Consider the following 57,671-nt stretch of genomic DNA (forward strand, 5'->3'; position numbering starts at 1 on the left):
TCCAGATTCACTAGTTGTAACTTAACTTCATCAATTGATAATCCAGTAAGTCGAGCCATCCTTTTATATGAGCAGTCAAACCCTCTTTCAAACTTATCCGTAGCCATCTTCAAAAAACTGTATAAGTAGAATCCTTCGACCCCTAATTCTGGCTCTGACATACAATAAATAAAAATATCAATGTCAATATGATGAGTGTTTTCTATCTCCCAAAATGTACCATTATAATAATTATCTTCTTTCGCATATTCGTCTCTGAAATATGCTTTTATAGGAAAGTTTGCTTTGCTTGCCTTTTTATTTCCATAAATCTCTGGATATTCACTTTCCATAATAAAATCATCAATTTCCTTTTTAAGTTTTCCATCCCGAACAACGGTGTCTACATAAATATAACCAACTGGTTTATCAGTAACCTTCTCAACGTAACCCATATTGACCAATACACCATTTCTTTTAGTTAAATAATTTAATGACTTATTATTTTTGGGAAAGCCAAGAATCTGCTTCATGATCTTTTCATCAATTGCATCAAATCCATCACCAATATAAAACTTTCCATACCTCCACATGTAGTTTGCTAAATAATAATAAGAATAAGCGTAAGCAATATGTGTAGTTGACCTACATTCCTCAATCTTATTTCCATCTTCATCATGTAATGCATCATTCAGGTCACCAAAAATCTCATTTAACATGAATATCCTATGTTCCTTTTCATTAAGATTTAATATTCTTTCTAGTTCAGCTTTTGTATAGAACGCTTGTCTTTTTCTAGACATTTACCATCCTCTCCAATCTGTATAATATATCCCTAAACGCTTCCTACCTTTTGCTTATTTATCCTAAAATACTTTTTGATTAACTATTAATATCTAACAATACTTCATGAAGCATATCTGAACGTTCAAACAGCCAAAATCTGTTGTTTGTTGTTTTATGCAATGCGCACACAATGTAATTAAAGCCTCTCTTTTTCAACTTCACCATAGCTGAATGGTCATAACAGAAGAAATATTTGCTTTCCATCTTCATTGACAACAACTCCTTTTATGATTTTATTTAATATCCTTGATCATTCATCAATCATTGCCACCTGTTCATCTGTGACTTTTAAAGCTACTTTTATTTTTCTATCCATTTTATCTGTGATTGGCTTCGTGTTTGATTCAATTCCGCTAATGTAAGACTTAGAACAACCCATCAATCTTACTAATTCAATTTGTGACATTCCTTTCATTAACATGATTTGCACTGAAATTTTCATATAATTAACCTCTACATTAATTATACCACGATAATTTGTTTCAGTCGAAAAAAATTGGTCTTATACAAAATTAATTCATTCGTACGAATTAGCCAGCAAAACATTGAATCTTTTTAGTTATCATTAAGTTATCAGAATATATTTTCTATAATACTTTTTATTTTGTATCTAAATTAAAGTTTGACACTCATTAAATTCAGTTGCTTGCTCTCTTATCCATATAAATAAAGTAAATTTCTAAAAGGTTCTCTCTGACCCACTCATATAATAATTATTAGTTTTCATTTTCTATTTATAGAATAATTTTTTAATAATGTGTTATATGAGAGTGGGGTAGGAAACCTTTTAAAACTCTTCTTTATTTTTGTGCATAAACTACATCACTCAAAATCTTATACCTAAAACCGACATGTTCTGTAAATCCACACAGAAAAACAGCACCTAGCAATGTAAGTGCTGTAGATATATAGGGTAATAATCATCATCTTCCCTGCTGTAATCCCATTTCTTTTACCGATCCTAATCCAACTAAATGACATTCAACTGTAGAAGTATTCTAAAATAAGTAGGCTGTACTGTGATAATTTGGTAATATTAAAGTTACCAATGACGTTAAGGGGGGAGAAAGTGAAATATTATGTATATGAATATCAGTCTGGAAAACATATAGATAAAAGTTATCCTTGTGTTGTATTAACTACTGATCCATGGGATGACCATTTTTTTGCTGAAACTTTATTTCATGCAAGATACTATCCCTATGAAAAAGAGGCTATTCACTTGGGTGATATTAAAATAATGACCACTAAAGGAGGGGTTACAAAAACTCATATTGATAAGGAGTTTGAAGCCTTAGATGAAACCTTTTGTTCACTCGGTCAGACATTGGATTATTACGAAAAAATAAGTAAACTTCCTTATAGTACCCAACACGAATTGCTTAATGGATTAAGAGACGCAGCTACAAATAATGAGATTTCTAATATGTTTAAAGATAAACGTATATTCCGACATTCATTACTACGTTTTAGTGAGGCAGAAAAAGCCTTTAAGGAAGCAAACCAATACTTTGGAGGCAATATAACCAAAACAGTTAAGTTTGAATTCCATTATCAAATTAATGGAGCAACAATACCTCACGTTGTAAGTCTAGATTTCACGAAAGATGAATTACCATATAGGATAAATGCTTTTGTGGGTAAGAATGCAACTGGGAAAACTAGAGTTCTTACAGAACTTGCAAGCCATTTGAGTGGAATTAAACTTAACAATGCTAGTTTCAGACCCGAAAGACCTTCATTTAGTAAAGTAATCTCAATATCATACAGTGCTTTCGATGAACTTTATAAGCCCTTTGAAGATGGAAGATTACAAAGAGAAGAGGGTAAAAGTGAACGTAATGAAGATTCTAAGCTGTTCAGCTATAAGTATTGTGGACTAAGAAATAAAGATGGTGTGTTATCCTTAGATGATTTAGAGAAGCAATTTTTTGAATCATACCATGAAGTGATTCAAAGAGATAGGTTGACTGAATGGAATAGTATTATGAAGAATGTATTTGAAGAAGAACATATTAAGCTGATAGAGAGTATACAGGATTCAAAGACTGAAAAAGAATTAAGCAGTTCATTAAGTTCTGGACAAAATATTCTTCTATCAATAATAACAGATGTTATAGCTCATATTGAAGACGATTCTCTTTTACTCTTCGATGAGCCTGAAATACATTTACACCCAAATGCCATTGCAAACTTTATGAGAATGTTCTACGAGGTTTTGCATCAATTTAACTCATATGCAGTTATTTCTACTCACTCACCAATAATTATACAAGAAATACCTTCTAAATACATAAAAGTATTTTCAAGGATTGATAATACCCCAATAATAGATTCACCAACTTTAGAATGTTTTGGAGAAAATATTAGTACAATCACAAATGATATATTTGAGGTTAGGGAACACGAAAATAATTATAAGACTTATTTAAAATCACTTTCTACAAAATATAGTAAAGAAGAAATTATTTCTCTTTTTAATGACGATTTAAGCTTTAACACCTTGACATATCTAAATTCTTTATACAAGAGAGGTGGCAAAGAATGAAAAAATTAACACCTCCTGCTATAGATTCTGATAAGATATATAAGGATATTACTAGAAAGAGTCGTAGCAGAGATAAGAAAGAACGATTAACAAGGCTTGAACAACATGTATTAGAAAGATATGTAGAGTACGATTCTAAGAAGAATAGTTTAGAGAATATAACCAAAAGCGAAATCGCTACTCAAGAAGATAAAGATGCACTTTTAAGTTGTTATTCAAGAAATAAAGATGGTTATTTGGAAGGAGAAGTAGTAGCTACAATAATTAGTATTCAATCTATACAACATAAGCAAAAATGTCCTTATTGTGGATTAGATAAGCCAAGGACTATAGACCATTATATACCAAAAGGTAAATATCCTGAGTTCTCCTTTTTTCCATCAAACTTAATCCCATGTTGTGGCTATTGCAATAGCAAGAAAGGAGAAACATGGTTAGAAAGTGGTAAAAGAGTCTTTTTAAATTTATATTTTGATAATATACCTGAAGATGACCAATTTTTATTTCCAGTAATAGAATTTGATGATAAAGATACAGCTCCAACAATTTCCTTTACTTTAGAAAGAAATGAAAATATAAATGATGAAATGTTTACTCTTATCAATAGCCATTATTTAAAATTAAACCTACTTAATGAGTATTCTGAGAGTGTAGAAGAGGAATTATCTAATATAGTTGATCAAATACAAAACAACCCCGATGTAACCATTGAAGAACATAAAGAAAACCTAAGTAGAGTATATAGAACCAACGTAAAAAAGTATGGTTTAAATCACTGGAAATCTGTCTTTATAAGAGGTTTAATGCAGTCTGATCTATTCTTTGAAAATGCAAAGCAGCAGCATATAGCATAGGTACTCAAGCTTTATAATTTAATGTTCCAAGTATGGCTGATTGTAATGAACTGAGTACCTAGCTGTCAGCAGAAGGGTATTTATTTTAATATTAACAAACTTTAATACGATTAATAGAGTTTGCATATAGATAGTAGATAACCCTCGTAAAAGAGTAAAAGTAACCTGCCCACCAAGCTTGTGCAGGTTACTTTTTTTGCTCCATTAATAGTAGCACCTTGGTAATGGTTGACCAACTTCATTATTCATTGTATGAAAAACCATAAATTGCAATTATGTAAAAAACATTCCAATAACTCATACTTAATTTAGCTATTCTAAGATTGTAAGGTTTTCTCAGATTCCAAAAAAAGAATAAACTGTTTTTCTGTGTTATTACGATATCCATATCTATTATGGAAAATATCATGACATCGCTCACACATAGTGACACCATTTTCCACATCAGTACGTCTTTCTACACACCAATGATAGCCGTCCAAATGATGTGCTACAAGATTTCCACCTGTATCATCATAACAACATTGGCATGTATATTTATCTCTTTGATAAACTTTTGATCGCCAATGTACATATTCAATATATTTCCTGTTTTTCTGCCTTTCTTCATCTGTTAAATCCGGATTGTAACTAGGATGATTTTCACCTCTATTGCTTCTTAGATAACATACCTTACATCGAACACCTCTAACTAGATTGTAGATACTTATAGCAGTAACATTGCCACATCTGCAAATATAAGCATGAGGAGTTTTAGAACCCTTGTATTCTGTTTCCAATAATGTATGTCCTCTTTTTTCAAATAGATTTATTACTTCCTCATAAGAATACGGTTCATTCTTAGAACATCTTTTACATCTGACCCCTCTTAAAAAATCAGTCAACCGAATATAACAACTATCTTCTCCACAAACACATTGGTATTTCATAATTGTCTTAGTATTAATGTAAGTTGGTTCAAGTAAAATACATCCTTCTCTTTCAAATATTTTCTTTACCTCTTCATATTCATAAGGTCTCCTAAACCCATTACAATCAGGACATTTTTTTACTTTCATAAAATGATTATACGAAATATTTCTTGGATGATTGTTTTCACAAAGCAATCTTAACTTTGATTTATTATTCTTATAATCCTTTAACTCACCTATAAATTTATACCCTTGTAATTCAAATTCTGATATAACTTCTTTCGCCTTTTTTCTGAGTTTATTTCCTGTAGTGTTGCATAACCCCTTTTTACATCTACATTTTTGATGACTAAAAGAATGCCAAGTTGTATTATATTCATGTCCTCTTGGACAAATAACCTCAATCTTACATTCTCTGCTACTTTCTAAATGTTCAGCAGATACAAAAATAAAACCTTGGCTAACAATATAGTTTTTTACTTTCTCAATACTTAACATAACAGTTCACTTCTCCTTTGTAAGGATTTGCTAAGCCTCAATCTTAATTTTAGTTAAGTATATATTTTAATATGGGACTTGTAAACTAATAATAAAAATATTCAGACAAATACTGAAATAAATACTTAAAGTATTTTAATAGTTCATTTTAACTTAATCTACTATATATCTTTTTGATTTATAATTAGGGGAAACCTTACAACTATAGTAATATACGCCTTGGGCATTCTATATTTGGGACTAATTTCATATATGCGATTACTAAGCTTTTTAATTACCAAAAGCCATCGAGGTAATTTAACATTATTTTCCTGTAGTTTAGAATATAATTATAACTATAGATAATATAGGACATTCTTTCTCACTAAATGACCGTATGTATATCATTAATAAACCTCAATTTGAAAAGTTCTTTAACTTTAGCTTTACATATCAACAATCTTATGAACATAACAAAAAACTCCTCAAAATTAAGAGGAGTTTTTTGCTACATTCATCTTACTCTTAATAACACTAATAGCTACTTTAATAGACAAAATAAAGTAACCACCCTGCCAACCCAAGCTTGTGTTAATAAATATTATTATACCACAAATTTATATATTTAAACACATTAAATTTAAAATATTCAAACAAATACTGAAATAAATAGCTCCATATTTCCTTTTCTCACCTAACTTCATGTTTAAATATTTGTATCGTTCAAGGGACTATGAAGTCTCCCGATCTCCAATATGCTATCCTGCTCCAATCCCCTTAAATATTTGGTCGTTTCCTGTGTATCAAAATGCCCAAGCAATCTGCTCAAACTATACACATCAATGCCATTACGTAGTGATTTTTGACTAAAGTAGTGCCTGCAATCGTGCGGTGAACAACGTATTTCTTCACGCACCCCTACATTGTTACAATGCTCCTTTAGAATCTTGTTAATTCGAGAACGATGTAACTGCATAGCACATTGGTCCAGGAAGTAATATTCCTCAATGTCATCTGGATTTTTACGCTTGAAACGCTCTTGTTTAGCTCTCTCATACTTTCTCATATACTTCCGCATAGTTTTACTAATATAAACTAACCTTTGTTTAGAACCTTTCCCATGAATTAGAATATTTCTTGTCGTAATATCATTGTTCCTTATATTACATAGCTCTGAGACCCTAATGCCAGTATCAAAGAGCATAATCAGAATCAATTTATCGCGAATATTGTAATAGGTATCCACTTGAACATCATTAATGATTCGTCTCACTTCACTGTCGTTGAAAGTGACAATTATCCGCTTCTCTTCCTTCAAGCTCTTAATTCGTCTCATAGGATTCTCTTTAGTTATGGGAATGTAGATAGTAAAGCTTGTGAGGGTTAAGATGTTGGCGCATCTAGCCCTCTTTTATTTTGTTGAAATATTATTCCCTCCCTTTAAATTCATTAATGGACTAGTATTCTGTGCCATTTCTAAGATATTTTCTGTTTCAATTCCTTGAAGGTAACGCTTGGTTACTTGAATATTTTCATGTCCTGCAATCCTCGAACAAGAATATAAATCCAATCCATTTCTCAAATTAGCCTGAATCGCATAGTGTCTTAACGTATGAGGACTACATCTTATGTCCTCTCTCACTCCTGCCATTTTCCCTGCATCTCGTACCACATTTTCAATTTGAACTGTTGTTAAAGGTCTCCCACTTCTCGATAAGAAATAATTATCGTGCTGTAGGTTTTTATTCAATTTCTTGAAATATCCTTCTTTTATTCGCTCATATCGAATCATGTACTTTCTTAACATTAAGCTCATCTGAACATATCTCCATTTGGAACCTTTCCCGAATATTTTTATATTGGTTTCGTTTATCCAATCAGTTTCCAAATTAATTAATTCCGAGCATCGAATACCAGTATCAGTAAACATTGCAACAATGAGTTTATTCCGAGCGTTCAGATACGTTTTAAAATCGTATGCTCCAATCATTTTGATGACCTCTTTGTCTGTGAATGTCTTTATTACCGTTTTATCTTCCTTTAAGAGTTTGACACGAGCCATAATATTTAATGAGATATATTCTTCTTCAACTAGATAAACGTAAAATGCACGAAGCGATTTTATTAATGAATTAATATAGGTTGCTTTATTACCTATGCTTTGTTGATGCTGAATGAATTTTTTTACATGAACTGTAGAAACAGATTCAATTTCCGTAATTTCATGATAATCATTCAAATACTTAACAAGCTGATTAGAATTATAAATATACGTTTCAATGGTACGGTTAGAGTAATTCTTGATTTGTAAATCAAATTTAAATTCCTTTAACAAATCTTCTATAAACACAAAAAACCCCCTATCTACATGTGATTTAGCCACATATAAATAAGGAGTTTTGCTAACACAATTGTACGTCTAAATTCAGCATACTGTACTGCTTAGCTCAGACCATTAAAAAGTGCTCTATACGACATAGTATAGCGTTGTTTTTCATTTAGAAACTTATTTTTTCAAGTTATAGAATGCACTTAGACCAGCATATTCACCCATACCAGCCAATTCATCTTCAATGCGAAGTAATTGGTTGTATTTCGCTACACGGTCTGTACGTGACGGTGCACCTGTCTTAATTTGCCCTGCATTTGTAGCAACGGCAATATCAGCGATTGTAGCATCTTCTGTTTCACCAGAACGGTGAGAAATAACTGCTGTATATCCTGCACGTTTGGCCATTTCAATAGCTTCAAATGTTTCAGTTAGTGTACCAATTTGGTTCACTTTAATCAGGATTGAGTTACCGATACCTTTTTCAATTCCTTGAGAAAGCTTCTCCGTGTTTGTTACAAATAGGTCATCTCCAACTAATTGAACACGGTCACCGATACGATCTGTCAATAATTTGAAACCATCCCAGTCATTTTCATCAAGACCATCTTCAATGGAAACAATTGGGTATTTGTTAATCATTTCTTCATACCAGTCAACCATTTCTTCAGAGGAACGAACAACACCTTCACCTTTTAAGTTGTATTTTCCATCTTCATAGATTTCAGATGCAGCAACGTCCATCGCTAGCTTGATTTCTTCACCTGGTTTATAGCCAGCTGCTTCAATTGCTTCCATGATTGTTTGTAATGCTTCTTCGTTGGAACCAAGGTTTGGTGCGAAACCACCTTCATCACCAACTGCAGTATTCAAACCTTTTTCACTTAGTACTTTTTTCAATGCATGGAAAATTTCTGCACCAGTACGTAATGCTTCTTTAAATGTAGGAGCTCCTACAGGCATAATCATAAATTCTTGAATATCAACGTTATTATCTGCATGCTCTCCACCATTTACAATGTTCATCATTGGAGTTGGTAGAACTTTTGCATTGAATCCACCTAGGTAGTTATATAAAGGAACTTCAAGGTAGCTTGCTGCTGCATGAGCTGCTGCCATCGAAACACCTAAGATTGCATTAGCACCCAATTTCCCTTTGTTTTCTGTACCATCAAGGTCAATCAATAAAGCATCGATAATGTTTTGACGTGTTACATCAAGACCAATTAGCTCTGGTGCAATAATGTCATTTACATTTTCAACTGCTTTCAAGACACCTTTTCCTAAGTAACGGTCTTTATCACCATCACGTAATTCAACTGCTTCATATTCCCCAGTCGATGCTCCACTTGGAACTAACGCAGAACCGAATGCTCCGGATTCTGTAAAAATTTCTACTTCAACCGTTGGGTTTCCACGTGAATCTAATACTTCTCTAGCGTATACGTCTGTAATGTATGGCATGTAAATCTCTCCTTTTTTTATGGGTTGTAAAAAAGTCCGGTGAAAATGACACGTCGAATTTCTTCGTTGGCGATAATGGAACTTCTACTAAGAACGCCCACGTCCTGAGGGCAACGTAGAAGTCAGCACATCCTGTGCAAGCCTGTTCCTCACGTATTAATTGCATACGTTCCGGTACGGGGAGCTATGCCGCCTCGAACTTCTCGGTCCTTTTCATCCTCCTTTTTTACTTTTAATTTTTATTTTTATTTAATAATTAATGATTCTCCAGTCATTTCTTCTGGTTTGGCAACATCAAGTAAATCCAATAATGTTGGTGATAGATCAGCTAACTTGCCACCATCACGTAATTGAATATTATCTTTTGTAACAATAACTGGTACTGGATTGGTAGTGTGCGCAGTCATTGGGTTACCTTCCAATGTAACAACCTCATCGGAGTTACCATGGTCGGCAGTAATAATTGCATGTCCACCAAGTTCCACGATTTTGTCAACAATTTTTCCTAAGCATTGATCAACTGCTTGAATAGCATCAATTGTTGGTTGTAGCTTACCTGAATGACCAACCATATCTGGATTGGCAAAGTTTAGAATGATGGCATTCTGTTCACCTTTATCTAGTTCTTCAAGAAGCGCATCCGTTACTTCATAGGCACTCATTTCAGGTTTTAAATCGTAAGTTGCAACTTTTGGCGAATCAATCAGAATGCGTTTCTCACCCGGAAATTCCTGTTCACGTCCCCCACTCATGAAAAAGGTAACATGCGGATATTTTTCCGTTTCAGCAATACGCAGTTGCTTTAGATTATTCTGAGCAAGTACTTCACCAACGGTATTATCCAAGTTAATCGGTTCATAGGCAACAAAACCATCTACTGTTTCACTGAAATTCGTTAGCATTACAAAATCCAAGTCTTTTGGAACATTCTCGCCTCGATCAAAATCACGAAAATCTGCATTTGCAAATGTACGTGAAATTTGAATTGCTCTGTCAGGGCGGAAGTTATAGAAAATAATTGAGTCATTATCCTGAATTCGTCCAACAGGCTCATCATTCTCATCGACAATAACGGAAGGTATAACGAATTCGTCATAAATTCCATTTTCATAATTATCCTGAATAACTTCCATTGCGTTTTTATACTTTGGACCTTTGCCATGAACCATTGCTTCGTAGGACTTTTGAACACGATCCCAGCGTTTATCACGGTCCATCGAATAGTACCTTCCAGAAACGGTTGCAATTTCACCAATTCCTAGCTCACGGATTTTATCCTCGGTTTCTACAATATATTCACCTGCAGTTTGTGGGCCGACGTCTCGACCATCTAGGAATGCATGTATATATACTTTTTCTAAACCATTATCCTTTGCTAGCTTTAACAATGCAAATAAATGACTGATATGGCTATGCACACCGCCATCAGATAACAATCCAAATAAGTGAAGCGCCTTATCGTTCGTTTTCGCATGGTGAATCGATCTTAGAAAAGCTTCGACCTTGAAAAAGTCACCTTCCTCAATGGACATATTCACTCGAGTCAAGCTTTGATAAACAACGCGACCAGCACCAATATTCAAATGCCCTACTTCAGAATTCCCCATTTGGCCATCAGGTAATCCTACGGCGTTTCCACTTGCGATCAATTGATTATGGGCGTATTTGTCCCAATATCGATCAAAGTTAGGTGTACTTGCTTGTTTTACTGCATTTCCCATTACTTCATCACGGATCGCAAATCCATCCAAAATGATTAATGCAGCTAATTTATTTTGAGTCATTTTGTACCTGCCTCCACAAGCTGTAGAAATGATTCAGCTTCTAGACTTGCCCCACCGACTAATGCACCATCAATATCGGAAGTTGCAAGTAATTCATCAATATTCGAAGGTTTTACACTACCACCATATTGAATAACAACTTTTTCTGCCGTATCTTCAGTTGTCACTTCTTTAATTACCTGGCGGATTTGCGCACATACTTCATTGGCATCTTCACTAGATGCCGTCTTTCCTGTTCCAATCGCCCAAATTGGCTCATAAGCTATAATTGTGTTAGCTACTTGCTCATCGGAAAGACCCTCAAGTGCTTTTTTAACTTGAGTTGCAACATGGTTCATTGTTTGATTCGCTTCACGTTGCTCTAACGTTTCACCAACACAAACGATTGGAGTAAGGTCATGCTTAAATGCCGCATGTGTCTTTTTGTTTACTGTTTCATCTGTCTCTGCAAAATATTCACGACGCTCTGAATGACCAAGTACAACATGTGTTACACCAAGGTCTTGCAACATTGCAGGACTTACTTCTCCAGTAAATGCACCATTTTCTTCAAAATGCATATTTTGTGCAGCTACACGAAGTTTTGTTCCATTTGTTTTTTCCACTAAGGAAGATAGATATGGAAACGGCGCACATACAATAGCTTCTACTTGATCACTATTGGGTACTTTTCCAACTACATCATCAACAAATGCTGTTGCTTCCGATAAAACTTTATTCATTTTCCAATTTCCAGCAATCACTTTTTTACGCATTTTATCACCCCACAAGTTAATTTGTATCACTGCCTGCTATTACTTATCATTTAAAGCAGCGACACCTGGTAAAATTTTACCCTCCATGAATTCCAAGGAAGCCCCTCCACCAGTGGATACATGATCCATTTCATCTGCAAAGTCGAATTTCTCCACAGCTGCAGCGGAATCTCCACCACCAATAATGGAGTAACCCGCGGTTTCAGCTAGAGCCTCTGCAACTGCTCTCGTTCCACCAGCAAATGGGTTTAGTTCGAACACACCCATTGGACCATTCCAAAGAATTAATTTTGATTCAGCGACAAGCTGACTGTATATCTCTCTTGTCTTTGGACCAATATCTAAAGCTTCCCAATCGGCAGGAATTTCATCAATGCCAACAATTTTTGTATTTGCTGATTCAGAGAAATCATCAGCTACTACTACATCAACAGGAAGCACAAAGTTAACTCCTTTTTCTTCTGCTTTCTTGATAAACTCAAGAGCAAGGTCAATTTTATCTTCTTCTAATAAGGACTTACCGATTTCATGTCCTTGTGCTTTAATAAATGTATAAGCAAGTCCGCCACCAATGATTAGATTATCTACTTTATCTAATAGATTATCGATTACATTGATCTTATCCTTCACCTTTGCACCGCCAATAATTGCGGTGAACGGCCGTTCTGGCGTTTCAAGCGCTTTTCCTAGTACATCTATTTCTTTTTCCAATAGGTAACCAGCAGCTGCTGGAAGTTTTTCTGCAACTCCAGTTGTCGATGCATGCGCGCGATGAGCTGCACCAAAAGCATCGTTTACATAGAGATCAGCCATATCAGCAAATGCTTGCACTAGCTGGGGATCATTTTTCTCCTCTCCAGCTTCAAATCGAACATTTTCGATTAGGAGTACATTGCCAGGTTGTAAGGAAGCAATTGCTTCGTTCACTTCTTCACCGTAAACAGAATCTGTTTTCACTACTTGTTTTCCAATTAAATCACTTAAATGCTTGGCAACAGGGTCCAAACGTAAATCTTCCACTACTTTGCCTTTTGGTCGTCCAAGGTGACTTGCCAAAATAACAATAGCGCCTTGCTCTGTTAAATAGTTAATTGTCGGCAATGCCGCTCTAATTCTCGTATCATCCGTAATCTCTCCATCTTTCAATGGAACATTAAAATCGACACGGCAAAATACTTTTTTTCCTTTTACGTCAAGGTCTTGAAGTGTTTTTTTATTCATGAATAAACCCCTCCTTATTTCTGCCTATGTAATCTATTCATGGAGTAAGTAACCCCTGAACATAGACTTCCATGATTACATGATTCGTAATCATTATATACTAACAAGTACGTACGCGCTTGTTAAAGTATTTTTTAAAACTTGGCATTCGTTAAAGGGATTCTTATGAAAGTGTTCTTCACCTTCTCAGAAGTCCTTTTGCCAAGTAAGTTATGCGAAAAAACGGAGGAGGAATGGAATCCTCCTCCGTCTCACTTTTTCTTATAGTCCTTGTTTTTTCATGAATGCAGCTAAGTCTACACAACGTGAAGAATAGCCCATTTCATTATCGTACCATGATACAACTTTAACGAAGTTATCTTCCATAACCATTGTAGAAAGCCCATCAACAACTGAAGAGTGTGGGTTACCAATGATATCTGTAGATACTAATGGAGCCTCACTGTACTCAAGCACACCTTTTAATGGACCTTCAGCTGCTTCTCTTAATGCATTATTAATGTCTTCAGCAGTTACCGTTTTGTCTAGCTCTGCAACTAAGTCAACTAATGAACCGTCTGGAGTTGGAACACGAACAGCCATACCGTTTAGTTTACCCTTTAATTCAGGTAATACTAAGCTAACCGCTTTTGCAGCACCAGTAGTTGTAGGGATGATGTTTTCTGCTGCTGCACGTGCACGACGGTAATCTTTATGTGGCAAATCAAGGATTTGCTGATCGTTTGTGTATGAATGAATTGTTGTCATTAATCCACGTTTGATTCCGAATGTATCGTTTAATACTTTAGCAAATGGTGCTAAACAGTTTGTTGTACAAGATGCATTTGAAATGATGTGATGCTTCTCTGGATCGTATTGATCATCGTTTACACCCATAACAATTGTTAAATCTTCATTGTTTGCAGGTGCAGAAATGATTACTTTTTTCGCTCCAGCATCAATATGTTTCTGTGCATCTTCTGCATTTGTGAAACGTCCTGTAGATTCAATAACAACTTCTACACCTAAGTCTCCCCAACCTAATTGTGCAGGATCACGTTCAGATAGTACTTTAATTTCTCTACCGTCAACAACAATGTTGGAACCATTAACAGAGATTTCTTCTTTTAGTGAACCGTGTACAGAGTCATATTTTAATAGATGTGCAAGCATATTTGCATCTGTTAAATCATTTACTGCAACTACCTCTACCTCATCATTTAATAATGATTGACGAAATACGTTACGTCCAATTCTTCCAAATCCATTAATACCTACTTTAACTGCCATGTATTATTCCTCCTAGAATTCTTTTTTATTGATATATTTAAAGAGGAGAACCTCTCAATATCTGTTCTGCTGCTCCTTGATCTGTTACCAGCAAGTCACCTCTGCCTCGCTTGAAGTAAGAAGCAATTGCCACTCCCTTCGATCTGCCTCCAGCCACTGTAATGACATTATCTACGTTGTCCAAATCCTCCAACTGTATTCCTACCGTTTTCACTTTATGGACAACATTACCTGTTTGGTCAAAATAGTAACCAAATGCTTCACTTGCAGCATTCTTTTCCTTTAATAAGGTGATGACATCATCTGGCGTTCTCCTGCGTTCTGCCATTTTCAATGCATCCCCCACCCCGTGAATAACAATGTCAGCACCTTTGATGCGCTGGATTACTTCCATAATAGATGGTTCATTGATAATGGTTTCGTAGGTCGTATCACTGATTGGATCCGGAACATATAATTGCCGGTATTCTCCACCGACCTTTTTTGCCATCTCCTCAACAATTCTGCTAGCTTGGTTTTCAGCCTTTTCACCAATACCACCACGAGCAGGAACAAACAGAAATTCACTTTCCTTATTCAAGGAAGTCATTGATTCAGCTACAGCTGCCATTGTAGTACCGCCAGTTACAGCAATCGTATTTTGTTTTCCAACAAGTTTCTTGAGCGAAGCGATACAAGCCTTTCCCATTTCTTTTTGGACCCATGTATTGTCATCACTATCACCAGGTACAACAACTACACGATCTACTTGTAATATTTCCTTAATTTGTTCTTCTAAAACATGTAACCCAGTTAGATCGCCGATAAATTTTGTAAGCTGCTCTAGTATTACTTTTCCCTCATTTGTGATATACATTCCTCTAGCTGTTACCTCGACTAAACCTTGTTCATGAAGAAAGTCAATCTCGCCACGAACGTGTCTTTCCGTGAGGTTTGTGTTTTCTGTCAGACCTCTTCTGCCAATAGGCTGGAATAGATCTATACTATGTAACAATGCATATCGTTGTTGCATGACTTCTAAAAGATCAGGAACAAGCTTTTGCTGCAGACTAATTAAAGCTTTCATTTTAAAGGCTCTCCTTCTTTGGGTCATAAATTGTCCCGGAAGGATATATTATGTCCCAGTTACAATTTTTATTATACCATAATCAGAAAGTTATACAAATGAAAACACATAAATTTTACATTTATCTTTGAAAAGACTACACATTCTACATTTCCCAAAGGTTACAATTATAAACGAAAAAAAGTGGTTTCTTTGTTAAATGATCACCTATTTTAGGTGTAAAAAATACCGTGCCACTATGTGGACGGTATGTCTTTACTTCTATTGACTTGGAATAACTTTTTTATCGATTCATAATTTATTCCTTCACCATATAACTGCTTGCCACCCATTTCAATTACCGGAATTTCCAAATGATATTTTTCAAACCACTCATCATTTGTATTGATATCTCTTCTTTCCAATTCAAATGGATGCGTTTCCATAAAAAAAGATAATAATAATTCTGCTTCATCACATAAGGTACAAGCTTCCTTTGTGTATAAAATAACATGCCGCATATTAGTTCCTCCTGTTTTCCCTTCGCTTAATCGATGATGGGATTCGTAGCTGGTCACGGTATTTCATTACAGTCCGTCTCGCTACTTCAATTTGAAATTCGTTCATCAGTTTACGTTTTATTGCTTCATCTGACAGTGGGCTTTGTTTATCCTCATGGAGGATCATCTCCTTCATTAGCTGTTTAATAGCAAATGAAGCAGTAGTGCCATTCTCGTTTTTAACTCCCCGTTGCAGAAAAAATTTTAATGGCAATACCCCATGTATTGTTTGCACATATTTCTGACTGATTGCTCTACTTATTGTTGAGATGTGAAGTCCCAGTTCTTCTGCAATCTCCCTTAAGGTAAGTGATTGGATCATATATGTCCCATGTTCGAAGAATAGATACTGCTTTTCCATGATTTTTCGAATGACAAGTTCGATTGTATTTCCTCGATAGCCAATTGCTTGCTGTAATTGTTCGATTTCTTTTTGCTTCTCTCTCAAATAATCAGTTGCTTCATGCATAGGATCATTTAAACGTTGGTAAGTCGGATTTAGTGTTATTTTTGGTGTAGACCATCGATAAAAAGACAGCTTCCATTCACCATTTTCTTTAAAGATTGAAGCTTCCGGAATAATATAGTCTGGTTCAGGTGGTTCTAGTAATTTCCCTGGCTTTGGATGACATAGTTTAATACTTTCAATGATCAAACCTGCTCTTTCTGCAGCTATTCCACCTATTTCACTTATGGCTTCCAAATCTGCATTCGCAATTAGTTCTAAATGATTTTCAAGTAACTCTTCTACAAAAGGTTCGAAGTTATTCGCCTGCTTTAACTGTAATAGAATACATTCCTGAAGATTTCTCGCCCCAATTCCCGCTGGTTCCAATGATTGGATTTTTTCCAATGCGTATGCCGCATTTTCAATTGTTGTATCGCATTTATCTGCCCACTCTCTCAAATCGATTTCAAGATAACCATCTTCATTGAGGGAATCTATCCCAAATTCAATAATTGGTTTTAAACTTTCCGGGTATGAAATAGTAAATAACTGCGATTTCAATTGATCATACAAAGACATTTCTGCTGTATTAATTTCTCCAATAGAAAACGTTTCTGGGGAAGCTGGGCGATATTGAACCCAATCCATATCGGAATTCACTTCTTCAATTAACGGATTTTCTTTTGCTATCTCTTTTATATACTCCAACAGCTCTCCACTTGAGAATTGCAGAATATTAATGGACTGTACAAGCGACTGATTCATTTTCCACTGTAAAGACTGATTTAAGTTAAGCTTTTGTTTCATGCATAACACCCCTTTGTTGATGCATCTATCTCTATTTTGCCACGAAAAGTTCGTAATGTCATCTCCATGATATACATCAAATCATGCAAAATTGGTAAAAATAGCTATATTGACAGCGTTATTTATGGGAAGTCTAAAAAACGTTATTTCGATTCAATGTCAAAAGGATGTTTTATATAATGAGTGGAACAAAAAAAAAGGAAAGCTTAGCACATCTTATTCGCCGTTATTTTATGTTGGTTGTCGGCGCCGCCATTGCAGCAGTAGCTCTGGACCTCTTTCTTGTGCCAAATGCAATCATTGATGGAGGGGTTATCGGTATTTCTTTGCTACTGAATTACCTCACTGGAGTCAGCTTTGGCATATTGGTCTTAATAATCAATATTCCATTTCTTCTGTCTGGCTATCACAGACTAGGAAAAGGCTTTTTAATCGCTTCGCTATTTAGTATTGTCGTATTAGCAATTGCTGAAGGATTCTTGCACCATTTTCAGCCGATTACGGATGAACCACTACTAGCAACCGTATTTGGCGGCTTGATTTTGGGAGCGGGGGTAGGTATTGTTATCCGAAATGCCGGTGCATTAGATGGAACAGAAATACTTGGAATTATTATAAGCAAAAGTTTTCCCTTTTCCGTCGGCGAGTTTGTCATGTTCATTAACATTTTTATTTTTGTATGGGCAGGATTTATCCTTGGCTGGGAGCAAGCAATGCTATCCATTCTTACCTATTATATTGCCTCGAAAACCATTGATATTGTAGGGCAAGGTATTCTCAACGAAACAAAAGCAGCACTGATTGTATCCGATGTATCAGGCGAAATTGCCAATCAAATTGAGAAGTCTCTAAAGCGCAAGGTAACGAAATTATACGGACAGCATAATCATCAGGAAACAGATACCCAAGTTCTCTACGTTATTATTACTCGACTTGAAGTTGCTAAACTAAAACAAATTGTATTTGACTCCGATTCAAGAGCCTTTACGACCATTATGGATACACAGGAGGTTCATGGTGGACGCTTTAAGACAACAGCGCATTAGCCGCACTCTTAATAGAGGGTTGGTTCAGGTTGATTGGCCAGCCTGTTACACATTATATTTAATCTAAACAAAAAGAGAGCCGATCACTAGACACAAGCAACCCACTCTCTCCTATAGCTCCTTATAAATTGAAATGTATACACTTCTCAATTTTAGCATATTAATCGAACCGTGATTTCCGTTCGTTAAGCGGCCCTTCGGTCAATCGCATTCAAACGCTTGTTATTTGTCGCGATAATGTAAATAGCAATTGTCCAAATAATGACAGCGATAATCGATCCGATGTTGAAAATACCTCTTTCAGCTGTCCACATAATTGAATAGCCGACGGAACCTAATAATAGTGCATAATAGATAAACGGAAGAAGTGTTTTACGAATGACATGCCCCTCTTTCCCTACAAGTCCAACAACTGCAGATGCTGCGACAACGTTATGCACACAGATCATGTTGCCAGCTGCACCACCAACCGCTTGAAGTGCAACCATCCATGATGGATCACCACCAATTCGCTCACCAACCCCGTATTGGAAAAGGGAGAACATCATATTACTTACCGTATTGCTTCCGGCTACAAATGCGCCAAGTCCTCCAACAAATGTTGCAAAGATTGGATACAACGTTCCCGCAAGACCTGCAACACCTTCCGCTAAAGCTATTGGCATCTCTGGATAACCCGCAGCTCCCCCGCCAGAGTTAAGAAACACTTGTACCATAGGCACTGTAAACACAAGAGCCGAACCTGCAGCTATTATTGTTTTACCAGAGTTTTTCCAAGCCCTGGCAAACTCCTTCCCCTTCATCCCATGCATATAAAAAGTGATTACTGCAACTACGATAAATATAAAACCTGGCGAAAATAGAATTTCCCAGCTGGAAGAAATATCAGTACCAAAAATATTTGGTACTCTTATCGTTGCCGATTTAAGCCAATCTCCAACGACAGTCATCCTTGAAATTAATAAGAATGCAGCTATTAAAACGTATGGGGCCCATGCACGCCACATGCTTATTTTACCTGCATATATTTCGCTCTGTTTCAGTTCAACACGCCCTGTCCACGTTGGATCCCAGCGGTCTTTTGCTTCGAAGTCCCAAATTTCATTTACTTTCGGCATCAGAAAGCCCTTTTGGGCCGCAGGTATGACAATCGCCAATCCAATTAGGCCACCAAGCATTGCAGGAAATTCGGGTCCCAATAGATTTGCAACGATTAAATATGGTATGGTCATTGCCAACGACGCAAATAATGCGAATTTCCAAACCTTTAATCCTTCACTGAATGATTTGTTTTTCCCGAAAAATCGTGTCATGATACCAACTAAAAATAATGGAATTAACAGACCTCCAATAGTATGGAGAATGGCTACTTGTACAGAAACATTGGACACAAAAGTGGAAACTTCACTGATTTGGCTAAGTGGTTCAATTCCTGTACCTACACCTACAATCATGGGTGTACCAACTGCTCCAAATGAAACCGGTGTACTTTGAATAACCAGACCAGAGACAACAGCCGCCATCGCCGGAAAACCAAGACCAACCAACAATGGAACTGCAACGGCTGCTGGTGTACCAAACCCTGCTGAACCTTCAATAAACGAACCGAAAAGCCATGCGATGATAATTACTTGAATACGGCGGTCAGGTGTAATATCCGTAAAACCACGACGAATCGTGTGGAGTCCCCCACTTTCCTGTAGCGTGTTCAGCAGTAATATTGCACCGAAAATAATGAATAAGAGAGTGACAGCAACGATAAGACCATGAACAGTTGCAGCGGCAACTTGCGGAAATGCTACATCCCAAACAAAAAGAGCCAGTAATACAGCGGTGATGTACGAAAGCGGCATCGCTTTACTTGCCGGCCATTTAAGCCCAACAAGAAAAACAGCAACAACAATAATTGGAAGGAACGCCAAAACAGCTAATATTCCACTCTCCAATTTAAATTCCCCCTTGAAAGGTTTTAATATATGAATAACAATATTAATGATTGGAAAATAATAATGTTCGATAAAGATGCCCTTATTACAATTACCAGCTATTTCTTGCTTCTGTTTCAGCAAATAGAATTTTCAATTATTTAAATCGCCTTATCCCACTCCTATTATTACCATTTTTTGCTCTTAATTAGAATCGGGCAATTACACAGTTTAATACCATCATTGAATGACACACTCCCCCCTCTTATCTTTGTTTTACAACCAAATCTTTTCACTAAAAATCGTACTTCCAATTACGTGTTAGATAAAATTAGGCTTGTTCTACAGAATTTCGAAGCTTTCCAATTCCAGCAATTTGACATACTATTTCATCACCCGACCGCATCATTTCCGCCCCAATTGGACTGCCTGTTAGAATTACATCACCTGGTTCCAGTGTCATCACATTGGATAAATAGGCAATCATTTTTCTCATTGAAATGATCATAAGCGATACTGCACTAGCCTGCTTTCGATCGCCATTCAAGTAGGCCTCAACAGTGACTTGATCAGGGTCAAGTTCTGTTTCTATATAAGGACCCAGTGGAGTAAACGTGTCAAATGACTTTCCTACTGTCCAATGTCCAGATTCATGGAAATACTGTGGTGCCGTCACATCATTGGCAACCGTATAACCAAAAATATGGTCTGTCACTTCTTCTTCTGAAATGTTACGTGTATGTTTACCAATAACAACGGCAAGTTCAGATTCGAATTTTACTTCATTTATTTTGTTTGGGATTTTAATCGGTTTTCCACTGCCAATAACGGATGAAACCGGCTTATAAAAAAACACAGGTAAATTCGGCAGATCGGATGGCAGATCATCTGTCTTAGCAACATAATTAGCACCGATTCCAATTACATGTCGTGGAACGAGCGGTTCCAAAATCGTAACTTCATCCACAGGATGCATTGAATCTGTTTGCTCCCATTCAGAAAAAATGTCCCCTTTAATTTCCTTAATGCCGCCATCTGTTATAATTCCTTGTAATATTGTTTCATCATTTTCTCTTCTAAATCTGGCAAACTTCATTGTTTCCTCTCCTTATTTCTGATTGATTGAAGGTATTTACGCTTACTTTAATAGTGAATTGGCTGTTCGCTTATACAAGGATGCAATGCTTTATTAGGAGGAAAGCGGCTAAGTGATTTTAATTCCTCCTCTCACTAAAGGCTTAACTCACCAATCTATTAAATTAGGATACTACTTCTTTTGTAATTTCCCGCTTAATTTCTACACAACGGCCTGGTTGTGGAAATAACTTCCCAGGGTTCAATAAATCTTCCGGATTAAACACAGCGCGTATATTCGTTTGGGCAGTCATTTCTTCATCAGTGAATATAAAGCGCATTTCTGCTGATTTTTCAATACCAACACCGTGTTCACCAGTAATAGAACCTCCAACATCTGCACAAACCTTCAAACATTCCGAACCAGCCTTGGATGCACGTTCACTTTCTCCGGGTATGCTGGCATCAAACAATATCAGCGGATGCAGATTTCCGTCTCCCGCATGGAAAATATTCGCAATACGAAGCTCATACTTTTTACTGATTTCACTGATTTTAGCAAGAACTTCAGGCAATCGCGTTCTCGGAATAACCCCATCCTGAACAAGGTAATCCGGGGAGATTGCCCCCATTGCACCAAATCCCATTTTCCGGTTGGCCCACCAAAGTCCACGCTCTTCCTCATCTTTCGCCACTTTTATTTCGCGAACATTGTTATTTTTGCATACAGTAAGAATTTCGTCGATTTGGTCCTCAATCCCAGCATCAATCCCATCAACTTCGATAAGTAGAAATGCAGCAATATCCCTCGGGTGCCCAACCGGGTAGGCAGCTGATTCTACCCCTTCAATGGCTATGGAATCCATCATTTCAAGCGCAGCTGGAATGATACCTGCAGCTATAATATCTGAAACAGCCTGACTTGCATCACCAATATCATCATAATAGGCAAGAACGGTTTTCTTCCCTTCAGGATTTTTTAATATCTTCACTGTAATTTTAGTTACAATTCCTAGTGTTCCCTCTGAACCGGTCAAGAGACCGAGCAAATCATAGCCGGGACGATCCGGAATTCCTTCTTCTCCGAGCACTATAACATCACCACTAGGAAGCACAAACTCAAGCCCTAGAATATGATTTGTCGTTACCCCATATTTCAAACAGTGAGCACCACCGGAATTTTCGGCAACATTCCCACCTATCGTGCATGCATATTGGCTCGAAGGATCTGGTGCATAATAATAACCTTTATCTGAAATCGATTGTGTCAGCTTTAAATTAATATAGCCCGGTTCTACAACCGCTTTTCTATTTTTCAAGTCAAGATGAAGCATTCTCTTCATTCGGACCAAACTAATAATCACTTCACCACCGAGTGGTGTCGCTCCACCACTTAATCCCGTACCGGCTCCTCGGGCAATATAAGGTATTCCTACTGTATTTAAGTATTTCACCACGTCAGAAACCTGTTTTGTACTTTTCACAAAAATAACTGCTTTTGGCATTCCTTTTGAGAGGGTGTAACCGTCACATTCATATGCTATCAGATCTTCTTTCAAATAAAGAACTTCACTATCACCTACAATTTGCATTAATTGCTGTATAACAGCATCATCTGGCTTCTGTTTTTGTCGCTTTTTTCCAAACATATAGCTCACATCCTTTCCAGCTAAGATTTCACAGGTATGTTTTCTTTAACTTGGGCTTTATCTTTTTCATAAGCCCAATCAAGCAATTGGACGGTATGGACAACCTTTTCACTTCTGCCATGCTTTTTCACACCCATTGCTATTTGGAGCATGCAACCTGGATTCCCCATGGAGATCATTTCAATATTATCCGGGACATCATCAATCTTTCGGTCAAGCAGTTTACCTGCCATCTCTGGGTGTGTCAGGTTATAGATTCCAGCACTGCCACAGCAACGGTCTGCATTTGGCAGCTCAACCATTTCCACCCCTGGAATTTCATTTAATAGTTGACGAGGCTCAAAACGAACCCCCTGTCCATGAGCAAGATGACATGCATCATGGTACGTAATTTTTGTTTTCATTTCTGTGGTAGGACGTTTAAAATCATGATCATACAAAAACTTGGAAACATCTTCAACCTTCTCCGAAAACTCCTTTGCCAAAGGTTGCATGTTCGGATCATTTCTGAAAAGTTCATCATACTCTTGAAGTGCACAGCCACAGCCCGCTGCATTTACGAGTACTTTATCATAATCTTTGAAAGCCTCGATATTTTGTTTTGCTAGCATTTTTCCTGTTTCTCTTTCTCCAGCATGTACATGGAGTGCACCGCAGCATCCCTGTTGTTTCGGCAGACCGACTTCAAATCCATTATGCGTAAGAACTCGAATGGTCGCTTCATTAACATCGCTGAACATAACATCCATTATGCAGCCTGTCAGCATTCCAACCCGCTTTTTCGTCATTCCTTCAGCTGGAACGATTTCTGGATACCTGCCAAGCACTGGTTTTCCAACCTCTGGAAGAATCGATTCCATCTCTTGTAAGGGATTTGGCAATATATTTAATAAGCCAGTTTTCCTAGCTATCGTTTGTATCCCGCTCTTTTGATAGAATCGCATAAGGCCACCGAGCATATTCATCCGGTTTTGCTTTGGGAAGAGCTCTTTTAAAGCAGTATTACTAAGTTTTCCTTGAAGACCTGTCAGAGGCATCGCCTGACGAATTTGGCCACGCGCTTCTTCAATCAAACCACCGACCTGAACATCGGCGGGGCATGCCGTTTCGCACGCACGGCAATCCAGGCAATCAAATACAGGCTTGGAAAAAGCTTCATTTACATCAATTTTCCCTTCTGCAACAGCTTTAATTAAATAAACACGTCCCCTTGGTGAATGCTGTTCTTCACCTGTTTCCTGATACGTCGGACAGGCTTCCAGGCACATACCACAATGTACACAGTCCGCCCATTTATCCTGATCTGGTAAATCGTCCCAAAGATAGTTTCCTAGCGTCGCTGTTTGACAGGCTGGACCATTTTCCAGGAGATTCACTAGATTAGCAGATTCTTTCTGACCTACACTCATTTATATACCTCCTACAAAACGCTGTCGGTTAAGAATTCTGTTCGGATCATTCGTACGTTTAATACCTTCCAGCAAAGCAAAGTATGGTGGTATTTCACCCCAAACACAAACCAACTTTCTTAACTTAAACGGTAAATGTGTACAAACTACATACCCATGTCTTCTTTCTACTTCTGACCTAAGTGCTTTAATGTAAGAAACAATATTTTCGGGAAGCCCCTCTATAAACACTCTTGAAATACCATGTCCTACCCCACCATGCGCTTCTGTTGTCACTTGATGTTCCTTTGAAAGCCGTTCAGACACCTCTAAAATAATGAGGACATCGAAATTATTGCTTCCAATTTTCAATGCAGCCTGTGTATTTGAATCATTATATTCTTCATCATTATGGCCATTGGGTCCGAAATGCCTGAATTTCTCCCACCATCGTCTTGCCTGTTCCTCATGCATCACACAATGTTTAGCATCAATTGGAACATGATTTTTCACCCATTTTTCCTGTTCTTGAACAGCTTTTTTCCGATCTTCAAAAGCAATGGCCAACGTATAATCTCTGTTACCGGTCATTTTTTCAGCAAAAGAAGGGTTCAAGATCTCCAATGAAACTGGTTCCATCATTGAGTCAAGGATCTGCATGGAAAATTCACGAATTGCTTGTTGACCACCCTGTGGGAATTGCAAAAGGGACAACCCTTCAAAACTTGGAAGCGGACGTAATTTTAATGTGATTTCACTAACGACACCAAGCGTTCCCATCGATCCGATGAAAAGCTTATTCATATCATAACCTGCTACGTTTTTGACTACTTTTCCACCTGTTCGGATTATTCTTCCATCGGAATAGACGATCCTCGTGCCGATAACTAAATCCCTTGCAGATCCATAAAGCAATCGCTTTGGTCCACTGTCATTTGCTGCTATAATGCCGCCAATTGTTGCCAGCTCCGGCCAAGGTGTGTCTATTGCGACTTGCTGCCCATGTTTAGCCAATTCTTCTGTTATTTCTCTTAAAGTCGTCCCAGGTTTCACAGTCAGTGTAAGGTCACCAACTGAATGCTCCACGATCCCTTTGTAGTTACCCAGTGACAATAAAATATCTGCCTGCTCCAGTTCGCCACCATAACCACGCTTCGTACCCCCAGAAATAATATTAACCGTTTTGGATTGTTGGTATGCAAAGGAAAGAACCTTCGATATATCTTCCTCAGAATAGGCTTCCATGATTTGATTTCCATCATTACCCAGCGAATGACATTTAGCATTGTGCTTTATTTGTTCGGCTGGCAAAACCCCTTCTATATCTGAATAAATCATATTGTTCAAACCCCCTTTTTAGTTGAACCTGCAAAAGTTTAAAAGCAGTTCTTTTTTAGCTCACTCTTTTTCAATTTCAATGATCATTCTCTATTAGGAAAGATATGATTCCATCATTCCTTTTATCACCATAGTAAACGCTTCCAATAGTTCGTTACACAGACTGTTCCTTCATGATTCTGAAATTCCTTTGCGTAATTGTTTATCCGATTCGAATAATATCATCAGGAAACATACGTAGTGAGTTGAGTAAAAAAGATCAGAAAAACACCGTAAGTACAAAGATAAATAGAGAGGACCTACTTCTAGTTATCGGCCCTCTCAACTCTATATCAACTTCTTACATGTGGTTTTTCTTTTGCCTCCAGACGGCTGCGATGAAGAATTGGCTCCGTATAGCCGCTTGGCTGCTCTTTCCCTTTGAAAACAAGGTCACATGCTGCATGGAAAGCAATTGATTCATCAAAGTTGGGTGCCATTGGATTGTATAATGGATCTCCTGCATTTTGCTTGTCAACAATTTGTGCCATGCGTTTCAACGTATCCAGCATTTGTTCTTTGGTACAAATACCATGGTGAAGCCAGTTTGACAACATTTGGCTTGAGATTCGTAATGTTGCACGGTCTTCCATAAGTGCTACATTATTAATGTCCGGGACTTTTGAACAGCCGACACCTTGTTCCACCCAGCGAACAACATAACCAAGCAATGTTTGTGCGCTGTTATCAAGCTCTTCCTGGATTTCTGCAGTTGACCAGTTCTGTTTTCCTGCAATCGGAATTTGTAAAATATCCTCGCGGTAATTTTTCACTTCATTTTGCAGTTCTTCCTGCACTTTCCGGACATCAATAGTATGGTAATGGAGCGCATGCAATGTAGCTGCTGTTGGAGATGGAACCCAAGCCGTATTTCCACCTGCTTGTAGATGGCCTGATTTTTGCTTCAGCATCTCAGCCATTAGATCAGGCATTGCCCACATTCCCTTTCCAATTTGCGCTTTTCCTTTAAACCCAGTATCCAGACCAATACGTACATTATTTTTTTCATAGCTGTTCAGCCATGGCGAGACTTTCATTTCACCTTTTCGAATCATGGCTCCTGCCTCCATGGATGTATGAATCTCGTCACCTGTACGATCTAAAAACCCTGTGTTAATGAAAGCAATTCTCTCCCTTACCTCATAAATGCAATTTTTCAAGTTTAAGCTTGTACGTCGCTCTTCATCCATTACGCCAATTTTAAGTGTATGACGTTTCAAATCAAGCATATCTTCTATACGATTAAACAATTCATTCGCAAAAGCAACTTCCTTTGAACCGTGCATTTTAGGCTTAACAATATAGACGGAACCTTTTTGAGAATTTTGGTATTGGCCATTTCCTAATAGCCCATGTTTAGCCATCAAGCTTGTTAAGACACCATCCATTATTCCCTCAGGTACTTCCTGACCCGATTCATCAAGAATGGCGTTATTCGTCATCAAGTGCCCAACATTGCGGACAAACATAAGAACCCGCCCTGATAGCGTTATTTCTTCGCCGTTCAGGCCTGTATAGGTACGATCAGGATTTAAGCTACGTGTAATTTTCTTTTCGCCTTTAGAAAAAACAGAAGTTAAATCTCCTCTGTTCAAACCAAGCCAATTGCGGTACACGAGCGTTTTATCCTCAGCATCAACGGCTGCAACAGAATCTTCACAGTCCATAATAGTGGAGGTTGCAGACTCCAGGTATATATCTTTCACTCCCGCTGCATCCGTTTTTCCAATAGGATGATTGCGGTCGATTTGCATTTCAACATGCAAGCCGTTATTTTTTAATAGAATAGCTTTAGGTTCTTCCGCCGTACCTTGGTATCCAACAAATTTAAAACTATCCTTCAGTCCAGTTGTCTCACCGCTTTTCAGAGTCACGTCCAATCTCCCGCTAACAACAGCATAGGTTGTTGCTTCTTGATGCGAGGAAGTCTGTAGAGGGAAATTTTCATCAAGAAAGTTTTTCGCAAAAGCAATTACTTTTCCGCCTCGAACAGGGTTGTAGGATCCTTCTCTCTCAGCTCCACCTTCTTCACTTATTACATCAGTTCCGTATAATGCATCATAGAGGGAGCCCCAACGTGCGTTAGCTGCATTAATGGCATAGCGCGCATTGTCAATTGGCACTACGAGCTGCGGACCAGCTTGATGTGTAATAGCATCATCAATATTCGTGGTCGTAATCGTAAATTCTCCCACTTCAGGTTCCAAGTAGCCGATATTTTCTAAAAAAGATTTGTAACTATTAAATTCAAATGCATCGTTCTCTCTGTGCCACGCATCTATTTTCTTTTGTAATTCTTCACGCTCTATTAACAACGCTTTATTCTTCGGAGCCAAATCTGAGACAAGCTTCCCGAAATCGTCCCAAAACTTTTCATTGTCAAGACCTGTTTCCGGAAGCGCTTCCGAATTAACGAAATCATAAAGCACTTTTGCCACTTGAAGATTTCCTATTTTCACATAACCACACATCCAAATTCCCTCCTCTTACTCACTATATTACTATTTTAATAGGAACAGATTAGAAACAACAATATAAGTTTTGCATGAATGTTATTCCTTTTGGTTATAACTTGACGTATAATTAAGAAAAATCAATTATTGTCAGGGAGGTTGTTTATCATGGACATAAGGCAAATAGAATATTTTGCAGAAGTTGCGAAACAGCTGAACTTTACAAAAGCAGCATCCACTCTTCACATATCACAGCCCTCACTAAGCAAAACAATTAAAAGCCTTGAAGCCGAGCTTGGTGCCGCCCTATTTTATAGAAAGGCCAAACAATTGGAATTAACGGATGCTGGACAAGCATTCTTAATCAATGCGAAACATGTTATGGATGCTTTTGAAAACTTAACATCTGAACTAATTGATGTTATTAACTTAAAAAAAGGGGAAATAAAAATCGGAATTCCTCCAATTATCGGTGCTGCATTTTTTTCCACATTAATTAGCAAATACAAGGACACTTATCCCTCCATTGATTTACTATTGACGGAGGTCGGCAGCAACAAAATTAAACATGGCGTCCGTGAAGGTGAACTGGATATCGGTTTGATTTGCAATCTCCCCATACAAACAGAAAACTTTGAAACAATCAAACTACTAAACGATCCGCTAATGCTCGTTGTACAAAAGGACAATCCATTAGCGGACAGAGAAGCAATCAACTTTTCCCATATCAAAAAGGAACACTTTATCATGTATCGGCATGATTTCTCTCTCCATGACAGGATTATAGAAGCTTGTGAAGAACATGGATTCTATCCTAATGTTGTATGTGAGAGCTCACAAAAGGACTTTATGATTGAGATGGTCGGAGCAAAATTAGGTGTTGCTCTATTACCGAGTAAAATATGTGCCCAAATAACCAATGATGAAATTAAAGCAATTCCTTTTAAAAAAACGGTTGTCAATTTAGACTTGGCCATGATTTGGAAAAAGGATAAATACATACCGTATGCAGTTCGTGAATTTATTGCCATGTCAGAATCGATTACTATCTAAACGAAAGCTATCATGTTGGGCACTGTTCTTAAGTACATTGTTCTACTATATTACACTCCAAAACACATGGACTTGGTTAATGATGAACACTTTAAGTTCAACTGCACACTAGCACCTTTTAGTGGGAAGGTTTACAATTGCCGTTCTTTGCCCTCAGCTCACGATGACTCTTTTTTATAATTCCTATATTGTCATCTCCAAAATCAAACGAACATACTATTTATAGAGAGAAGCGAAGTTTGTTACCAAAATGGTGTGCAGGAGGGATTATTATTCCGCATTTACAAGTGGATTCTGAAACAATTTTGTTCTATGAGGAAAAAGGAGAGGGCCAGACCGTTATTTTTATCCACGGCGTAATGATGAGCAGTAAATTTTTTTATAAACAGCTAGCACAACTAAGCTCGGACTATCACACGATTGCTTTAGACCTTCGAGGGCATGGAAAATCATCCAAGGTAGAGAGCGGTCATACTGTTGCACAGTATGCACGGGATTTAAAAGCTTTCATGGAGAAATTAAGTTTAACAGATGTTATTTTAGTAGGCTGGTCAATGGGAGCTTTTGTTGTTTGGGATTATATCAATCAATTCGGAACAGACAATATAAAGGGCATTACCATTGTTGATCAATCGGCATCTGATTATACCTGGCCTGACTGGGAATTTGGCGCTTTTGATTTTCAAGCAATCAGCAATGTTGTGCAAGCCATTCAAGAAGATCAAGCGACATTTAACAGTAATTTCATCTATGGAATGTATAAAGAAAAACCAGACCCCGATGAATTCACTTGGATTTTACAGGAAATGAATAAGCTACCTGCATCCATTGCGAGTACAATTGTATTTAATCAGACAGCTGTCGATTATCGTGAGACGCTTTCCAATGTGACAGTCCCTTCATTAATTTGCTTTGGTACTGTCGGATTTTTTCCGATTGAAGCAGGAAACTATATTAAAGAAAGAACTCCAAATGCAACACTGATTCCATTCGAGGATAGCAGTCATTTGTTATTCCTTGAAGAAACGGAAAAATTTAACCATGAACTCGAAAAATTTATTCGTAGCTTATAATCTATGGAATAGCATAAAGGGAACAGCATCCTTCACGATGTGCTCCCTCTTTTTTTCAACATTACACTGTTGCTTTGTTCTTAAATTTTAAGGAAATCTCTTCTTCCACCAATTGGTTGATGTTATTTTAATTCTTCCACAATAGACTTCCCTTCACTTTGGTCTGACCATCTCCAGCTTTCATGCAGCCTAATCCGACCGTCAATTAGAATTTCAGGAACGGAAAAACACTCCCCACCTTTTATCATGCCTTTTTTATTTACATGATTATATCTAAACTGTAAGCTGCCATCTTCATTTACTATTCCAATCAGTGTTCCTTTTACAATTTCTCCACCACTATATGTTGCTGAAAGTATATTACCTTCTTGTTTATATTCAAAAAAAGTTTTGGAGGATACTTCTCCGTTCGCGGTATTTTCGACTGATACAAATTTACGGTCATCATAATTTATCACAAATAGTACTCCCATCCCATCCATCTAAACTTCAGAGAAAATTACTGTTCATTATTGCTTGTGATCATTACCTGATTTTCAATTTTTTTGTATTGTATACTTTTATCCATATTAATAGCTTTCCATGTTCTCACTAAACCATCAACAATCGGGGTAATCACCTCAGTATCACGATCATAGTATAGATGTGACAACGGATTCCAGCTTGTTAACACCCCTCCAGCATTCACGGCAACATCCTCGGTAACCGCTTGTTGATATGCTTCATTTACTCCTTTTAGCGGAAAAGCTAATACATCATCTTTATCATAGAAGTTCAACCACTCACCTTGAATAGTTGGATAAAACCGCGATATCATTGGGGAGGGAACGGTAATTGGAGATCCAAAATCAATGTAGCGCAATGACCATAACGCCATTGGACTCCCCATTGTATAAAATAGGGTTAGCGTTTCACATTGCTCTATTGGTGAATTACTTGTACACTTCACTGTTTCGATCCCCATGTTTTCTCGCTTAAATTGCAAATCATAAAAATAATTGCTTGCAATAATAGAACCCAGACTATGACTAATAATACACAAGGGCGCATTTGCTCCAGCCTTTTCCCTCAGTTTATTGATAGATGCTGCAACAAGGGAATGAACTTTATCATAATTCTGATTCCCTAAAGTTGTTGGCTGGTATGCTATTGCATCTGCTAAAAACTCAATTACAAACCGTCTTAATCTAGAATAATTTAAGTTCCTGTTTTCCTGTAACCTTTTCCATAATTCTGTTTGCTCCGATTCGAAAACAGATGACCAGAAAATCGGTTCAAATACTAATTCCTGCTCTGCATTGTTAATGGAAAGCTTTTTTGCAAAACCGTTAGAGATATGTGAAATAATTTCATCTGCAAAATCTTTCTTTGGAGTACCCGCTCCATGAATTACTGCAATAGCAATTTTTTGAGTCATCGGAAATCCTCCTCTGAAAACGTTATATTAATCGTACTTGAAATAAATCTTAACGTTAAGATGAAAATTACCTATTTATACACTTTCCTCACACGTACATGCTTGTGCATATCTTACTAAAAACAGAGAAAAAGAAGACCTTCTATGAGTCCAATGAACGAAAAGTCTTCTTTAAAAGTACTTATAAAAATCAATCAGCTGCAAACACTTTATTTTCCATTCGACCAATCTTTTCGATTTCTAATGTAACAATATCCCCATCTCTTAAAAATTGAGGTGGATCCATTGCAAAGCCAACCCCATCAGGTGTGCCAGTCATAATGATATCTCCAGGATTTAATGTAATTAAGTTCGAGATGAATTCAATAAGAAATGGAATGGTGAATATCAAATTACTTGTATTGGAGACCTGTCTCACTTCTCCATTTACATAGGACTTAATCATTAAGTTTGATGGATCACCGATTTCTTCTGCTGGAACTATCCAAGGTCCAATTGGGGTCGTGCGATCTAATGATTTTCCTTGCAGCCACTGAGGCGTCCTTTTCTGCAAGTCTCGAGCGCTGGTATCGTTTCCAATAGTATAACCAGCAATATAATCAAGTGCATCCTCCTGACTTATTTTTGAAGCTTCTTTTCCGATAACTACCGTGAGCTCTACCTCATAATCAAGCTTTTCCGTTGCGTCTGACTTTTCAATCGCATCTTCTGGTCCAATGAGAGCATTTGTAAACTTAGCAAATAAAACCGGGTTTTCTGGCAAATCGCCTTTCATTTCGGCAACATGCTCTGCATAGTTTCTACCTACACAAATAATCTTTGATGGATTTGGTACCGGTGGTCCAAGAATAACCTCTTCTCGTTGGAATGATATTTTGCCAGTTGTATGCGACAATGCGTAATGAAAAGCTTCCTTTGCTTGATTGATAATGCCGTTTCCAATCGAATAGAATTGATTTGGATCTGCTGGAAAAATAGACTCCATCGCCACATTTTCCTTCTCACCTTTCGAAATAAGTAAATTACGATAAGCATCTTGTAAATCAATTACAGTATCTTCATCTAAACCACCAATTCTCCATGAATGGTTCGAACCTTTTGGTTTATAACTAATTAACTTCAAATTTAGCACCTCTTCCAATTGCGTCATTATTTAGATAATATCACTTCTATCTTAAACACTCAAAAATTTGTATCGAAATGTTAAAAAGTTATGAAAAAAACTAGAAAGCGTTTTTCTCCCTTTCTAGTTTCGCTAGCTTTTAAAATGCTCCTGCCCCACCGCCACCAGTTGAAGAAGGGGACGATGAAGTACTCGTGCTTGTCGTACTATGCAGGACAGCCGTATACAGTATAAGGCTGCTTGGGCTAAATGAAGTTGTTGCATATACAGGATTATGAAGCAGTGGATAATCAGCATTCCATTTTATAGCCTGCTCAGCTTTTCCACATTTCTCTCCATATTTTTCACCCGCACCCAAGATGATTGCATATTCTAATCTTCTTTCTAATTTACCCGGCTCAGAGCCAACAGGATAACGATTTCGAATAAACAACCAATATCCTTTAAAAGTCGCATAATTTATTTCTTTAATCCCCTTTTTCCAATAATAATTTGGGATAATCAGCAAGGATACAAAGGTAATGAAATAGAATACGCTAGCTAAAATGACAGCTGGGGTAATGCTAAATCCAATTAGCGTCATCAGCAAAACGATAAAATAATAAGCAATGTTTACCCACTTATTACGATTAAACACTAACGTAACTACTGTTAATAAAACAACAATCAGAGGCAACACCCATTGCTCTGTCTGACTAATTGTATCAATCGTAACGAAATAGTTATATAGAACAAACGAAATAATCAGCAGTGGGATTGATAGAAAGGAATAGCCCTTCCATTTCCTGCGCAATCCTTGGTAATCCTCTCTTCCTTTCACCAAACCAGCCCACCTATTAAAATCCGCTTCAAATTGCTCTGCCTTTTTCTTTTTGACTTCATCCGTTTCTTCTTTATTATCAAGTAAATCTTCTAATAAAAAGTAATCTCCTAAATGATCACGTTTTGTAAATAGCCAGGATCGCAAAAACGAATCAGCCATGTCGCCCATTTCATTTCCACTAACCCATGTAAAGCGGAAAGTATGCTCACCTTTCTTTATAAGAGAAGGTACCTCTTTTAAACTGACAATCCCACGTTGCTTTAATGAGAATAATCCAGCAATAAAGCTGTCATACGGCAAATGTAAACTGTTTCGCAAATATTTTACTAACAATGGATCTGTTTGTTCGAGAATTTGTATGAATGCATCTTCGCTTTTATTTCCTCGGTAACGATAGGGGTGAACATAATAGACGAGAATCGTCGTTAGAATAACTACCCCAAATAATCCCCAAATAATTGGTTCAGCTTTACTCATGTTAGCATCGAGATGCTCCAATCGCTCGGTATAGTCTTTTTCTTCTGATATAATTTCATCTAACATCGGAGAATCTTTTGTAAGCTCCATACCAGCTAACTGGCTAGACGGAAAGATAAATCGAAGCATTGATGTTTCACCAGCTTCTAGCATTGAATTTGTATACACTAAACCACTATCGGAACTATTCAAGCTTCCTGATTCATCTTCATGTAAAAAGTAATGCGTATCTTCCATCCTTTGATTTGGGGGGTGAATCATGATTTGTACATTATTTAAATCCGTTTCATTGGAATCGTCAAAAAATGCATATTTCAACTCAGCAACATCTGTATACTTGTTTACAGATCCTTCTATTGTATAGGTATACAGCACAGTCTTGGCCTCATTCATTGATTCTGTAAAAATCCGGTACGTATCATCATCTTCTTCAACTTTTAATGAATTTGATTCATTTGTGTCCTCAGGAAAATCGCCCTCTTCTACTATAAATGCCTGAAAATGCTGACTGTCCGACTGTATGGATCTTGTGACCCCTTCAAAGGAACCGTTAAATGTATACGTAAATTGTTCACGCACATCAATCGTCCCATCTTCCTGAATTTGGGCATCAATGATTACTTCGTCGATTGAAAAAGAACGCTCTCCATCTGAATAACCTGCTAAAACGAAAATAAAAAGTGCCAATATTCCTATATAAATGAATCGCTTCATATTACTTACCCTCCTTATCGTTCTTATTTTACTAATACGATTAAGGAAAAGTAAAGGTTTCAGACAAGGACGCTTCATCACAGTGTTTCAGTTCTTCATCTTTGGATCAAGCGCATCTCGCAGTCCATCACCAATTAAGTTAAACCCGAGCACAACGAGCATAATAGAAATACCAGGAGCGAGTAATGTCCACGGAGCAAGCTGGATAAAGTCACGAGCATCTGCAAGCATCTGTCCCCATTCTGGTACCGGCGGCTGAACTCCCAGACCAAGAAATCCAAGTGCAGCAGCCTCAAGAATTGCGGTTCCGAATCCCAATGTTGCTTGGACAATTATAGGTGCAACACTATTAGGCAGTATATGATGCATAATAATTCGACCGTTTTTCATCCCCTGTGCTTTAGCGGCCATAATATATTCTTCTTCTCGTAAGCTAATAACACGTGAACGAACAAGTCTACCAAATATCGGGATATTAATGATCGCAATCGCTATTAATGCGTTTTGCAAGGAAGCACCAAGAATGGCCACGATCGCAATCGCTAGTAAGATACTTGGGAAAGCTAGTAGAATATCAAATATTCTTGATATAACCATATCGACCCAACGACCGAAGTAACCAGCAATAATCCCGAGAAGTGTTCCAAAAAATAAAGCTCCGGTTACTGCGAAAAAACCAACTTGAAGTGATACCCTAGCTCCATATGCAATTCGGGTAAAAATATCTCTTCCTAAATGATCCGTACCAAGCCAGTGCTCCTCTGAAGGAGGATGTAATCGATTGACCAATTGCTGTTCTTCTACCGAGTAGGAAGTTACTAATGGCGCAGCCAATCCAAGTACGATAAAAAATAAGATTATGACAAAACCGATAATTGCAAAGCGATTTTTACGTAATTGCTTTGCTGTATCCTTCCATGGTGAGATTGCCTCTATCTCTTCTGAATCAATATGCTGTCCGACCTTTGCAGGATTTGGGATTTGCTGCTCTGAATATTTCTTTTTTTCTTCTATCCTCATCATCTGCAGCCCCCTTTAATATTTAATCCGCGGATCGATTTTTTTATATAAGATATCCACAGCTAAGTTGATTAATACGAATATAAATGCGATAACAAGTATCCCTGATTGGATAACTGGATAATCTCGATAGCTTATCGCTTCATATACATATCTGCCAATCCCTGGCCAACTAAAAATGGTTTCCGTCAAAATTGCTCCACCAAGTAATACTCCCGTTTGTAGACCAATTACTGTTAATACAGGAATGATTGCATTTTTTAGTGCATGCTTATAAATCACAAGAAATTGACCAGATCCTTTAGCACGTACCGTACGAATATAATCGGACTTCATCACTTCTAGCATACTTGAACGTGTCATCCTTGCAATAATAGCCATTGGTATTGTCCCAAGTGCAATGCTTGGTAAAATTAAGTGCTTCAAAATCGTTAAGGCACGGCTAAAATCCAAATGAATTAATGAGTCCAACACATAAAAATGCGTTATTGAGGCAATTGGGTCTCTACTATCCTGTCTTCCATATGCAGGAAGCCAGCCAAGTTCTTGGGCGAATATCCATTGCTCCATTAAAGCAAGCCAAAAAATCGGCATCGATACGCCAATTAATGCAACCATCATAGCCAAAAAATCAAACCAAGAGTTCTGTTTCCACGCACTTATGATTCCTGCATTTACTCCAACGACAACAGCAAAAATCATCGCAAATAGGGTCAACTCAAAGGTGGCTGCTATGTATGGCCAAATTTCTTTTGAAATTTCAGCTTTCGATCGTAAAGAAGTCCCTAAATCGCCTTGTGTTAGATCCATTAAATAATGACCATATTGAACAAAATAAGGCTCATTTAATCCCATACTTTCCTCTAGCTCTGTGATTGCATTTGCAGTAGCTGTTTCCCCTAAAATTACTTGTGCTGGATTTCCCGGAATTAAATGAACAATCGAAAAGGTAATCAATGTCATACCGATCAATACGGGAATAAGCATTAATAAACGTCGTAGAATATAGGAAAACATTTTTTCACCCCTATTCTAATCATGTACAAATGATTGCTAAAAAAGAGGCAGCAGCATCATACTGCTACCTCTTTTTTTGAAAGTAAGTTATAGAATATCTAAGATTGTATATAACCTGAATAGCCACGGCCAGCTCCAGCGATTACGTGGTAGCGAGAAATTCTTCACCTCCGTACGTCGCTGTCGCTAACCGGGCGCTTCCGTTTTGGTTTTAGTTACTTAATTCAACCTCTTTCAGCGACTCACTTGTTGATGGATGTGGAACATAGTTCACTACTTTCGTCGTTGTTGCCATAACAGGTGTAGAGTGTACTAATGTAACCATTGGTGAGTCCTCAGAAATCAAAGCTTGTGCCTGTGCATAAAGATCCGCGCGTTCATCTTGATCAATAGCACGTTTGGCACTATCCAGCAGCTCATCTACTTCATCATTTTGGTAAAAGTTACGGTTGCTACTTCCAACATTGGATCCGTGCAACAAACTACTCAAGAAGTAATCCGGATCCCCATTGGTACCAGACCAACCGAGAATAAACAATTGATGTTCACCTTGTAATGTTTTTTCTAAATACGGTGCCCATTCTTCTCGTACAATTGTCGCATTTACGCCAACCTCTGCTAAGTTATTCTGAACAATTTGCGACACCGTTTCGGGATCTGGCATATACGGTCTCGCTACAGGCATCGTCCATAGTTCAATATCCAACCCATCCTCAAACCCTGCTTCAGCCAATAACTCTCTCGCCCGATCCGGGTCATACGCGTATTCCTCTACTTCGTCGTTATAACCTAAATATCCAGGTGGCAGAGGATTTTTAGCAGTTGTCGCATAGTCAGCATATAAAGCATCCGCGATTGCTTGCTTGTCAATTGCATGATTAATTGCTTGTCGAACCTCGACTTGATCAAATGGCTCCTTTTGCGTATTGAAGCCAACATAACCGAAGTTATTTTCTGAACGTGTCAACAGCTCTAAACCTTCATCAGCGTCTACACCAGCCGCATCATCTGGATTTAAGCCATCCATAATGTCAATCTCACCAGACTTTAATGCAATTAATCGTGCTGCATTATCAGGAATGACTTCGAAAATAACGCGATCCAGCTTCGGTAATCCATCCATTCGATAATCTTCAAATTTATCTAATACGATGGAGTCATCCTTGCTCCAACTGACAAATTTAAACGGCCCTGTACCTACCGGATTTTCATTAATCGCTGCCCCATGCTCCTCTAATGCGGCTGGAGAAGTAATCGCAAAATAGCTCATCCCCAGATTCTGTAAGAAAAATCCTAATGGTTGATTTAAAACAAATTCAATCTCATGATCATTGACCACATTAATTTCCTCAATCACATGCCCATCATCACCGGCAAATCCACCAAACATGGTTCCATACATCGAATAAACATAGCCGTCATCCGTAAATGCATATTCATGCTCTGGATCTGCCCAACGCTCAAAGTTAACTTTTACAGCTTCCGCATTAAAGTCTGTACCATCGTGGAAGGTAACTCCTTCTTCCAGGAAAAATGTGTAGGTTAAACCATCTTCGGAAACTTCCCAATCATGTGCTAAACCTGGCGTAAGATCAAAGGATTCTTTATCAAATTCTAATAAACCTTCTAATACTTGCTGTGTCACACGAGATGACTCCCCATCTGTGGTGCTTCCTGGATCAAGGCTTTCCGAATCACCACCACGAGCAAAAACTAACACCTGATCTCCAGCCGCTTCTGCATCAGTGGCTGGATCATCATCACTTGCTTCTTCATTTCCTGCATCACCGTCATTATCCGATGTATCCGTATTTGCACCACCATCTCCACTACATGCTGCAATGATCAAAAGAAATGCTAGTAGCAGAAACAAAAGTGCGCCGCCTTTTAATCTCATACCTATTCCCCCCTCTTTGTTTAGTAGATATTGTAGTAAAGTGAAACTTCATTCGATGGGTGTTCCTTTCTACCCCATTGAATGTTAGATGAACAGAATCTGGAATTTACAGGCTGTTTATCCCCACCCTTCACGTTTTTAGTTTTCTCACGCTATGAAGTGGGGATATTACAGCCCGTTAATGCGTGATAGATTTTGCTGCTGTCCATCATAAAGGTGACAAGCAACAAAATGATTATCTTCAACAGGTATAAATGCCGGACGTACAGATTTACAAATATCCATCGCCATCGGACATCTCGTATGGAATGCACATCCTGCTGGTGGATCAGCTGGACTTGGGACGTCCCCTTTTAAAATAACCCGCTCTTTTTCTATATCAGGATCTGGGTCCGGAACTGCAGATAAGAGTGCTTGTGTATACGGATGCTTGGCATCATCATACAATTTGTCTTTACTTGTCAGTTCTACCATTCTTCCTAAATACATCACACCGACACGATCACTAATATGCTTTACTACACTTAAATCATGGGCGATAAAAATATACGTAAGATTAAATTCATCACGTAAAGCTTCCATTAGATTAAGAATTTGTGCTTGAACGGAAACATCCAACGCCGAGACAGGCTCATCGCAAATAATAAGTTTCGGATTATTCGCAAGTGCCCGTGCTATTCCAATTCGTTGCCGTTGCCCACCACTGAATTGATGCGGGTATCTTGATGCATGATAAGCACTTAAACCAACAACTTCAAGAAGCTCTTTTACACGGCTTGTCCGCTCCTTGGCATTTTTCACCCCATGAATCAATAACGGTTCACCGATTATCTTTTCTACGGTATGCCTTGGATTCAGAGATGCATACGGATCTTGAAAAATAATCTGCATATCTCGCCGTAACCTGCGCATTTCCTCTGCATTGATATGTGTAATATCCTGGTCTTCAAACTTTACTTCTCCAGCAGTTGGTTCGATTAAGCGAAGAATCGCTTTACCGGTTGTTGACTTTCCACAGCCCGATTCTCCAACAATGCCTAATATCTCCCCTTCAAAAACGGTGAAGCTAACATCGTCAACTGCCTTCACCTCACCAACCGTTCGACCAAGTACACCACCTTTAATCGGGAAATACTTCTTCAATCCATTAATCTCCAATAACGGCTTCTGTAATTGTTGACGCATCGTTTATCGACTCTCCTTCCTGTTTGTCATAAAGGAAGCAACGACTCCGCCTACCTTCACCTGTAACGTACAATTCAGGATTCTCCTTAAAGCAACGATCAAATGCAAACTCGCACCTAGGAGCAAAACGGCAGCCTACACGTCCTAGTTTTGGCTTTGGTACTGTTCCGGGAATGGAGTATAGCTTCTGCTCACGCTCATGAATTCTTGGTAAAGAACGGATTAGTCCTTGTGAATATGGGTGCTTTGAATCTTTTAGAATCTCACGTTTCGAACCTTCTTCAACAACTTGTCCAGCATACATCACTACGACTCGGTCACAAATATCTGCTACAACACCCAAATCATGCGTGATTAACAGTATGGCAGTATCTTTTTCCTCGTTTAACTTTCGCATTAAGTCTAATATTTGTGCTTGAATCGTTACATCGAGAGCTGTCGTTGGCTCATCTGCAATAAGAAGCTCTGGATCACAAGACATCGCCATGGCAATCATGACTCGTTGTCTCATTCCACCTGAAAGCTGATGGGGATAATCATCAATAATTGATTCAGCTCTTGGAATGCCGACTAGCTTTAACATAGAAATTGATTTTTCCCTTGCTTCTTTTTTACTTATTTTCTGATGAAATCGAAAGGCTTCTCTCATTTGATTTCCAATCGTAAACAGTGGATTTAGTGAGGTCATTGGTTCTTGAAATATCATGGATATTTCATTGCCTCGCAATTTCTTCATTCGTTTTTCGGAAGCAAATGCAAGGTTTTCTCCTTTATAATTAATTTCCCCACCCACTATTTTTCCAGGCGGGTTGGGAACAAGCTGCATAATGGATAATGATGTAACACTTTTTCCGCATCCTGATTCCCCTACAACCCCAACTACTTCCCCTTTATGTACATGTAAACTTACTTGATCAACTGCTGGTACTTCCCCGCTATCTGTGAAAAAGTGGGTGCTTAAGTTCTTTATCTCTAATACGGTATGAGACAATTGATACTCCCCTTTCAGCTCGACGTGGAATATATTTCTTTTATGTTTCTATAATATACTGAAAATTACCTAATATTGCAAGAAAAAAATAATATTTACTATTTATACTTTTTAAAACAAAATAAAAACATAATTATAATTCACATAAATTGTGAGTTGCTTTATACTAAATAGAATAAGTTCTCGTCTGGGAGTGTTAGATAGGTGATCGAAGTATATACAGATGGTGCAGCAAGTGGAAATCCTGGACTGAGTGGTGCGGGCATATATATCAAATCTGGCAAAAACGCTTACGAATATACCATTCCATTAGGATATCTATCAAATCACGAAGCTGAATTCTACGCAATTATTAAAGCGCTTGAGATTTGTCGGCAATCATTTCCGAATGAAATTATATCCTTTCGCTCTGATTCGAAGGTTGTCGTGGATGTAATCGAAAAAGATTTCACAAAGAATCAACTCTTTCTTCCTTTACTTGAATGCATTAGAGAAGAATCAAAGAATTTTCCGCACTTTTTTATCAAGTGGATTCCAGAAAAGAAAAATGGTCATGCAGATCGTTTGGCAAGAAAAGCGATCCATATGAATGATCAAGCTTAATTCAACTTTCTAATTAACTTACATTTCTTCATTTCGTAAAAATTAAATTCTTAACAGATACTAGTCTTAGCAAATTAGGGGGATACCGATGAATGATGTGTCGCTACGGGAACAAAGTATTGTACTCATTGGTTTTATGGGGGTAGGAAAAACTACAATTGGCAAAGCAGTTGCGAAGAAATTATATCGTGATTTTATCGATATTGATGAAGAAATTGAAAAGAAATATAATATGCCAACTTCAGAGATTTTTAATCTATATGGCGAGCGAATATTTCGGCAAACCGAAAAAGACATGATTATCAATTCCTGTAAACAAAAATTAAAAATCATCTCTGTCGGCGGTGGCGCATTCTTACAGGATGAAGTTCGTGAGGCATGCATGTCACATTGTATTATCTTTTTCTTAGATTTATCTTGGGATTCTTGGAAAGAACGTATTAGCCTGCTCATTGATAGCCGCCCTGTCCTGCAAGGGAAAAATATCGATCAAATCAAACAATTATTTTATAATAGACAACCGATTTATGAGGAACATCATTCAAGAGTCGTGACGGATAATTTACCAGTGGATGAAGTTGCAGATTACATTACAGAGTCCCTGAAAACCGCTTGGGATATCTATGAACCGAATTAAAAAACCAAAGGGCTAAAGAGAATAGTTAGATACCAAGCTAAAAACACAAAATAACCCTTCAAGGGTTATTTTGTGTTTCATCTTCATCCTAATAAGGTCGCAAACTAAGCAAGCCTCTCAGCAGCTTCCCGAATAGCCACCACTAAATCTTCACCATATTTTTCTTTTGAGTTTTTGCCTAGATAATCAGCAATATCCACATCGCCTAAATGAACCGCCCTAATGAAGGATCGAACTTTAATATCCTTAGGTTCAGTAAAAAGATTCTCCGTGATCATATATTCCAGTTCATCAGCAATTCTATTTAACTCAGTCATTTATTCGCCTACCTTCTAAAAACATTAAGGACTAATTCAGTAATTCAGTAAGCTATTTTTTCCAATACGATTACTCTTTATACTTTCTAATTTATTAAATAAATTTATTTTTTAAAGTTTCACGTTAAGTTCTAAATAACAAGCTGCCCCATCACTAAATTATTAATCTGTACCTACTGGATGCAGTCCAACTTCAATGAAATAGACACCAAACTGGACAGCATACGATCAATTTCGAAAAAACACAAGCCAAATGAATATTGTTCATGTGCATCCGAAGTGAAGGGAAGGAAAGATACTATTAATTATCCTTAAGTATCGAGTAAACATATGTATCATGTGCAGTTCCATTTTGATACATATAATCCCTCAAAACACCTTCTTGCTGAAAACCAACCTTGCTTAACAAATTGTTAGATGCTTCGTTATGTACAAAAACAACAGCTCCTATACGAATAAGACCCAATTCATCAAAACCATATTGAATTACCTTGGATACTGCTTCGGAAGTAAAACCCTTTCTCCATTGTGTAGGATGTATTTCATAACCAATTTCAGCTCGTTTATGTTTAGGGGACCAAGCATTAAATCCAATGGTTCCAATTATTCCTCGATTACCTTTTATTTCGATTCCCCAGCGTATTCCCTTTTTCTCTTTGAAATTTTCAGCAAAAAAATCAACAAATGCCGCTGCTTGCGCTAAATTTTGCAATGTCTCTTGACCGTAATATCGAGTTACATTTTCATTAGAAAAACAAGCAAATAGGGCTTCTGCATCATCCTTGGAGATTTCTCTTAAACATAGTCTTTCAGTCTCTAATGTTGGAAACATCAATTTCTCTCCCCCTCTCGTTTTTACCTTTAACACAATGCATAATTATTAAAAGCCCGGCTTAATTTCTCTACACCCCTATACTAGTATAAAATTCCAAATTTAATTTTGAAATTTACCTGAATAGGTATAAATGATACTTCCCCATCTTCATGGTCAAAAATCAAATTACTGGACTCCTTCGTCTGCTAAAAAAACACTGACTCTTTTACATGTATAGAATCAGTGTTTCTTCGTTTTTAATTATTATTTACGCAGTATCTTCTCCATCGCTTTTCCTTTTGCTAATTCATCGATCAGCTTATCCAAATAGCGAATTTCCTGCATAAGCGGTTCTTCGATGTCTTCCACTCGGACACCGCAGATCACACCTTTAATCAAATTCCGGGAAGGATTCATATGAGGAGCTTCCGCAAAGAATGTCTCAATGTCTGTCTTTTTTTCCAGTTGTTCTTCTAACTCTTCCTGACTATAGCCTGTTAACCAATGTATGATTTCATCGACTTCTGATTTCGTACGTCCTTTTTTCTCAGCCTTGGTAATATAATGGGGATACACTCCTGAGAAACTCATTGTGTAAATCCGATGTTTGGTCATGATACATACTCCCTACTACTGTTTTCTTTATTGTAGTACAAATAATAGTCGGGTTCAAATATGGAAAACATAAAAAAGTACCGTATATCCAAAACAGAAAATCGGTACTTTTTAACGTTATTCTAGCTTGTTATTCTTTATAAAAAAATATTTAATAAATCCCAACAGACGCTAATAAAATAGCCGCAACAATTGATATAATCGGGATAACAACAGCTACGACAAAAATGTCTTTGTAGCTATCTTTATGTGTCATGCCTGTAATCGTAAGCAAAGTCAATACAGCTCCATTGTGCGGCATGGCATCGAGTCCTCCAGATGATAAAGACGCAATTCGGTGAAAAGCCTCTGGATCAATACCTGTGCTTAACGCTAATTCATAATATCTTTCTCCCAATGCTTCTAGAGCAATTCCCATTCCTCCAGAAGCCGAACCTGTAGCACCAGCAAGTATATTAACAGCAACTGCTTCTGAAATAAGCGGATTTCCTTTAATCCCCATCAATAGTTCTGTAAGACGATCAAATCCTGGTACCGCCTGCACAACAGTACCAAATCCAACAGCTGCACTCGTGTTAATGATGGCGGTTACGGAACCAACTGCACCATTATTAATTGCTTTAACAAACCCTTTGAACTTGGTAATATTTAAAATCATCAACAGGATAATCCCAGACAATAGGGCAACTACAATATCCCACTCCAAAACATTCAACGTAACAACTACGGTTATTAATGGCAAAATCGATAATATAAAATGTGGGGTATCTCCCTCTACCTTCACAATCTTATTATCCTTTGGCTCTGTATAAAATTCCCCTTTTGCAGATAATTGTTTTTCTCTCCATCGCATATAGTAATAACCACCGACACCCATAATAATCGCAGCGACTATCCCCATAATTGGCGCTGCCATTGCGGTTGTACCAAAGTAAGGCGTTGGGATTAAGTTTTGAATTTGTGGTGTCCCAGGAATTGCTGTCATCGTAAATGTGAATGACCCTAATGCAACTGTGCCTGGTATTAGACGCCTGCTAATGTTTGCTTCACGGAACAGTGTTAGTGCAAGTGGATAAACAGCGAAAACAACGACAAACAAACTAACCCCACCATATGTTAAAACTGCACAGGATACAAGCACCCCTAGTATTGCTCGCTTAGTTCCGATAACTTTTGTTAATGCGATGGCGACCGACTTTGCCATCCCTGTGTCTTCCATCAGCTTTCCAAAAATTGCCCCAAGCATGAATACAGGGAACCATTGCTTTGCAAAGTTAACAAAGCCGCTCATATACGTATTTGTATATGCATCTAGCAAGTCCAGCCCACCAGTTAGTGCAACAACACCAGCAGCAATTGGCGCAATCCAAATGATTGACCACCCTAAATAAGCAAGTGCCATTAAGACAATAAGCCCTAAAATTATCCCAAACATGATACCCCTCCGTCTCTTTATTTATCTAACTTCAATAACCATTGCAATTCCCTGGCCGCCACCAATACAAAGTGAGGCAATACCATATCTCTGCCCTCTTCTCTTCAACTCTTTTACCACAGCGTAAAGCACTCTCGCACCACTTGCTCCAATCGGATGCCCTAATGCAATCGCTCCCCCGTTCACATTTACTTTCTCACGATCTAAACCTAAAGCTTTTTCGACAGCTAAATACTGGGCAGCAAATGCTTCATTTACTTCAATCAAATCGATATCTTCAAGTGTGAGCCCAGCCCTTTTTAAAGCTTGTTGAATCGCTGGAACTGGGCCGATTCCCATATATTCTGGCTCAACCCCAGCAATGCCGTAAGATACGATTCTTGCTAGCGGCTGCAATTGATGCTCTGTTACATAGTTTTCCCCCGCTACAATAACCGCTCCAGCTCCATCATTAATTCCACTCGCATTCCCACCGGTCACCGTTCCACCCCGTTTAAAGGACGGCTTTAAACCTGCAAGCTTCTCAACCGTTGTATCCTCTCGTATATGTTCATCTGTGTTTACGAAGGTTGTGCCATTTCGATGTTTTATTTCAACAGGCACAATTTCCTCATTAAGCTTTCCTTCGTTTCGTGCAGTCGCTGCACGCTTATGACTTAAATAAGCGAATTCATCTTGTTCCTCGCGCGTAATACCATACTTTTCTGCTAGATTTTCTGCCGTCATCCCCATTCCCGAACCGATATATTCATCTGTCAAGGCTGCCCAGAGCATGTCATCCACTTGTGGTGTCTTCAATTTCGTACCAAATCTGCTCCCTCTTAATGCATAAGGAGATAGACTCATATTTTCAATCCCTCCAGCTAGTGCCACTTCTGCCTCACCTAGCATAATCGATTGGGTTGCTGAAATAACTGACTGCAATCCTGAACCACATAAACGATTTACTGTTAGTGCGGGACTGGATATTGGAATACCAGTTTGCAGTGCAATATGCCTTGATAAATAGGGCGCGTTTTTTCCGGAATGGATGACATTCCCTAACACAGTCAAATTAATATCTTCTGCAGGGATGCCACTTCGGCGAATTGCTTCCTTACTAGCGATAACTCCTAGTTCCGTTGGATCTATCCCCTTCAAGCTCCCTCCAAATGTACCAAATGGTGTTCTTGCCCCCTCAACGATATAAACATTTGTCATTTTCCCACTCTCCTATTTTGTTATTACTGTGCCGTGTACCCGCCATCTAATACAATGGCTTGACCTGTAACCCCTTTGGCCTTATCACTTGATAAGAACAACACATAATCCGCTATTTCCTGCACAGCTAACAAGCGTTTCTGTGGTACCAATGGATAAAGCACCTCTTCTAATACTTTTTCAACCGGGATATTACGATTTTTCGCTAAGTCCTCAAACTGTCCTCGAACAAGCGGCGTATCCACATAACCTGGGCACATAGCATTCACTGTAATTCCATTGGCAGCTCCTTCTAATGCCGCTACCTTCGTTAAACCTATAAGCCCGTGCTTAGCACTGTTATATGCTGCCTTGCCCGCAAAGCCAATTACTCCGTTAATCGAAGCCATATTAATAATCCGTCCAAATCCTTGTTCTTTCATTAACGGAAAAACATGTTTCGTTGCCATAAATGGTGCAACTAGCATTACCTTCGTCATGAATTCAAACTTTTCAGTCGGGAAATCTTCAATGGATGCAACATGCTGTAAGCCAGCATTATTAATTAGCACATCCAATCTTCCATATTTTTCTACCGTCTCATCTAAAGCTTGTTGTAGTTCTTTTTCGTTCGTAACATCACATTTCAATCCAATACAATCATAACCATCTTTTCTTAAGTTTTCGGAAACCGCCTGAACCTTTTCAGTGTTAATGTCTGACAAAGCAACCTTGGCACCGTTTTTGGCAAACTCCTTACCAATCTCATATCCGATTCCACTTGCTGCTCCAGTTATAAATACCACTTTGTTGTCTACCATGAATAAATCCTCCTTTTTTAATACGTTCCTATTCGTAAATGCTCACTAATTTTTAGCTCTGCCTCTGTCGATTCCACAATTTCTTCAACTGTCCAGCCTTCTGCTATTTCTATAAGTACAAGACCACTTTCCTCAACATCCATAACCGCACGGTCTGTAATTACTCGGTTTACAACCTGCTTCCCAGTTAGTGGTAAGCTGCATTTCTTTAAAATTTTTGATGTCCCATGCTTATTGACATGATCCATAATAATAACGATTTTTTTTGCTCCGTGCACGATATCCATCGCACCCCCCATACCTTTAATCATTTTTCCTGGAATCATCCAATTTGCTAAATCACCTGTTTCAGATACTTCCATTCCACCGAGAATAGCCAAATCCAAATGTGCTCCACGAATCATCGCAAACGATTCCGCATTACTGAAATAAGAAGCCCCCTCTTGAGCAGTTACCGTTTCTTTACCAGCGTTAATTAAATCAGGATCAACTTCTTCTTTTAGTGGTGATTTCCCTATTCCAAGCAATCCATTTTCTGACTGAAGGACTACCTGTTTTCCACCTTGAATATAATTGGCAACCATTGTTGGCATCCCAATCCCTAGATTAACGTAGGAACCGCTTACAATTTCCCTTTCAGCTCTTCTTGCTATTCGCTCGCGCACCAATGCCTTATCCAATTGGTTTAACATCCGCCATTACCTCCTAAAATTGTGCTATGCTTCTTGTCTTATGGTTAATCGTTCAATTCGCTTCTCTTGTGCCCCTTCAATTAGAGCTTGTACATAGATTCCTGGTGTATGAACATGATCAGGATCAATTGTTCCGGGTTCAACTAATTGTTCTACTTCTGCAATTGTTACTTTTCCTGCCGCTGCCATCATCGGATTAAAATTTCGTGCCGTTTTGTTATAAACCAAGTTCCCCGCATGATCACCAACAGCAGCTCGAATCAAACTGAAATCTGCCTTTAAAGCTGTTTGCAGCAAATATTCTTTGTTATTAAATACACGTACTTCTTCTCCTTCTGCAATCGGAGTTCCCACTCCAGCAGGCGTATAGAATGCTGGGATTCCTGCTCCACCCGCACGAATTCTTTCTGCAAGTGTACCTTGTGGTGTCAACTCTACCTCCAGCTCACCTGCTAATACTTGTCTCTCAAATTCTTTATTTTCGCCAACATAGGAGCCAATCATCTTATCAATTTGATTATTTTTTAGTAGTAAACCGAGGCCCCAATCATCCACCCCACAATTATTCGAGATCACGGTTAAATGCTTTACCTGTGAATCAACAAGAGCTAGAATAAGATTTTCAGGAATTCCAACAAGTCCAAAACCCCCAACCATAATCGTTGAACCATCTTGAATCTCTGCTACTGCTTCTGCAAAGGATGTATAAATTGTTTTCATCTATGCTACTCCCCTTTCCTTCCTTTACTTGCAAAAATCGTGCCAATAAAGATATCTCAAAAAATAGAAAGCTAGCAGTATAATTGAAGTCAACTAAAAACCTTCCTTCCAGTTTCGTGGAAAGAAGGTTCTTCATTATCATTTTTACGAATGTAAGCCCTTTCTTTTCGTGCTTTTCATACTTTCCAAAATTGCGGAATAGATTCCGTATTTGTGGAATTTTATAATTGATGTTTTTTCATTTTTTCATAAAAACTAGATTTTCCGACACCAAGTAAGCTAGCCGCTCTTAATTTATCTCCACCTGCCCTTTCAATCGCATTTTCGATTGCTTGCCTCTCTGCCCTAGCTAAAACTTCTTTTAAATTCATACTTTGCTTCGTTGTATAATGATTTGACTGCATTTGATCTGGCAAATCTTCTAGTTTAATAATTTCCGTGTTTGTAAGATGTACAGCGGATTCAATTACATTTTCCAGCTCTCTGACATTGCCCGGCCATTCATGATGCATGAAAAAATCCATTACTGCCGCTTCAAAGCTGATCACTCGTTTACCTGTACGTTTTGTAATTTTAGCTAGTAAAAATTTTGCAAGCACCCGAATATCCTCTACCCGTTCGCGTAGAGGAGGAATTTTTATCGGAATGACATTGATCCGGTAATAAAGATCCTCCCTGAAACGATTTTCCTTAATTAATGTTTCTAATGATTGGTTCGTTGCTGCAATAATTCGCACATCAATTTTTTGTGTTTTTTCCGAGCCGATTGCTTCAACTTCTCCCTCCTGTAGAACACGGAGAATTTTCACTTGGGCATCTAATGGCATATCCCCAATCTCATCCAAAAAAAGTGTGCCACTATCTGCCAATTGGAATTTCCCTAGCTTGCCTCCTTTTTTGGCACCTGTAAACGCACCGCCTTCATAACCAAACAATTCGGACTCAAGCAAATCTACTGGAATTGCTGCACAATTTACTTTTACAAACGGCTTCATACTTCGTTCGCTTAATTGATGAATACTATGAGCAAACAATTCTTTTCCTGTACCACTTTCTCCCATTAATAAAATAGAAACATCTCCAGAAGAAATCTTCATAACTTTTTCTTTAATTTTATTTATTTGTATGGAACTGCCAACAATATCTTGCAGGGAGTAAGTTGCTCCATTTTGATTGCCTAACTTCTTTTTATATTGTTCAATCTCCAATAATAGATCCTTAATATGCGAATTCATTTTCATCCATTCTTTTGTATCCCGATATAGTACCGTACCGACTGCACCGACTATTTTCCCTTTTGAACAAAGCGGAACTCGATTAGCAATCATATGATTCCCTCTAATGAATTGAATATCTGCAATTTCCTCCTTACCTGTTTGAGCGACAATATGCATTCTTGTATTTTCAATGACATCTTGTACATGTTTGCCGATAGCATCCTCTAATTTAACACCTATAAACTTACAATAATTATCATTAAGATACGTAACTAAACCTTGACCATCTACAACAACAAAGCAAAAATTCGACTTTTCGAAAATAGTTTCAATGATTTCTTCTTTATATTCATTATTTAACAGCATATTCTCTCTCCCAACACTAAACATTTGCTAATCAGTTATTGTTTTTAATTCGTTATATGCTTTCTATTATATACATACAAAAACAGAAGCACACTAATTTACATGCGCTTTCATAATGTCTTAGTCAATTAACCTTCATTCACTTGAATACCAAACATTTTAAATGCTGGCCCCCAATAAGTATATCCGTATCACATGTTATAAGCGTGAAATCTTTTCCATCATTAAATTTTTAAAATAACATATATTCTAATGTACTTCCTTTATAAAAATAGGAGGGGTTGGATGAAAAATGACTCTAATACCGACAGCCAGGATACACAGGATACATCCTTAGATAATAGTCTTCAACTCGCTTTAATTGCGTCAGCACTTACTACGTTAGCTGATTTAATTGCCACCTTTGCAGCATTAGAAGCTATTGATGAAGCACGTATTCAAAATGAAGCAGATAAACAAGCTCAAGAATCATTAGAAGCAAGGTTTAAAACCATAGAGGATCAACTTAAAAATCTGGAAGGCGAAATACAAAGCTTAAAATCAGGCAGCTAACTATACCTATTAACCTATGAAAACAATCGTGCTTCTATTTCGAATCCATCCTCCTAGTGATTATATAGTACGAAAAACAAGGATAAATAAACCCCCATAACAGCATGAGGGCTTATTCCTTCTAAATGTTTCCTTCTAGAAATGTCGCTTACAACAATGACAGAATTTCTTCTTACATTTATGACAATCTGTCTGAAAATCACCAATGTAGTTATTTTTTGGATAACCATAATAATGGTGCTCTTCCTTCTTGTTGAACCAGTGTTGTTGACACCAATCTTCGTGCTTCCTTTTACATGGATCTTTCTTGTGGAAGTAATCGTATTGACACCAATCTTCGTGCTTCTTTTTACATGGATCGTAACAATACATAATTTATCTCTCCTTTCTCTTTCAATATACGCACTTAAGAAAAAAGGGATTAGACAAATCTAATAGTATATAACACATTTTTAGTTTTACAGTATCCATCATCAATAGATCTATTTGTTCAGGCATCAGAAACTCTATAGCACAAGGAAATTGGACTACTTTTTGATCATGTTCGTAAAAAGAAAAAAGGCAAAGGAATGAGAACCACTCAAACCTTTGCCTTCATTGACTTATATAGCGCGCCCAGAGGGATTCGAACCCCCGACAAACCTGGTACCGGAAACCAGTGCTCTATCCAACTGAGCTATGGGCGCATAGATTTTATAAATTTGACACATATTCTATTATAACCGGATTTTGATAGGGAAACAAGCCTTTTTTACAAATGAATGCTTACAAAGATACTTCTACCTTGATTAAATAGAAAGCAAGTTATCGAAAATCGATAACCCGCTTTCAGGATAACCTTATTCTAACCCTTTAGTCCATTCAGCTACTTTATCTGGATTTGCTTCCACCCATTCAGCTGCTGCATCTTCTGGACTTGTACCTTCCTGAATTGCTACCATTACTTCTTCCATATCTTCTAATTCCCAGTAGAAATTATCGAGAACTTGATAGGCTTCCGGAAGATCTTCTTCTAACCCTTCACGTACCATTGTTTTCAAAACTTCCGCTTCTCCAAATGTACCTTCAGGGTCTTCTAAATATTTTAAATCATACGTTTGGAATTTCCAGTGCGGGGACCAGCCCGTAACAATAATCTCTTCTTCATTATTGTAAGCCTCACCTAAAGCCGTTGCCATCGCACCACCAGAAGAAGTTTGGACTTCCCAGCCATCAAGATTATCATAGTCTTCTACTGCTTGCTCTGCAGCAGCAACAACTCCAGCACCAGCATCGATACCTGTAATTGTCATACCTGCTTCATCTGTTAAATCTGCAATGGAATCAACATCCATATAAGATGGCACAACTAAACCAATTGCCGCTCCTTCAAGGTTTTCACCAAGATCAACAACTTGGTCGCCATACGTCTCAAATTGAGCAGAATGAGTACCTGGCATCCATGCTGAAACCATTCCATCTGCTTCACCGCTTGCAACAGCTTCCCACATTACTGCATTATCAAGTGGGGTTAAGCTAACGTCATATCCTAAATCCTCTAACACTTTACCAACAACATGCGTAGAAGCTATTTCTGTATCCCACTCTACGTATGCTAACTCAATCGCGTCCCCATCAACAATAGCATCCTCCGAACCATTACCAGACTCATCAGATCCACCACATGCAGCAAGTAACGCTAATAAAAGTACAGCAACTAGACTTAATAATTTCTTGTTACGTTTTAACATCGCTATTGATCTCCCCTTTTTTAAAATTTATATATGGAAACTTTTCACATTGAAAAGATGCCAACATGTATTAATCTTTTTTCTTATTCATATTTTGTGTAATTCGATCAATAATAATCGCTAAAATTACAATACCGATACCAGCAACAAATCCCGGTCCGACTTGCGCACGTTGTAAGGAGGAAAGAACCTCTCTTCCTAATCCTGGTGCTCCAATCATCGATGCAATAACAACCATCGATAAAGCAAGCATAACAGTCTGGTTAATCCCTGCCATAATTGTCGCTTTTGCCATAGGCAGTTCCACTTTAAACAATTTTTGCGCTCCAGTACTGCCAAATGCATCCGCAGCTTCCACTAAATCTTTCGAAACTTGACGAATACCTAGGTTTGTAAATCTCACCGTAGGAGGAGTTGCAAATATTAAAGATGCAAACACACCTGGTACCATTCCAATACCGAAAAATGCAACGGCTGGAATTAAATAAACAAATGCTGGCATAGTTTGCATGAAATCTAATATCGGTGTAAAAATTGCATTTGCCGTTTTACTTTTTGACATAAGAATACCGATTGGGACACCGATAATAACCGATAAAATACTAGCCAATAACACAAGTGTCACAGTGTTCATCAGGTTATCCCAATGTCCTTGATTATAAATCAACCAAAGACCAACAATAGAGAAGACAGCTAACCCAAACTTCTTACCAGAAATAAAGAATGCTAGAATAGCAATTACGATAATAAATATTATCGGCGGAATATTCATTAGCACGTCTTCTGACATGAATTCCATAAAGGTTCCAAAATGTTCCTTGATTGGATTAAATAAAAATGAAAATTTATCCGTTATAAAGTCCGTTACGGCAGTTGCTGCATCTGATAACGGTATTTCTGGTATAAAATCTAATGCATTATTAAGCATTTAAGTTCACCTCACTATCGCTTGCTAGTGCGGCTATTACAGCTCCGCGCACAATGATTCCTTCTAACTTCTCATCTTTCATGACTGCTACTGGTGTTTGAGAGTCATAAATGATATTGAAGATATCCTGCATCGCTGTGTCACGATTTACTTTCGGTATATCTGTTCGAATTATTTCTTTTAAATCCTTAATATCTTTTTTGCGGGCTTCTGAAGCATCTTCAGCTGTAACATAACCTTTTAAATTCCGTTTGCTGTCGATGACTAAAATACTTGATATTCCTTCTTCACGCATCCGCTCTAGTGCAACTCTAGGACCATGCTTTTCAATATTTACTGTTTCAGGACGCTTCATAATATGCTGTGCAGTCAAGATTTTAGAGATATCTACGTCTTCAACGAATTTTTCAACATAATCGTTAGCAGGGCTTACTAGTATTTCTTCAGGTGTACCAATCTGAACGATAACACCATCCTTCATTAAAGCAATCCGATCGCCAAGACGAAGCGCTTCATCTAGATCATGGGTAATAAAAATAATTGTCTTTTGCATCGTAGACTGTAAATCTATCAATTCATCCTGCATTTCTTTACGAATAAGTGGATCCAATGCAGAGAATGCTTCATCCATTAACAATACCTTCGGATCGTTAGCAAGTGCCCTTGCAAGACCAACCCGCTGCTGCATTCCGCCTGATAATTGACTAGGCTTTTGATAGATATAGTCTCCCAATCCAACCAATTCCAAAGCTTTTTTTGCTCTTTCTTCCCTTTCTTCTTTCGGCACATTTTGAATTTCAAGCCCATACTCCGTATTTTTCAAAATGGTTCGATGCGGAAATAGAGCAAACTGTTGGAAAACCATACTTAGCTTCTCTCTACGAACCCGGCGTAACGAAGACTTATCCATTTTCGATAAGTCTTCTCCATCAATTAAAATATTACCTTCAGTAGGTTCAATTAATCGGTTAAGCAAGCGAACTAAAGTAGATTTACCACTTCCGGATAATCCCATAATGACAAAAATTTCACCGGCCTCAACAGAAAACGAAGCCCGGTTTACCCCAACGGTACTTCCTGTTTCCTTTAAAATCTCTTCCTTTGTTAAACCTTCATCCAATAATTTTAATGCCTGTTTTTTGTTTTTACCAAAAACCTTCGATAAGTTTTTCGCCTCAATTACTGGCATGCCTCTCACCTCTCTTTTAGTCTTGCAGTGTGTACGAATGACATATGTTAATAGTCTTACTACTTTTCTACCAGACATAAGCCATTAGAAAATTGGCTAGACGCCAAAGCTTTCACTACGTAAAGTGTGCAATATCTTATTGAATTTCTAAAACATTATTTGTAATTCAAAAGAAAAATTTCTCAAAAAAGCAAAGCCACTTATACCCGAACAGCAATTAGTCACTTTACAACTATAAACCTTTCCGATTTTAACTACAAACTTTAAATTCGGTTGTTTTTGTATGTTTTATACGTACAGTTTAAATTGCACGAACTTCACCTCTGTTATTCGCTTATTTCCGTTTATTTTCTCCAAAATACTGCTTAACAGCATATTTTTAATACCTACCATTTTCATGTATGCTTTTATTGGGACAGTATAGGAGGATGCTATGGGCAAGCTTCAAACGAACGATATAATAGTGAATATCATGATTGAATTCTCAAAGACAATTGAATTGTTTGGACTAACAACTGTAGAAGCACGATTGTTTGCATATCTTTATTTATCAGAAGAGGATCTAACATTAGATGAGATGGCAGACGCATTAGGAAAAAGCAAAACATCTATTAGCACGAACATTCGAAGTCTGGCTGAATTAAACCTTGTTACACGCGTGTGGAAAAAAGGGGTAAGAAAAGATTTATATCAAGCAAATTCCCAACTTTTTAAAACATTTATGACTTCCTTTCAGAGGAAATGGATTGACATAGCACGTCGTCAAAAAATCTCCTTAGAGGAAATAAACAACCACTATAAAGAAAAAAGCAGCAACGAGTTAACTTTAGAAGAGCAAACAATCCTAACAGAGCGATTGAATGAAATCATCATCTTTCATGCGCAGATCGAAACACTTTTTAAGAACATGAAACCAAATTAAGCAGCTGCAATTCCATTAGTTAGCTAGTTGTTATCCGTGATATAATAAGAGCCAAGTAAGAAATGAAGGTATAATTACTTACTTGGCTCTTATTCATATAGTCTTCCGCACATTGATGCTTAACTCAAGAAAAAGGTTTATAATGCAAAAATAAGGGAATCATGGAGTATAGATTTTTTAACAAATATATTTCTTTTCGTTTGACCTTTATTGACCATTAAGCTATTATGAAATTATATCCATAAAATGTACAATCAAATGGGTGTACGAAGTTACAGACTAAAGGAGGATTTACAATGAATTTAGTACCTACAGTTATTGAACAAACCAACCGTGGAGAGCGCGCATATGATATTTACTCACGTTTACTTAAAGACCGCATTATTTTACTAGGCAGTGGAATCGATGACAATGTGGCCAACTCAATCGTAGCCCAATTGCTTTTCCTAGAAGCTGAAGATCCAGACAAAGATATTTCATTATACATCAACTCACCGGGTGGATCCATTACAGCTGGAATGGCTATTTACGATACAATGAATTTCATCAAGCCAGATGTATCTACAATTTGTATCGGTATGGCGGCATCAATGGGTGCATTCTTACTTACCGCCGGTGAAAAAGGAAAACGCTATGCATTACCAAATAGTGAAATTATGATTCACCAACCTTTAGGTGGAACTCAAGGGCAAGCAACAGATATTGAAATTCATGCGAAGCGTATTATTGAAATTAAGCGCAGAATGAACGAAATTATGGCTGAAAAAACTGGTCAACCACTAGAAGTTATCGAACGTGATACAGAACGTGATAACTTTATGACTGCACAGGCATCCGTAGAATATGGTTTGATTGACAAAATTTTAGAGCGTAAAGAAGAAAAATAAACCCATCAATAACTCGAGCCTGCAGGAACATTATAATGTTCCTGCAGGCTCTTTACATAGCTTTTATAAAAACGTTATATCAAAAAACGTAATTTTAGACAGAGATGCATCACCTAATGAGTCAAATTTCCTCTTAAGGCTTTGCAACAAACGAAACAAGGTGATCAACGGCCATCTCTTCATCAGCCCCATCACCAATTAATACAATATCTTCACCCTTTGTAATTGCGAGACTCATCAACCCCATAATACTTTTGGCATTTACTTTCTTACCATCTTTCTCCAGAAATATATTTGCAGAATAGCGATTCGCTTCCTGTACAAATTGCGCTGCAGGTCTAGCCTGTAACCCTGTCTCTAATTCAACCTTAACCGACCTTTCAATCAAATCATCCATCCTCCTCATTTTTAGAAAACGCTATCATCTACATACACTACTGAAATTCTCTTTGATTTAGAAGCAGATAGGAAGGCTTTTATCTTTTCTATCTGCCTCTAAAGATTTTACTTTAATTAAACGGTAATCCTTTGAATTATCAGTATTATAACATGAATAGCAAAACGAATGTAGTAATTTACTTACTAATTCTTTAACATCGTTTCCCCACGCCGTATTTTGTCTGCGAAATCATCAATTTTTTTCAACCGGTGATTCACTCCAGATTTGGATATTTTACCACTTGTTACCAATTCCCCTAACTCCTTTAAGGAAACATCCTCATGCTGTACACGAAGCTTGGCAATTTCCTGCAATTTTTCAGGCAGTTGATCTAAACCAACTGTTTTCTCGATTAGTTTTATATTTTCAATCTGCCTAAATGCTGCTCCTATGGTTTTATTTAAGTTTGCTGTTTCACAATTCACTAATCGATTGACAGAGTTCCGCATATCTCTTACGATTCGGACATCCTCAAATTTAAAAAGTGCATTATGCGCTCCAATGATGCTTAAAAACTCTGTTATTTTCTCAGCTTCCTTAATATATACGATATATCCATTCTTTCTTTCTAATGTGCGAGCACGTAAATCAAAAGCATTCAATAATTCA

Annotated in this window: 53 protein-coding genes and 1 tRNA gene (2 of these 54 only partly in view); 10 read left to right on the plus strand and 44 right to left on the minus strand. The window is 37.7% G+C overall.

What is annotated here, in order from left to right; genetic code table 11:
* From MHH64_RS16845 to MHH64_RS16855, 3 genes are all read right to left on the minus strand, one after another.
* On the minus strand, positions 1-782 hold the 5' portion of the coding sequence (locus tag MHH64_RS16845) for a hypothetical protein (protein ID WP_340002070.1). It extends 274 nt beyond the left edge of the window; 782 of the gene's 1,056 nt are visible here — the first part of the coding sequence; the start codon lies at positions 780-782; its stop codon lies beyond the left edge, outside the window.
* 79 nt (positions 783-861) lie between these two features.
* On the minus strand, positions 862-1,035 hold the full coding sequence (locus tag MHH64_RS16850) for a hypothetical protein (protein ID WP_340002071.1): 174 nt from the start codon (positions 1,033-1,035) through the stop codon (positions 862-864).
* A 40-nt stretch (positions 1,036-1,075) separates the two neighbouring features.
* Complete coding sequence (locus MHH64_RS16855; protein ID WP_340002072.1) at positions 1,076-1,267, minus strand: helix-turn-helix transcriptional regulator; 192 nt, start codon at positions 1,265-1,267, stop codon at positions 1,076-1,078.
* Between the two features lie 627 nt (positions 1,268-1,894).
* Here MHH64_RS16855 and MHH64_RS16860 point away from each other — a divergent pair.
* Both MHH64_RS16860 and MHH64_RS16865 read left to right on the plus strand, forming a co-directional pair.
* A complete protein-coding gene (locus MHH64_RS16860; protein WP_340002073.1) occupies positions 1,895-3,373 on the plus strand; it encodes an AAA family ATPase in 1,479 nt (492 codons plus the stop codon).
* Complete coding sequence (locus MHH64_RS16865; RefSeq protein WP_340002074.1) at positions 3,370-4,227, plus strand: HNH endonuclease; 858 nt, start codon at positions 3,370-3,372, stop codon at positions 4,225-4,227. The genes MHH64_RS16860 and MHH64_RS16865 overlap by 4 nt, the downstream gene beginning before the upstream one ends.
* A 317-nt stretch (positions 4,228-4,544) precedes the next feature.
* Here the strand turns inward: MHH64_RS16865 and MHH64_RS16870 are convergent, their stop codons facing one another.
* The 11 genes from MHH64_RS16870 to rpoN form a co-directional block, all read right to left on the minus strand.
* Positions 4,545-5,636, minus strand: a complete 1,092-nt coding sequence (locus tag MHH64_RS16870) for a hypothetical protein (RefSeq protein ID WP_340002075.1) — start codon at positions 5,634-5,636, stop codon at positions 4,545-4,547.
* Positions 5,637-6,321: 685 nt separating this feature from the next.
* Positions 6,322-6,951: a tyrosine-type recombinase/integrase gene (locus MHH64_RS16875; protein ID WP_340002076.1), complete on the minus strand. Its 630-nt coding sequence runs from the start codon at positions 6,949-6,951 to the stop codon at positions 6,322-6,324.
* A 75-nt stretch (positions 6,952-7,026) separates the two neighbouring features.
* Entirely contained in the window at positions 7,027-7,965 is a 939-nt protein-coding gene (locus tag MHH64_RS16880) for a tyrosine-type recombinase/integrase (protein WP_340002077.1), read from the minus strand.
* A 156-nt stretch (positions 7,966-8,121) separates the two neighbouring features.
* Positions 8,122-9,408 carry a phosphopyruvate hydratase gene (eno, locus tag MHH64_RS16885; RefSeq protein ID WP_095311309.1) on the minus strand — a complete coding sequence of 429 codons (1,287 nt, stop codon included), beginning with the start codon at positions 9,406-9,408 and terminating at the stop codon, positions 8,122-8,124.
* A gap of 245 nt (positions 9,409-9,653) precedes the next feature.
* Positions 9,654-11,192, minus strand: a complete 1,539-nt coding sequence (gene gpmI / locus MHH64_RS16890) for a 2,3-bisphosphoglycerate-independent phosphoglycerate mutase (protein ID WP_095311307.1) — start codon at positions 11,190-11,192, stop codon at positions 9,654-9,656.
* Positions 11,189-11,947, minus strand: coding sequence for a triose-phosphate isomerase (tpiA, locus tag MHH64_RS16895; RefSeq protein ID WP_340002078.1), 759 nt, complete (start codon positions 11,945-11,947; stop codon positions 11,189-11,191). Before tpiA ends, gpmI begins: the two co-directional genes overlap by 4 nt.
* Positions 11,948-11,986: 39 nt before the next feature.
* Positions 11,987-13,168, minus strand: a complete 1,182-nt coding sequence (locus MHH64_RS16900; protein WP_095311303.1) for a phosphoglycerate kinase — start codon at positions 13,166-13,168, stop codon at positions 11,987-11,989.
* Positions 13,169-13,429: 261 nt separating this feature from the next.
* A complete protein-coding gene (gene gap / locus MHH64_RS16905; protein WP_095311300.1) occupies positions 13,430-14,437 on the minus strand; it encodes a type I glyceraldehyde-3-phosphate dehydrogenase in 1,008 nt (335 codons plus the stop codon).
* Positions 14,438-14,474: 37 nt separating this feature from the next.
* A complete protein-coding gene (locus tag MHH64_RS16910) occupies positions 14,475-15,503 on the minus strand; it encodes a sugar-binding domain-containing protein (RefSeq protein ID WP_095311298.1) in 1,029 nt (342 codons plus the stop codon).
* Between the two features lie 236 nt (positions 15,504-15,739).
* Positions 15,740-16,003, minus strand: coding sequence for a glutaredoxin family protein (locus MHH64_RS16915; RefSeq protein ID WP_095311296.1), 264 nt, complete (start codon positions 16,001-16,003; stop codon positions 15,740-15,742).
* A 1-nt stretch (position 16,004) separates the two neighbouring features.
* On the minus strand, positions 16,005-17,297 hold the full coding sequence (rpoN, locus tag MHH64_RS16920) for an RNA polymerase factor sigma-54 (protein WP_095311294.1): 1,293 nt from the start codon (positions 17,295-17,297) through the stop codon (positions 16,005-16,007).
* Positions 17,298-17,476: 179 nt separating this feature from the next.
* On the opposite strand from rpoN, the gene MHH64_RS16925 reads away from it, so the two are divergent.
* A complete protein-coding gene (locus MHH64_RS16925; protein WP_095311292.1) occupies positions 17,477-18,343 on the plus strand; it encodes a YitT family protein in 867 nt (288 codons plus the stop codon).
* A 185-nt stretch (positions 18,344-18,528) separates the two neighbouring features.
* Here the strand turns inward: MHH64_RS16925 and MHH64_RS16930 are convergent, their stop codons facing one another.
* The 6 genes from MHH64_RS16930 to MHH64_RS16955 all read right to left on the minus strand — a co-directional run bounded on the left by MHH64_RS16930 (position 18,529) and on the right by MHH64_RS16955 (position 28,227).
* On the minus strand, positions 18,529-20,289 hold the full coding sequence (locus MHH64_RS16930; RefSeq protein ID WP_340002079.1) for an L-lactate permease: 1,761 nt from the start codon (positions 20,287-20,289) through the stop codon (positions 18,529-18,531).
* Between the two features lie 310 nt (positions 20,290-20,599).
* Positions 20,600-21,364, minus strand: a complete 765-nt coding sequence (locus MHH64_RS16935) for a fumarylacetoacetate hydrolase family protein (RefSeq protein WP_340002080.1) — start codon at positions 21,362-21,364, stop codon at positions 20,600-20,602.
* 163 nt (positions 21,365-21,527) lie between these two features.
* Positions 21,528-22,991, minus strand: coding sequence for an FAD-linked oxidase C-terminal domain-containing protein (locus tag MHH64_RS16940; protein WP_340002081.1), 1,464 nt, complete (start codon positions 22,989-22,991; stop codon positions 21,528-21,530).
* Between the two features lie 20 nt (positions 22,992-23,011).
* A complete protein-coding gene (locus MHH64_RS16945; protein WP_340002082.1) occupies positions 23,012-24,400 on the minus strand; it encodes a (Fe-S)-binding protein in 1,389 nt (462 codons plus the stop codon).
* A complete protein-coding gene (locus MHH64_RS16950; RefSeq protein WP_340002083.1) occupies positions 24,401-25,717 on the minus strand; it encodes an FAD-binding oxidoreductase in 1,317 nt (438 codons plus the stop codon).
* A gap of 332 nt (positions 25,718-26,049) precedes the next feature.
* Positions 26,050-28,227 (minus strand): malate synthase G, encoded by a 2,178-nt coding sequence (locus MHH64_RS16955; RefSeq protein WP_340002084.1) that lies wholly within the window; start codon positions 28,225-28,227, stop codon positions 26,050-26,052.
* Positions 28,228-28,377: 150 nt separating this feature from the next.
* On the opposite strand from MHH64_RS16955, the gene MHH64_RS16960 reads away from it, so the two are divergent.
* Together MHH64_RS16960 and MHH64_RS16965 are read left to right on the plus strand one after the other, a co-directional pair.
* Positions 28,378-29,262: a LysR family transcriptional regulator gene (locus MHH64_RS16960; protein WP_118889695.1), complete on the plus strand. Its 885-nt coding sequence runs from the start codon at positions 28,378-28,380 to the stop codon at positions 29,260-29,262.
* A 272-nt stretch (positions 29,263-29,534) separates the two neighbouring features.
* A complete protein-coding gene (locus MHH64_RS16965; protein ID WP_095311474.1) occupies positions 29,535-30,335 on the plus strand; it encodes an alpha/beta hydrolase in 801 nt (266 codons plus the stop codon).
* 122 nt (positions 30,336-30,457) lie between these two features.
* Here the strand turns inward: MHH64_RS16965 and MHH64_RS16970 are convergent, their stop codons facing one another.
* The 9 genes from MHH64_RS16970 to MHH64_RS17010 form a co-directional block, all read right to left on the minus strand.
* Entirely contained in the window at positions 30,458-30,793 is a 336-nt protein-coding gene (locus tag MHH64_RS16970; RefSeq protein WP_187393162.1) for a n-acetylglutamate synthase, read from the minus strand.
* Between the two features lie 41 nt (positions 30,794-30,834).
* The gene (locus MHH64_RS16975; protein WP_240033792.1) at positions 30,835-31,752 is read right to left on the minus strand and encodes a chemotaxis protein; all 918 of its coding nucleotides are present in this window, start codon (positions 31,750-31,752) and stop codon (positions 30,835-30,837) included.
* A 190-nt stretch (positions 31,753-31,942) separates the two neighbouring features.
* Complete coding sequence (locus MHH64_RS16980) at positions 31,943-32,875, minus strand: fumarylacetoacetate hydrolase family protein (RefSeq protein ID WP_095311278.1); 933 nt, start codon at positions 32,873-32,875, stop codon at positions 31,943-31,945.
* Between the two features lie 139 nt (positions 32,876-33,014).
* Positions 33,015-34,889 (minus strand): DUF2207 domain-containing protein, encoded by a 1,875-nt coding sequence (locus MHH64_RS16985; RefSeq protein WP_340002085.1) that lies wholly within the window; start codon positions 34,887-34,889, stop codon positions 33,015-33,017.
* A gap of 87 nt (positions 34,890-34,976) precedes the next feature.
* Positions 34,977-35,912: an ABC transporter permease gene (locus tag MHH64_RS16990; protein WP_251659197.1), complete on the minus strand. Its 936-nt coding sequence runs from the start codon at positions 35,910-35,912 to the stop codon at positions 34,977-34,979.
* A gap of 12 nt (positions 35,913-35,924) precedes the next feature.
* A complete protein-coding gene (locus tag MHH64_RS16995) occupies positions 35,925-36,926 on the minus strand; it encodes an ABC transporter permease (RefSeq protein ID WP_095311273.1) in 1,002 nt (333 codons plus the stop codon).
* 211 nt (positions 36,927-37,137) lie between these two features.
* The gene (locus tag MHH64_RS17000; RefSeq protein WP_340002087.1) at positions 37,138-38,823 is read right to left on the minus strand and encodes an ABC transporter substrate-binding protein; all 1,686 of its coding nucleotides are present in this window, start codon (positions 38,821-38,823) and stop codon (positions 37,138-37,140) included.
* Between the two features lie 168 nt (positions 38,824-38,991).
* The gene (locus MHH64_RS17005; RefSeq protein ID WP_118889690.1) at positions 38,992-40,008 is read right to left on the minus strand and encodes a dipeptide ABC transporter ATP-binding protein; all 1,017 of its coding nucleotides are present in this window, start codon (positions 40,006-40,008) and stop codon (positions 38,992-38,994) included.
* A complete protein-coding gene (locus tag MHH64_RS17010; protein ID WP_095311268.1) occupies positions 39,971-40,999 on the minus strand; it encodes an ABC transporter ATP-binding protein in 1,029 nt (342 codons plus the stop codon). The genes MHH64_RS17005 and MHH64_RS17010 overlap by 38 nt, the downstream gene beginning before the upstream one ends.
* 204 nt (positions 41,000-41,203) lie before the next feature.
* On the opposite strand from MHH64_RS17010, the gene MHH64_RS17015 reads away from it, so the two are divergent.
* Both MHH64_RS17015 and MHH64_RS17020 read left to right on the plus strand, forming a co-directional pair.
* Positions 41,204-41,602, plus strand: a complete 399-nt coding sequence (locus MHH64_RS17015) for an RNase H family protein (protein WP_095311267.1) — start codon at positions 41,204-41,206, stop codon at positions 41,600-41,602.
* A gap of 88 nt (positions 41,603-41,690) precedes the next feature.
* Positions 41,691-42,239, plus strand: a complete 549-nt coding sequence (locus MHH64_RS17020; protein ID WP_303448147.1) for a shikimate kinase — start codon at positions 41,691-41,693, stop codon at positions 42,237-42,239.
* Between the two features lie 104 nt (positions 42,240-42,343).
* Here the strand turns inward: MHH64_RS17020 and MHH64_RS17025 are convergent, their stop codons facing one another.
* From MHH64_RS17025 to MHH64_RS17065, 9 genes are all read right to left on the minus strand, one after another.
* The gene (locus tag MHH64_RS17025; RefSeq protein WP_095311264.1) at positions 42,344-42,556 is read right to left on the minus strand and encodes a hypothetical protein; all 213 of its coding nucleotides are present in this window, start codon (positions 42,554-42,556) and stop codon (positions 42,344-42,346) included.
* A gap of 301 nt (positions 42,557-42,857) precedes the next feature.
* The gene (locus tag MHH64_RS17030) at positions 42,858-43,388 is read right to left on the minus strand and encodes a GNAT family protein (RefSeq protein ID WP_340003285.1); all 531 of its coding nucleotides are present in this window, start codon (positions 43,386-43,388) and stop codon (positions 42,858-42,860) included.
* 246 nt (positions 43,389-43,634) lie between these two features.
* The gene (locus tag MHH64_RS17035; RefSeq protein ID WP_095311261.1) at positions 43,635-43,985 is read right to left on the minus strand and encodes a DUF2200 domain-containing protein; all 351 of its coding nucleotides are present in this window, start codon (positions 43,983-43,985) and stop codon (positions 43,635-43,637) included.
* 151 nt (positions 43,986-44,136) lie between these two features.
* On the minus strand, positions 44,137-45,420 hold the full coding sequence (locus MHH64_RS17040; protein ID WP_340002088.1) for a GntP family permease: 1,284 nt from the start codon (positions 45,418-45,420) through the stop codon (positions 44,137-44,139).
* Between the two features lie 21 nt (positions 45,421-45,441).
* Complete coding sequence (locus tag MHH64_RS17045; RefSeq protein WP_340002089.1) at positions 45,442-46,620, minus strand: thiolase family protein; 1,179 nt, start codon at positions 46,618-46,620, stop codon at positions 45,442-45,444.
* A 23-nt stretch (positions 46,621-46,643) separates the two neighbouring features.
* Complete coding sequence (locus MHH64_RS17050) at positions 46,644-47,420, minus strand: 3-hydroxybutyrate dehydrogenase (RefSeq protein WP_340002090.1); 777 nt, start codon at positions 47,418-47,420, stop codon at positions 46,644-46,646.
* A gap of 17 nt (positions 47,421-47,437) precedes the next feature.
* Positions 47,438-48,112: a 3-oxoacid CoA-transferase subunit B gene (locus MHH64_RS17055; protein WP_118889684.1), complete on the minus strand. Its 675-nt coding sequence runs from the start codon at positions 48,110-48,112 to the stop codon at positions 47,438-47,440.
* Between the two features lie 24 nt (positions 48,113-48,136).
* A complete protein-coding gene (locus MHH64_RS17060) occupies positions 48,137-48,832 on the minus strand; it encodes a CoA transferase subunit A (protein WP_340002091.1) in 696 nt (231 codons plus the stop codon).
* A gap of 221 nt (positions 48,833-49,053) precedes the next feature.
* Positions 49,054-50,415, minus strand: a complete 1,362-nt coding sequence (locus MHH64_RS17065) for a sigma 54-interacting transcriptional regulator (protein ID WP_340002092.1) — start codon at positions 50,413-50,415, stop codon at positions 49,054-49,056.
* A gap of 285 nt (positions 50,416-50,700) precedes the next feature.
* On the opposite strand from MHH64_RS17065, the gene MHH64_RS17070 reads away from it, so the two are divergent.
* On the plus strand, positions 50,701-50,967 hold the full coding sequence (locus MHH64_RS17070; protein WP_303448158.1) for a hypothetical protein: 267 nt from the start codon (positions 50,701-50,703) through the stop codon (positions 50,965-50,967).
* A gap of 610 nt (positions 50,968-51,577) precedes the next feature.
* Here the strand turns inward: MHH64_RS17070 and MHH64_RS17075 are convergent.
* The 4 genes from MHH64_RS17075 to MHH64_RS17090 all read right to left on the minus strand — a co-directional run bounded on the left by MHH64_RS17075 (position 51,578) and on the right by MHH64_RS17090 (position 54,814).
* Positions 51,578-51,653 (minus strand) — tRNA-Arg (locus tag MHH64_RS17075).
* A 153-nt stretch (positions 51,654-51,806) separates the two neighbouring features.
* Positions 51,807-52,697 (minus strand): glycine betaine ABC transporter substrate-binding protein, encoded by an 891-nt coding sequence (locus MHH64_RS17080; protein ID WP_095311217.1) that lies wholly within the window; start codon positions 52,695-52,697, stop codon positions 51,807-51,809.
* Positions 52,698-52,767: 70 nt separating this feature from the next.
* The gene (locus MHH64_RS17085) at positions 52,768-53,625 is read right to left on the minus strand and encodes an ABC transporter permease subunit (protein WP_095311215.1); all 858 of its coding nucleotides are present in this window, start codon (positions 53,623-53,625) and stop codon (positions 52,768-52,770) included.
* A complete protein-coding gene (locus MHH64_RS17090; RefSeq protein ID WP_340002093.1) occupies positions 53,618-54,814 on the minus strand; it encodes a glycine betaine/L-proline ABC transporter ATP-binding protein in 1,197 nt (398 codons plus the stop codon). The genes MHH64_RS17085 and MHH64_RS17090 overlap by 8 nt, the downstream gene beginning before the upstream one ends.
* A gap of 433 nt (positions 54,815-55,247) precedes the next feature.
* Between MHH64_RS17090 and MHH64_RS17095 the strand changes: the two genes are divergently transcribed.
* Both MHH64_RS17095 and clpP read left to right on the plus strand, forming a co-directional pair.
* Positions 55,248-55,736, plus strand: coding sequence for a MarR family transcriptional regulator (locus MHH64_RS17095; protein ID WP_340002094.1), 489 nt, complete (start codon positions 55,248-55,250; stop codon positions 55,734-55,736).
* Between the two features lie 296 nt (positions 55,737-56,032).
* Positions 56,033-56,623, plus strand: a complete 591-nt coding sequence (gene clpP / locus MHH64_RS17100; RefSeq protein ID WP_095311210.1) for an ATP-dependent Clp endopeptidase proteolytic subunit ClpP — start codon at positions 56,033-56,035, stop codon at positions 56,621-56,623.
* A 133-nt stretch (positions 56,624-56,756) separates the two neighbouring features.
* Here the strand turns inward: clpP and MHH64_RS17105 are convergent, their stop codons facing one another.
* Both MHH64_RS17105 and whiA read right to left on the minus strand, forming a co-directional pair.
* Positions 56,757-57,011, minus strand: coding sequence for an HPr family phosphocarrier protein (locus tag MHH64_RS17105; protein ID WP_095311468.1), 255 nt, complete (start codon positions 57,009-57,011; stop codon positions 56,757-56,759).
* A gap of 194 nt (positions 57,012-57,205) precedes the next feature.
* Positions 57,206-57,671, minus strand: the 3' portion of a protein-coding gene (gene whiA / locus MHH64_RS17110; protein ID WP_095311209.1) for a DNA-binding protein WhiA. It continues 485 nt past the right edge of the window; only the last 466 of its 951 coding nucleotides appear in the window; its start codon lies beyond the right edge, outside the window; its stop codon occupies positions 57,206-57,208.

The organism is Oceanobacillus sp. FSL K6-0127, assembly GCF_037983385.1.
GTDB lineage: Bacteria > Bacillota > Bacilli > Bacillales > Amphibacillaceae > Oceanobacillus > Oceanobacillus profundus.

What these genes read in the sequence shown, in the direction of transcription:
- MHH64_RS16925 (WP_095311292.1), top strand. Translation starts at nt 17,477, where the DNA reads ATGAGTGGAACAAAAAAAAAGGAAAGCTTAGCACATCTTATTCGCCGT.
- MHH64_RS16990 (WP_251659197.1), bottom strand. Translation starts at nt 35,912, where the DNA reads ATGATGAGGATAGAAGAAAAAAAGAAATATTCAGAGCAGCAAATCCCA.
- MHH64_RS16915 (WP_095311296.1), bottom strand. Translation starts at nt 16,003, where the DNA reads ATGCGGCATGTTATTTTATACACAAAGGAAGCTTGTACCTTATGTGAT.
- MHH64_RS17030 (WP_340003285.1), bottom strand. Translation starts at nt 43,388, where the DNA reads ATGTTTCCAACATTAGAGACTGAAAGACTATGTTTAAGAGAAATCTCC.
- MHH64_RS16935 (WP_340002080.1), bottom strand. Translation starts at nt 21,364, where the DNA reads ATGAAGTTTGCCAGATTTAGAAGAGAAAATGATGAAACAATATTACAA.
- gap (WP_095311300.1), bottom strand. Translation starts at nt 14,437, where the DNA reads ATGGCAGTTAAAGTAGGTATTAATGGATTTGGAAGAATTGGACGTAAC.
- MHH64_RS17080 (WP_095311217.1), bottom strand. Translation starts at nt 52,697, where the DNA reads ATGTTAAAACGTAACAAGAAATTATTAAGTCTAGTTGCTGTACTTTTA.
- MHH64_RS16945 (WP_340002082.1), bottom strand. Translation starts at nt 24,400, where the DNA reads ATGAGTGTAGGTCAGAAAGAATCTGCTAATCTAGTGAATCTCCTGGAA.
- MHH64_RS17025 (WP_095311264.1), bottom strand. Translation starts at nt 42,556, where the DNA reads ATGACTGAGTTAAATAGAATTGCTGATGAACTGGAATATATGATCACG.
- MHH64_RS17095 (WP_340002094.1), top strand. Translation starts at nt 55,248, where the DNA reads ATGGGCAAGCTTCAAACGAACGATATAATAGTGAATATCATGATTGAA.
- MHH64_RS16865 (WP_340002074.1), top strand. Translation starts at nt 3,370, where the DNA reads ATGAAAAAATTAACACCTCCTGCTATAGATTCTGATAAGATATATAAG.
- MHH64_RS16900 (WP_095311303.1), bottom strand. Translation starts at nt 13,168, where the DNA reads ATGAATAAAAAAACACTTCAAGACCTTGACGTAAAAGGAAAAAAAGTA.
- MHH64_RS17020 (WP_303448147.1), top strand. Translation starts at nt 41,691, where the DNA reads ATGAATGATGTGTCGCTACGGGAACAAAGTATTGTACTCATTGGTTTT.
- MHH64_RS16910 (WP_095311298.1), bottom strand. Translation starts at nt 15,503, where the DNA reads ATGAAAGCTTTAATTAGTCTGCAGCAAAAGCTTGTTCCTGATCTTTTA.
- MHH64_RS16960 (WP_118889695.1), top strand. Translation starts at nt 28,378, where the DNA reads ATGGACATAAGGCAAATAGAATATTTTGCAGAAGTTGCGAAACAGCTG.
- eno (WP_095311309.1), bottom strand. Translation starts at nt 9,408, where the DNA reads ATGCCATACATTACAGACGTATACGCTAGAGAAGTATTAGATTCACGT.
- MHH64_RS16870 (WP_340002075.1), bottom strand. Translation starts at nt 5,636, where the DNA reads ATGTTAAGTATTGAGAAAGTAAAAAACTATATTGTTAGCCAAGGTTTT.
- MHH64_RS17085 (WP_095311215.1), bottom strand. Translation starts at nt 53,625, where the DNA reads ATGCTTAATAATGCATTAGATTTTATACCAGAAATACCGTTATCAGAT.
- MHH64_RS17055 (WP_118889684.1), bottom strand. Translation starts at nt 48,112, where the DNA reads ATGTTAAACCAATTGGATAAGGCATTGGTGCGCGAGCGAATAGCAAGA.
- MHH64_RS16985 (WP_340002085.1), bottom strand. Translation starts at nt 34,889, where the DNA reads ATGAAGCGATTCATTTATATAGGAATATTGGCACTTTTTATTTTCGTT.
- MHH64_RS17035 (WP_095311261.1), bottom strand. Translation starts at nt 43,985, where the DNA reads ATGACCAAACATCGGATTTACACAATGAGTTTCTCAGGAGTGTATCCC.
- MHH64_RS16955 (WP_340002084.1), bottom strand. Translation starts at nt 28,227, where the DNA reads ATGTGTGGTTATGTGAAAATAGGAAATCTTCAAGTGGCAAAAGTGCTT.
- MHH64_RS17050 (WP_340002090.1), bottom strand. Translation starts at nt 47,420, where the DNA reads ATGGTAGACAACAAAGTGGTATTTATAACTGGAGCAGCAAGTGGAATC.
- MHH64_RS17060 (WP_340002091.1), bottom strand. Translation starts at nt 48,832, where the DNA reads ATGAAAACAATTTATACATCCTTTGCAGAAGCAGTAGCAGAGATTCAA.
- MHH64_RS17000 (WP_340002087.1), bottom strand. Translation starts at nt 38,823, where the DNA reads ATGAGATTAAAAGGCGGCGCACTTTTGTTTCTGCTACTAGCATTTCTT.
- MHH64_RS17090 (WP_340002093.1), bottom strand. Translation starts at nt 54,814, where the DNA reads ATGCCAGTAATTGAGGCGAAAAACTTATCGAAGGTTTTTGGTAAAAAC.
- tpiA (WP_340002078.1), bottom strand. Translation starts at nt 11,947, where the DNA reads ATGCGTAAAAAAGTGATTGCTGGAAATTGGAAAATGAATAAAGTTTTA.
- MHH64_RS17040 (WP_340002088.1), bottom strand. Translation starts at nt 45,420, where the DNA reads ATGTTTGGGATAATTTTAGGGCTTATTGTCTTAATGGCACTTGCTTAT.
- MHH64_RS17005 (WP_118889690.1), bottom strand. Translation starts at nt 40,008, where the DNA reads ATGCGTCAACAATTACAGAAGCCGTTATTGGAGATTAATGGATTGAAG.
- MHH64_RS16855 (WP_340002072.1), bottom strand. Translation starts at nt 1,267, where the DNA reads ATGAAAATTTCAGTGCAAATCATGTTAATGAAAGGAATGTCACAAATT.
- MHH64_RS16995 (WP_095311273.1), bottom strand. Translation starts at nt 36,926, where the DNA reads ATGTTTTCCTATATTCTACGACGTTTATTAATGCTTATTCCCGTATTG.
- MHH64_RS16950 (WP_340002083.1), bottom strand. Translation starts at nt 25,717, where the DNA reads ATGATTTATTCAGATATAGAAGGGGTTTTGCCAGCCGAACAAATAAAG.
- MHH64_RS16875 (WP_340002076.1), bottom strand. Translation starts at nt 6,951, where the DNA reads ATGAGACGAATTAAGAGCTTGAAGGAAGAGAAGCGGATAATTGTCACT.
- MHH64_RS16850 (WP_340002071.1), bottom strand. Translation starts at nt 1,035, where the DNA reads ATGAAGATGGAAAGCAAATATTTCTTCTGTTATGACCATTCAGCTATG.
- gpmI (WP_095311307.1), bottom strand. Translation starts at nt 11,192, where the DNA reads ATGACTCAAAATAAATTAGCTGCATTAATCATTTTGGATGGATTTGCG.
- rpoN (WP_095311294.1), bottom strand. Translation starts at nt 17,297, where the DNA reads ATGAAACAAAAGCTTAACTTAAATCAGTCTTTACAGTGGAAAATGAAT.
- MHH64_RS17065 (WP_340002092.1), bottom strand. Translation starts at nt 50,415, where the DNA reads ATGCTGTTAAATAATGAATATAAAGAAGAAATCATTGAAACTATTTTC.
- MHH64_RS16940 (WP_340002081.1), bottom strand. Translation starts at nt 22,991, where the DNA reads ATGTTTGGAAAAAAGCGACAAAAACAGAAGCCAGATGATGCTGTTATA.
- MHH64_RS16975 (WP_240033792.1), bottom strand. Translation starts at nt 31,752, where the DNA reads ATGACTCAAAAAATTGCTATTGCAGTAATTCATGGAGCGGGTACTCCA.
- MHH64_RS17070 (WP_303448158.1), top strand. Translation starts at nt 50,701, where the DNA reads ATGAAAAATGACTCTAATACCGACAGCCAGGATACACAGGATACATCC.
- clpP (WP_095311210.1), top strand. Translation starts at nt 56,033, where the DNA reads ATGAATTTAGTACCTACAGTTATTGAACAAACCAACCGTGGAGAGCGC.
- MHH64_RS17045 (WP_340002089.1), bottom strand. Translation starts at nt 46,620, where the DNA reads ATGACAAATGTTTATATCGTTGAGGGGGCAAGAACACCATTTGGTACA.